The sequence below is a fragment of the Halopseudomonas salina genome (assembly GCF_008641105.1).
Map to the genome: position 1 here is coordinate 309,636 of NZ_VTTI01000003.1, position 56,794 is coordinate 366,429.

Sequence of the window (56,794 nt, forward strand, 5' to 3'; positions counted from 1 at the left end):
CACATAAAATCCGGTATCCACCATTTTCAAGGGTGTGAAAATGCGTGTTTGCAGGAACTCGTCGAAGGGCATACCAGAAAAGACCTCAACCAGGCGCGCCTGAATATCCACCGCTACGCTGTAATGCCACTTCGTACCCGGCTGCTGACGCAGGGGCAAAGCGCCAAGCTTCGCGACCATTTCTGCCAGAGTGGAGTCGATATTCTGCAGGTCATTCTCGACATACAAGCGGTCGGTTTGCGACTCGGAGAAACGGCCATAGGTGAAGCCCGCAGTATGAGTCATCAACTCGCGGACAGTGACTGGATGATTCGCCGGCTCGGTGCGCAACTCGCCATCAGGGCCGTCGGCAATCTCGACTTGCAGACCCGCCAGCTCGGGCAGGTATTTTTCAACCGGATCGTCCAGGTTGAAGTGACCGGCCTCGTGCAGCATAAGTAATGCGGTACCGGTTATGGGCTTGGTCAGGGAAAAAATCTTGTAAATGGTGTCGTCAGTCAGCGGCTGTTGTTGCTCCACATTTAGGTAACCCGCCTGATCACGATGGACGATCTGGTTACCCTGCCACACTAGCGTGGCGATGCCAGCAAGCTTCTCTTCAGCCACCTGAGCGTGCATGGCCTGCCCCATCATCTGCAAACGCGGAGTAGAAATCTGGTACTGCTCCGAGCTTTGCTCCTGAGCATGCAGTGGCATGGCCAGAGCGGCAATGCTTGCCGCAATCCCCACTACGGGAAGCAGCACAGTGCTGCGAAAAGATAGATGTCTCATCAAAACCTCTGCTGTTATCGATATTGTTGTGCACGCAACCCTTTCATCGAAGTTGCGATGGAAGCATATTCGTAAATTGTCTGGATATATAGCCACTAGTGGGATTCGATCACGCGCAAACGCACAAATTACACGTCCTGAAATGATCCGACACTTTGTAATGGACACCGGCAGGACTAGTCTGATGTGGAGATTCTTCAATCGGGAAATATCATGAATCGCAGAACGCTTCTGACGGGCTTGTTGGCGTTGCCCGCATTACCCCTGCTGGTGCGCACCAGCTTTGCCCAGACCACCGGCAGTACGGAGCCCCTCATGCAGTTTGAACCGCTCGACAGACCCCACAGTTACTGGCGCGACAAGGTATCCGAACAGGCCTATGAAGTCCTGTTCGAGGAGTCCACGGAACGGCCCGGCAGCAGCCCGCTGGACAAGGTTTACGAGTCAGGCACTTATGTATGTGCGGCCTGCTACCTGCCGCTGTTCGCAAGTGAACACAAGTTCGACAGCGGTACGGGCTGGCCTAGCTTCACTCAACCCATCGAAGGCCATATGGGTACCAAGCAGGACTACAGCATGATCTGGCCCCGCACCGAATACCATTGCGCCCGCTGCGGCGGTCATCAGGGCCATGTATTCAATGACGGGCCTCCACCAAGGGGGGAGCGCTGGTGTAATAATGGTGTCGCGCTTGATTTTGTGCCTGAGGGTGATGACCTGCCCGAATTGAGGGGTTGATAATGCGTCGACTATTAATGGGAATGCTGCTCTTGGTCGGACTGGGACAGCAGGTCGCTTTGGCAAACCAGCCTGTACTGGCCTCAGACGGGCCGCAGGGAAGTGAAATGGCTGTGTTTGCAGGCGGCTGTTTCTGGTGCACCGAGGCGGATTTCGACAAGAAAACCGGCGTTCTTCTGACGCTTTCAGGCTACATTGCCGGCGACGCGCAAACGGCTAATTATGAGGCCGTGTCGTCAGGCAAGACCGACCACATCGAAGCCGTTGCGGTGTTCTACGATCCGGCTCAGATCGACTTCAAGTCTCTGGTGGATTACTACTGGCTGACAGTCGACCCACTGGATGCCGGTGGTCAGTTCTGTGATCGGGGCGCCCAGTACCGTACCGCGCTGTTTTACGGCAATGAGCAGGAAAAACAGATTATCGAGCAATCCAGAGAGAATGTTGCCGCCACTGACCGACTCGACAAGCCGATTGTGACAGACCTTCTGCCGAAGACAGCGTTCTACCCGGCCGAGGAATATCACCAGGACTATTACCAGAAGAATCCTTTGCGCTATCGCTACTACCGCACCACCTGTGGCCGCGATGCACGCCTCGACGAGCTTTGGGGTGCGCAGCGTCAGTAAACCGGGCCTACCAGTTGGAATTAAGTCGCTCGGGCGTGATAATGGCGGGTATACAACACCCAGCCCGAGCGGAAACCATACGATGCAGATCGCCAAGAATACGGTAGTGCAGTTTCACTACACCCTTTCAGACGCCACAGGTGTTCTGGAAAGCTCCCATGACCACCAGCCCGTACTTTATCTCCATGGCCAGCCCGGCCTGGTTGAGGGTCTGGTTGACGCTATGGAAGGTCATGCGACTGGCGACACCTTCAGCGTTGAACTACCCATGGACAAGGCCTACGGTCCGCGGGAAGAAAACGCGCTGCAGAAGGTTCAGGTCAAGCACCTGCATGGCGCCAAGAAATGGAAGCCTGGCATGGTAGCCATCATCCAGACCGAAGAAGGTCAGCGCCAGGTGACGGTAGTCAAGGTGGGGCTTTCACAGGCAACTGTAGACAGTAATCATCCGTTGGCTGGCAAGGACCTGACATTTGAAGTCGAAATCCTTTCAGTACGCGAAGCAAGCGAAGACGAGCTGGCCCACGGACATGCCCACGGGGATGGCGGGCACCAGCACTGAGAATCGGCAGCCAGGGTATTTCACGCATCCGCTAAACAATTGCGTAGCAAAATGCAAGAAAAAAGTGTAAAATGCCCGACTACTTTTATTCAGGCAGGTATTCATGACAGCCAAACCCGCACCCAAAACCGCCCCAAGCAAACGCAAGGCCGACGCAGCAGTCGCCACCAGCAAGTCAATCGATAATCAGATCGACGCGTTTCTCGCCTCAGGCGGTGAAATCCAGAAGATCCCCAACGGCAAGAGCGGCCAGGTTTATGGCGCACCACGCCCAGGTCGCCCGGCCGCCAAATAGTTTCAACCCGTAGTATCGCCAGAGCCGGGCGCAAGCCTGGCAGGCAACCCCTTTCTACCCCTGCCCGCTGCCTCTGCCCCTGCAGCTATTTCAATTCTCATTGTTCGACGATACCTGGCGATGCCTGCCACGATTCAGGCCCCTAGCGTTGCTGCGATCCGATCATTTGCAGTTCGGCGTCATGCAGCGAAACCAGTAGTGCCGTGCCGTCATCAGCCACTTTGAACCCGCCCCACTGCGCCGCCTCAAATTGCTCTCCCGTACCTTCCTGAAAGAAAAATGCGTTGGGACCAATCGAATAACCACCATCGATCCTGCGGATGCGCATACTGATTGTATCGCGCCCTCTGGCCGGGGTATCTCCTACTCCCGCAAAGTCCGCTCGGCGCTGCTCGTCTAGCGTGAAGTGGGCAAAGCTCGGCATCGTCTCGACATCCTTCGCCTCCGCCTCCGACAGCAAGCCCAGCTCGCCATCCGCTGCAAAGCGCAGCGCCATGTAATCACCCTGCATCAGTGACCTGGGGTCAACCGGGGCCAACTGGAGCAAAGCCAGCTCACCCTCCGCGAGCGTTTGCTCATGCCCTTGCACCGCCACCAGCGCAACGGCGACCACCAGAGCCCAGGCGGCAAAAATGGCGCCGCGCAATCTGTATCGACTCATGCGCGTCTCCTCGCCCGAAGGGCTATGAACCGTGCCACCGCCAGTAGCACAACCCCACAGGCTATCATCAGCAATGACTTGTGTAACAGACTGATGTGCAGGCTGTAATACAGAACAAAAAGGTAGAAGCTCGCAAAGGCCGGCATCAGTAATAGCCAGGTGCGGTTACCGGCATGGAACAGGGCGAGCGCGAGTGCCAGGCTCAACACCAATCCCGGAGCCGAATGCGACAGCAACGCCACCAGCGCGCTTACCGCCAGAGCCAACCCGTACTCCAGCCCCGCCGTTCGTCGCCCAAGCCAGGCCACGACGCCCAGCAACACAGCGCCCACCCCCGCAGGATAGATCGCATCGGACCAGTGCCCGGCTTCAAGCATCTGAAATTCGACCATATGATGAAACAATTGCTCATGGGGCATCAGCGCCAGCAGTAGCGAGAGCAGGGTCGCGGCATCCGTCAGAGCGCGTATACGCTGCGCCTGTGAGTGTGTCGCCCAGCGCTGACGGCACAACCAGAGCACACACGCCAGCGCCGCAAGGGCTACCCCATAGATAGCCAGAGCCGCCCCTGAACCTATCAGCACACCAGTGCTGACCAGCATCAGCAGCGCACAGACATGACGATGCAGAAACGATGACGGCAACCACAGCAGACCTGTGGCGATGAGCAAACCCAGCAACGCCACCGGTCGCAAGGTATCCGGATCGCTCCCCAGCCGATCAGCAACCACGAACAGAAGCAGCCCATGCCCCGTCAGCGACAGAGCCAGCCCCATCTGATTGGTAAAGGGCTGACGCCTTCGAAACAAATACACGGCGGCCAGGATCAGCAGTACACCCGCCACTGCGCGCCCCACAGTGCCTTCAATAAGTGCAAGCCAGGGCCCGAGAAATGACAGGATGAAGAGCACAGAGGATACCCAGGCGGCGAGACCAAGCAACCCCGAAAGCCACCAGGGAGTCTGGGATCCCGCCCCAAGACGCTCGCGCTGAGAGGCATCAAGATGCAACTGGGCTTGCATCTGATCCAGCAGCTTTGCCAGCTCCTTTCCGCTCACCCTATCGACTCCCGCGACAGCCGGGTAAGCCAGAGGGCCGCAAGGCCGCTGCTGACCAATACAAACAAACCTATGCCGTTGAGCAGGAAAAAGGTTTCATCAGCATCGATCGACAGATTCACCAGGCCCGAGGTCGCCACCACGATCATCCAGAATAGAATCAGCGCCAGCACCGGAAGATCTCGGCATCGCTGGTGGAAGTAAAAAAGCATGGCTGCACTCACCACCATAAAGGCCAGTAGCAGCGCCGCAAGATCTGTCTCCCACCAGGCTGCAGCAGCGCCGCAGCCCAGTGCAGACAGCACGCCCAGACACGCCAGCCGTTGGATGGAGCGTCGCGGGTACGCAAGCAGTAAGGTGTCGAAGCGGTCGAAAACCAGCAATAACGCAGCGTTGGCCGCTGCCACCACCAACAGCGCCTGGTATGCCTGCAACCCGGCGTACAGCCCCTGCCAGCGCGACTGGGCTAAGAAGGCGCACAGAGCAAAATTGCCCACCGCCCAGAACAGCCCCCAGCAAGCGTTCGATCTGGCCAGCAAGGCCCAGGGAAGGGTTAGCACCGCCCATACTGCAAAGAGCTGCCAGATATCCGAGCCGGTCTGATAGGTCTGGCCGATCAACGCCAACAGTGCACCGGTGGCGATGCAGCAGCCAAACATGGCGGAGCGGTACAGAACCGAGGCGGGAGTAGCCCAGGCAGACAGTACAGCGAAGCTCGAGAACCCCATCAATGCCAGGGCGAGCTTTGCCAATCGATGCATGTCCGCCCAGTTCCAGGCAAAGAAAAAGAGCACGCCCGCGCCAAGCAGTACCAGACCAGCGGCGGTGGCGACTTGCTCGATACCCTTTTGCCACTGGGCACCGTCCGGGGCCAGAGGATCCTGCGCAGCCAGGGCATCCAACTGATGCTTGTCCAGCAATCCTTCCTCGGCCCAGGCATATATCTGCTCCTTGTGCCCGAGGGACCGTCTCACGCAGCGTCTCCCCTGAGCTCGGCTACGCGGCTTTCCATCAACTGCGCTGTCACCTGGTCGGCCGGTACCGGGTCACCTGCCACAAGGCACACCCGCGACCAGAAACGGCGGCAGAATCCCTTGTGCGGGTGACGGCTGAAAAAGCTGCCCCAGAGCCCACGTAGCGCCATCGGAACAACCGGCACAGGGTTGTGTTCGAGCACGCGGGCCATGCCATTGCGAAAAGCGTTGATCTCGCCGTCTGTGGTCAATTTTCCCTCGGGGAAGATACAGACCACTTCGCCGGCATCAAGGTACGCGCCGATCCGCTGGAAAGCGGCCTCGTAGATTTCGGCATTCTCGTCCCGCGGCGCAATCGGGACTGCACCCGCCGTGCGGAAAACAAAATTGAGTACCGGCAAGTCGTAGATTCGGTGATACATGACGAACCGTACGGGTCGCCGTACCGCTCCGCCGATCAGCATGGCGTCGACAAAGGACACATGGTTGCATATCAGCAGACACGGGCCTTCCTCGGGGATCGCCTGCAGATTCTGGTGCTCCACCCGGTATAGCGAGTGGCCGAGCAACCAGATCAGAAAGCGCATGCCGAACTCCGGCACGATACTGTAAATATAGGCGCTCACCGCGACGTTCATCAACGAGATGACCAAAAACAGCTGGGGAATCGACAGCTCTGCCACCGTGAGCAGCACTATGGCGATGATGGCCGACAGCACCATCAGCAAGGCGTTGAGAATATTGTTGGCCGCTATCACCCGGGCCCGCTCGTTCTCGCTGGTGCGCGACTGGATGAGCGCATAGAGGGGCACGATATATAACCCACCAAAAACCCCGATACCAAGGATGCAGCCCATGATCCACCAGGCTGAAGGCAGCGCCATTAACTGCAGCCAACCGTAGGTGTCGTGCGCAGCCGGTACAGCGCTCGAGCCCCACCAGAGCAGGAGGCCGAACACGGTCAGCCCCAGTGAGCCAAAGGGCACCAGACCAATCTCGACCTTGCGCCCGGACATGCGCTCGCACAAGAGCGAACCGGTAGCGATACCCACGGAGAAGACTGTCAGGATCAGCGTGACGACACTTTCATCACCGTGCAGGTAATCCTTGGCAAACGCAGGTATCTGGGTCAGATAGGTGGCACCGAGGAACCAGAACCAGGAGTTGCCAAGCAGTGACCGCGAGACCGAAGGGACCTGTTGCACAAGACCCAGATGCAGGATGGCCCAGGAATGACGAAAGATGTTCCAATCGATCTTCAACTCCGGCATTGCCGCGTGGGCCCGCGGGATCCAGAAGCTGGTGGCGAAGCCAAGTGCCGCCAACACCAACACCGATCCTGCCACCCAGCCAGCCCAGGCCTCCCTCGACATGAGCAGACCGGCGTAGAGAGTGCCGCCCAGGATCGCCAGGAAAGTCCCCATTTCGACCAGGGCGTTACCGCCAATCAGTTCGTCAGGGTGCAGATGCTGAGGCAGTATCGAGTACTTCACCGGCCCGAATAACGCCGACTGGGTCCCCATCGCAAACAGCACGGCGAGCAACAGGGGCAAGCTGCCTAACCAGAGCCCTGCCGCACCCACCAGCATGATCCCGATCTCACCGAGCTTGATCATGCGGATCAGGGAGTCCTTGGCAAACTTTTCGCCAAATTGACCGCCGAGGGCTGAGAAAAGAAAAAACGGCAGAATGAACAGCATCGCGCTGAGATTGATCAGCACGTCGCGGTCGGCAAGCACGGTGATCTTGAACAGGATCGCCAGGATCAGGGCCTGCTTGAAAACGTTGTCGTTGAAGGCCCCAAAAAACTGGGTAAGAAAAAACGGCAGGAACCGCCGCTTTTCCAGGAGACTGAACTGAGACTGCTGTGACATCCGGGCTCTATCCTTTTGTGCCTGACCTTCCTGTTGGATGGCAGCATAGCGGAACAAAGGCACATCCGGATATGGTTGCGCATAGCCCGGACGGTCAATGAAAAGCGACCGGCCAGGCAATAGCACCACTCCTCAGGGCTGGACCTCCAGACGCACGTTCCGGCGCTGGATCCATTGATGAATACGCTCGTGACGCTCGGAGGTCAGCGGGTATTTCCAGGCGATGGCAAAGGCGATCATGTACAAGGTCACCGGTCCGAGAATATACAGAACACGCAGGGCCATCAGCTGGGTGTCATCGTGTACTGTGGCCTGGGCGTTGAAGCCGACCAGCCATAGCAGACCCAGCGACAGGCCAAGACCCAGTGCCATGGCCATTTTCTGCGCCATGCCCGACATCGCAAAAAACAAGCCAGTGCGATGCTCCTTGCTGCGCGCCGTATCCACATCGACGATATCCGCCAGCATGGCCAGCGGCAGAAACTGGAACGCGGCGAAACAGAAACCCTTCAGCGCAAACATGATCGCAAACGGCACCACCTGACCCGCCTGTAGAAAAAACATGCCCAGAATACTGGCACTGGATACCCCGACAGCCACACAGAACGCCTTGTGCTTGCCGATCTTCTTGCCGAGGATCAACCAGAAAGGAATACCCAGAATACCGATACCGAAATAGATCAGGTACATCAGCCCGATATAGGACTGAATCTGCAATACGTGCTGCATGAAGAATACCGACAACGCATTACGGAAAGACTCCCCCGTGACCACGATCAGCAACATCAACATCATGCGTTTGAATGGCCCGTTGTACTTGAGCACCTTCAGGCCCTTTTTCCACTCGGTCTTCTGTACCGTTTTCGACGGCGCCTCGCGGACAAAGGCCAGCGCCAGAAATACCGTGATCGGCAAAGTGACGATAAACAACCAGGCCATACCCCCAAGGATCGGACCGTAACCACGGGTCAGCTCGCCATCAGTGCCCAGCAGCCAGATGATGAAGCGCATGAAGAAGCCATCGGTGTGCCCCTCGGCAAACCGACCTGCCATCGCCTGAATGATCGCCGGCGCCAGAGCAGCCAGGAACAAGCCTATCAGCACATAGCCTTCACGCGAGGCTGTTACTCTGCTTCGCTGATGGTACAGCGGCGACAGCTCTGCACCCCAGGCACCATAGGGCAGGGTCACCATGGTCCATCCCAGGTACATGAACACCGTCCAGAACAGCAGATGTCCGACGCCGACGCCTTCAGGCGGCATGAACAGCATCACCGTGCCGATCAACACTAACGGTGTGCCAACAAATATCCATGGCTTGCGGCGGCCGAAGCGGGTACTCCAACGGTCGCTGATGGTTCCGATAAGCGGGTCGGTTACGACATCGGAAAAACGTGCCAGTACTAGCACCAGCGCCACCAAACCCATGTTCATGCCCATTTCACCGGCATAGAAGGGAGGAAGGTAGACAACCAGCGGATAACCAATAATGGCCAACGGCATACCGATGGACCCGTGGATCATCAGGGTCGAACGCTTCAAGATCCCGTCTTGACTCATACCTTACTCCCGCGCAAACGGCTCGAATTCAACCCAAACTATGGGCGAAACTGCCTGTTATTGTTATCCGAACACTGGGTACTTCTGGCGATTCGTCCGACTGCCGCACCATGACACATTCATTGTGCCTCAACGGCGATTCTAGAGAAGCTGGAGCGCAATACAACCAAAGTCGACCATGAAGTCAGATCTTGAATCAATCGCATTACCACAATGCCAGTATGCAAGCGCAATGGCCCTGCCTGACAGTAGATCGAGCCACTATCAGCGATTGCGATGCAGCTTATTCAGCGCCCTTATGCAAGGCCAGTCCCGGTGCGACATATACAAGCAGGGCGCGTCCAGAGCAACTATGAACTGAAAGGCCAAATCGCTGTCTTACACTTGAACAGGAGAAACACATGAAAAACGGACCTCCCCGCATTACCGTCACCTTGATGACGCTGGCCCTGGGCTTTGGCTCTATGAGCATTGGCGCACAGCCCCCCGAGAACCGCGGAAAGCCCGACGGTCATCCGGGCAAACATGATCAACATGCTGAAAAGGACTATCGCAAGGACAAAAAAGACCACAAGAATCATGAGCGTGACGACGATCGTTACCAGTCACGCAACGGTAGCAACGCAACACCTGAAACCCGAAACATCACTATCGAGGAAGCGGTCATCCGCGAAATATTCCGCGATCAGCGGGACTACGTTAGCGCTGACGATTCGTTGCCTCCTGGCATACGCAAGAATCTGGCCCGTGGCAAACCACTGCCCCCCGGCATTGCCAAGAAGTTTGATTCCCGCGTGCAATCCAGACTACCGAGTTATCCCGGTTATGACTGGCGACAAGTGGGTACCGATGCAGTGCTGATCAACACCACTACCGGTATTATCGAAACCATCATCGACAGTATTTTGCGTTAGCCCTTGCCCCTCAGACTGGAAAAGAAACACTTTCCCGGAGCGCGCCCGGATTGAAGCCACTATTCTGTCCGGGAGCCATAACGGGAAGTCTCATGTTCAACCGGTGCTGTTTTTCATTTCTCAAGACGCTTGTACTTGTTGCTTGCCTCACCCTACTGGCAGCCTGTAGCGCCAGCAGGCTTGCGTACAACAACCTGGACTGGCTGATCAACTGGAAAGTGAGCGATTACATATCACTAACCGGGGATCAGAAGCGCTGGCTGCGAGCCCGCACCCAAGAGCAGCTTGCGTGGCACTGCAGCGTTGAGCTCCCCCGCTATCTGCCGCTGCTCGACCATCTCGAGACCAGTCTGCGTGACGAGCAACTCGACTCCTCCATGCTCTCACAAGGATTACCGCGGATCGAAACGGCCGTGGACAGACTCCTGACAGAGATCGCACCCACCGTATCAGGATTGCTTCGCCAGCTCGACGCCCGGCAGGTCGAAGAACTCAAAGCCAACCTGCAGAAAAAACACGCGGAACTGGTAGAAAAGTACGTTGAACCAGACCTGACAACACAGCATCGCGAACGCGTAGACCGGGCGCAGGAACGTCTGGAAGACTGGCTGGGTCCGCTCGACAAACAACAATATGCCAGACTCTCCGACTGGGCTGACCAGCTACAGGGACATAGCAGCATCTGGCTCGACAATCGACTCGCCTGGCAAAACGCCTTTCTGACTGCAGTGGAAAACCGCGGCAAGCCGGAATTCGATCAACAGATAACAGAGCTGCTGATTGAACGTGAGCAGTTCTGGATCGACAGATATGGGCGGATCGCCGACATCAATCAGGAACAGGGCGCACGCCTTCTGGCTGATCTCATGAACCTGGCTAGCGACAAGCAAAAACAGCATCTAACCAAGCGTTTCTCGACCCTGCGAGCTGATATGGAAGCTTTGCAATGTACTAAAGCATGACGCTTGGTAGATACCAGGACCGTCAAGCCTGCTGCAGCTCCGCCAATATCCTGTCCAACGCCTGGGCAGGCGCTGCCGCACGGGTAATGGGTCGACCAATTACCAGAAAGCTGCTGCCATTGGTCATCGCCTGAGCGGGTGTAACAATTCGCTTCTGATCGTCAGCGCTTGCATCCGAGGGCCGAATGCCCGGGGTCACCAGCAACAGATCATCACCCAGCGCCCCGCGTAGCGCCCTGGATTCGCGCGCGGAGCACACCAGACCGTCTAGGCCACATTCCTGAGCCAGGCGACCTAGACGCTGCACCTGCACCATTGGCTCTATATCTACTCCGACTTCCTGCAGGTCCTCCTGTTCGAGACTCGTCAGCACAGTGACCGCTATCAACAGTGGCCGATGTCCCTCCCTGGAGTGCAGGATTTCTGTGCAGGCATTCATCATGCGTCGGCCGCCGCCAGCGTGGACATTGACCATCCATACGCCCAGGTCCGCCGCTGCCCTGACCGCACTGGCTGTTGTGTTGGGGATGTCATGAAACTTGAGATCCAGAAAGACCTCAAAGCCACGTTGGTGTAATTGCTCGATAACAGCTGGTCCGCTGCTGGTAAAAAGCTCTTTGCCCACCTTGAGGCGGCATTTGGCAGGATCAAGTTGTTCAGCCATGGCAATGGCTGAAGCGGCTTCGGGAAAGTCCAGGGCTACTATTACCGGGGTATCGCAGGGCATGTATCGTTCCTGTAGAAATTAGTGATGCTGTTTCGCTGTTTCATGACCCTTGAGAGGTCTGATCGTGGACCAGCCATGGCATGTCGGACACTGCCAGTGCAAACGCTTGGCCAGAAATCCGCATGAAGTACACCGGTAGCGATGCTTTTCGCGCACCAGGGCTTCGACGACACCGCGCAGAATCAGCAAATTCTCCTTCCCCTTGGCGTCCACGTGATCCAGATGCAGATCAATCAGATACATGAGCCCCCGCAATGAGGGCTGGCTCTGTATATGCTGTAGAACGAAACGACTGACGTCGCTGATACTGGCAGTAGGTCGCATATCATCAGCCCGGGCCAGAACGGTATCAATCATCGGCGGCCCACGATCTATCGCTGCATCCAGATATTCACCCAGATTGAGGACGCCATTATCAGCGCCACTCCTGGCAAGCGACAAGGCTTCTGGCACCATGTCGGAATCGGTCACTGCAAGGCGCTGCAGATAATTGGCAGCCTCCCTGTGCTTGCCCTGGCTCTGCTCAAGCTCCGTCAGTAGCAGATAGGCACGGATACATCCCGAATCAGCCCTGAGTGCATTCTGAAGGTATTTGCGCGCCTGGGAAACCTCCTGCTGGCGAATCGGCTCAAGCGCCATCTCGCAATAATAGTGAGCCAGGGTAACCGCGAATTCCGCTCGCTCACGAACCAGCTTCTCGCCGACCACGGTCGCTTGAGACCATTCATGCTCACGCTCGTATACCTTGACCAGATCTACCAGCGCCTCAGCCCTCAACGGTGAGCCGTTTTCAACCAGTTCTTCCAGAAGACGCTCAGAACGGTTGTGCATCCCTACTGCCAGATAATCACGAGCCAGCTCCAGCTGTACGTTATCAGCCTGGTGACGACTCAGATTGGGACGGGCAAGCAGATTCTGGTGGACCTTGATCGCGCGCTCCACATCGCCGCGTTGGCAAAACAGCTTACCGATCGCAATATGGGTTTCCACCGTTTCGGGATTCACTTCCAGGGCGCGGATGAAGGTCTCGATGGCCTCGTCCGGCTGCTCGTTAAGCAGGTAATTAAGCCCAATGAAGTATTGGCGGTCCAGAGCACTGCCGTGTGGCTGAACCATGAAGCCGACCTTGATTGCTTCCCGACGACCCAGGAACCAGCCAATACCAAGAGCCAGTACGAAGAGCCCGAGGAACATCAGTTCCTGCATGAATATCAGCCTTTGATTGCCTGGGTGCGTAGCTTGTCGACTTCCTTGCGATAGCGGTTTAGCTCGTTGCTTTGCACCATCAGTTTTAGGCGCAGACGCGTGGTGATCAGCCAGCCGATGAACACGCCCAGCAAGCTGCCGAGGATAAAGGCAATAATCACAAACAGGGATAGGGGCATGGCGGGAGAATGCAGCTCGAGAAACTGAAGTTGAGTGCTCTGTTGATTTTCCAGAACAAAATCCAGCGTTGCCAGTGCGACGAGCAAAAGAAAAATTATTAGCACCGCGCGCTTGAGCCATTGCATACCACACTACTCCAGTCCGTTCACATCTGGGCAGTATAGCCTAGTGCCAGGCGCGTGAGATACCGCTTCAGGCCATCTGCAGTGACTCGTTGACCCGGTCACGCAGCTCCTTGCCAGGCTTGAAATGCGGGACATACTTGCCATCGAGCTCGACAGAGTCGCCTGTCTTGGGGTTGCGGCCGACTCGCGGGGCGCGGTAATGCAGGGAAAAGCTGCCAAAGCCGCGGATCTCTATCCGCTCCCCGGTAGCAAGTGCCTGAGACATATGCTCCAGCATGGTCTTGATCGCCAATTCGACATCCTTGGCTGATAACTGTCCCTGCTGCTCGACTATGCGCTCGATCAACTCCGACTTGGTCATGATTTTCCTTTTTTATCAAGCGGCTAGATCACCTTTTACTCGGTTTTACCATGCTTGGGACCTAGCGGCAAGCTGTAAGACCCGAGCCGCCAAGCGGCAAGCTCCAAGCGGCAAGCGGCAAGCAGTTCCTGCAGTCAGATGAGCTTATGGTCGGCAAGAACTTCTCATGAATGGCGGGCTCTACGGAGTTATGTCTCTCACTCGAAACGAGCCAGACTCGGATTGCTTCTAGCTTCTAGCTTGTAGCTTGTAGCTTGTGGCTTGTGGCTTGTAGCTTGTAGCTTGTAGCTTGTAGCTTGCAGCTTGCGGCTGATTTGCGGGCACAAAAAAGGGCGACCGAAGTCGCCCTTTTCAGGAACTACAAGAACGTGGATCAGTTGTTCTTGTTTTCCATCTGCTGCTTGATCAGATCACCGATGGTGGTCGGACCGGAAGCGGTCATTTCCTGCTGACGCAGGCCCTGAATCGCTTCTTTCTCGTCTTCAACGTCTTTCGCCTTGATCGACAGGCTGATCACGCGGCTCTTGCGATCGATGCTGATGATCTTGGCTTCGACTTCGTCGCCAACGTTCAGGACGTTACGTGCATCTTCAACGCGGTCACGGCTGATCTCGGAGGCTTTCAGTGTGCCTTCGATTTCTTCGGCCAGCGTGATGATGGCGCCCTTGGCGTCAACTTCCTTGACGATACCGTTGAGGATGGTGCCTTTCTCGTTCAGGGAAGCGAAGTTGGAGAACGGATCGTCTTCCAGCTGCTTGATACCCAGGGAGATGCGCTCACGCTCGGGATCAACCGACAGGATGACAGTCTCGATCTCGTCGCCCTTCTTGAAACGGCGTACGGCTTCTTCGCCAGCTTCGTTCCAGGAGATGTCGGACAGGTGAACCAGACCGTCGATGCCGCCGTCCAGACCAATGAAGATACCGAAATCGGTGATCGACTTGATGGAGCCGGAAATCTTGTCGCCTTTGTTGAACTTGCTGGAGAACTCTTCCCACGGGTTCATCTTGCACTGCTTGATGCCCAGGGAGATACGACGACGATCTTCGTCGATATCCAGAACCATGACTTCCACTTCATCGCCAACCTGCACGACCTTGGAAGGATGGATGTTCTTGTTGGTCCAATCCATTTCGGATACGTGTACCAGGCCTTCAACACCCTCTTCCAGCTCGGCGAAGCAGCCGTAGTCGGTGAGGTTGGTGACCTTGGCGGTAACACGAGTACCTTCAGGGTAACGACCGGTGATGGCGACCCATGGATCTTCACCCAGCTGCTTCAGACCCAGGGAAACGCGATTGCGCTCGCGGTCGAACTTCAGCACCTTGACGTCGATCTCGTCGCCAACATTGACGATTTCGGAAGGATGCTTGATACGCTTCCAAGCCATGTCGGTGATGTGCAGCAGGCCGTCTACGCCGCCCAGATCGACGAATGCGCCGTAATCTGTGAGGTTCTTGACGATACCCTTGACAACCTGGCCTTCCTGCAGGGTTTCCAGCAGGGCTTCACGCTCGGCACTGTTCTCGGCTTCGAGGACGGCGCGACGGGAAACGACAACATTGTTGCGCTTCTGGTCAAGCTTGATGACCTTGAATTCCAGTTCCTTGCCTTCCAGGTGCGTGGTGTCGCGCACAGGGCGGACATCGACCAGAGAGCCCGGCAGGAACGCGCGGATGGTGTTGACGTCGACGGTAAAGCCACCTTTGACCTTGCCGTTGATAACACCCTTGACGATTTCTTCTGCGGCGAAAGCTGCTTCGAGGACTTTCCAGGATTCGGCACGCTTGGCCTTCTCGCGGGAGAGTTTGGTTTCACCGAAACCGTCTTCGACGGCTTCCAGTGCAACGTGAACCTCATCACCCACCTTGATCGTCAGCTCGCCCTGATCGTTCAGGAACTGCTCACGGGGGATGACACCTTCAGACTTCAGGCCAGCGTGAACTGTGACCCAATCGGAGTCGATGTCCACGATGATACCGGTGATGATAGAACCCGGCTGCATGTCGAGGGAGACTAGACTTTCTTCAAAAAGTTCGGCAAAGCTTTCGCTCATTTGGAATCCTGTAAATGGTTATAAAGGCAGTAACCGCCTGGCCGCTTGCTTCGCGCGCCCTGCAGCCAACATACCCGCCACATCACCAGCTGATGTGGGTTGATTATTAAATGCCCGTTGCCGGCCAGGCTGGTTTTCCGGCAGCGGATGCCCTGATCAGCCCTGCAGGTCGCGTTTGCGCGCTTCCGTCAGAACCTTTTCAAGTACTTCTTCAATCGACAGACTGGTCGAATCAAGCACGATTGCATCGTCAGCCGGACGCAAGGGCGCCACGCTGCGACTCATATCCCGCTCATCCCGGGCCAAAATCTCATCGAGAAGACTCGCCAGATTAGCAGCTTCACCCTTTTCGAGCAACTGCTTGTGGCGCCGCTCGGCCCGGATGTGCGGGCTGGCGGTCAGAAAGATCTTCAGATCGGCATCGGTGAAGACTACTGTACCCATGTCACGACCATCCGCTACCAGGCCGGGCGCCTCGCGGAAGGCGTGCTGGCGCTGCAGCAATGCTTCGCGCACCACCGGAATCGATGCTACCTGGGAGGCTCCAGTACCCATGGATTCGGTACGGATGGCCCGTGTTACCTCCTCGCCCTCGAGAATGATCCGCTGCTCGCGATTGCCGCTGTCGGCCAGAAACTGCACATCCAGGTGAGCGGCCAGAGTCTTAAGCGACTCTTCATTGGTCAGGTCCACGCCGTGATTCTGCGCCGCAAAGGCCAGCAATCGGTAAAGGGCACCTGAATCGAGCAGGTTCCATCCTAACTTCGCTGCCAGCAAACCGGCGATTGTTCCCTTGCCGGAACCGCCAGGCCCATCGATGGTGATGACCGGTATGGCTTGATCTGTCACGCGCCCTCCTCTAGCCGAACCTTGATGCCGACCGAACTGGCCAGCTCCACGAAGCCCGGGAATGATGTCGCCACATTGGCGCAATCCGTGATCTGAATATCGTGCTGCGCCCTGAGCGAGGCAACACTGAATGACATCGCGATGCGGTGATCGCCATGACTTGCAACCGAGCCGCCCTGCATCTGACCGCCATCAATAATAATGCCGTCGTGTGTCGGCTCTGCCTTGATGCCCAATGTCTGCAAACCATCGGCCATAACCTGGATGCGGTCGGACTCCTTGACTCGCAGCTCCTCGGCGCCGCGCAGGATCGTGCGGCCCTCGGCGCAGGCGGCAGCGATGAACAGTACGGGGAATTCATCGATAGCCAACGGCACCTGATCTACCGGGATATCGATACCCTTCAGCGCCGCCGAACGAATTCGAATATCAGCAACGGGTTCACCGCCGACTTCACGCTCGTTCTCCAGGGTGATATCGCCGCCCATCTCGCGCAGGATATTGATCACGCCGATGCGGGTCGGGTTGATGCCGACGTGCTCGAGCAGCAGATTTGAGCCTTCGGCAATGCTCGCCGCCACCATGAAAAAGGCTGCCGAGGAAATATCCGCCGGCACATCGATCTTGCAGGCCGTGAGTTTGTGGCCAGGTTCAATGGTAACGGTGGCACCATCGACCGCTATTGGATAACCAAACCCCTTGAGCATGCGCTCGGTGTGGTCGCGGGTTGGAGCAGGCTCGGTTACCGAAGTACGACCCGAAGCGTAGAGACCCGCCAGCAACAGGCAGGACTTAACCTGCGCGCTGGCCATGGGCATGCTGTAATCCATACCGACCAGCCGACTGTCACCCTGGATATGCAATGGCGGACGACCGTCTTCCCCAGTCTCGATGCGTGCGCCCATTTCCCTCAAGGGTTTGGCTACTCTGCCCATCGGACGATTGGATAGTGAAATATCACCGGTCAAAATGGTATCGAACTGCTGGCCCGCCAGCAGGCCCGAGAGCAACCGCATGGAGGTGCCGGAGTTACCCACATAAAGTGGGCCCGGAGGAGCCTGCAGCCCCTGCAGACCCACCCCATTGATGGTCACCCTGCCATGGTCCGGGCCTTCTATGACAACTCCCATATCACGGAACGCCTGAAGCGTGGCCAGGCTGTCCTCACCTTCGAGGAAACCCTCTACATGGGTGACTCCCTCGGCGAGCGAGCCGAGCATGATCGAGCGGTGGGAAATCGACTTGTCGCCGGGGACGCGGATAGTACCTTGAACGCAGCCACCGGGGCTGGCGATAAAATTGACGGATTGAGTCTGCATAGGTTCCACATAGGCCCTGCGGGCCAGAATATTGCTGAAATGTTCGCGGGCTGATTTGGCCCGGGTAAAGACGCCCAGCAATGCTGTAGCGTCCCCCTCTTCTATTGCCGTGCGCACACGCGCCAGATCCCGGGTAAAGGCGTCGAGACTGCGCAACACGGCGTCCTGATTGGCGAGAAAGATATCCCGCCACATGGTCGGGTCGCTTGCAGCGATTCGGGTAAAGTCGCGGAACCCACCCGCTGCGTAACGGAAAATCTCGAGATTCTCGCTACGCGATGCCAAGGTATCGACCAGCGAAAACGCCAAAAGATGAGGCAGGTGACTGGTCGCAGCCAGCACCTCATCATGGTCGGCTAACGCCATGTGCTCCACATCGGCACCGAGGACCTGCCAGAGCCCGCTCACCTGCTCCAGAGCCACCGGATCCGTTCCTTCCAGTGGCGTCAGAATAACCTTGTGGCGCTGAAACAGCTCTGCATTTGCCGCCTCCACGCCGCTGCGCTCGGATCCAGCAATCGGATGGCCAGGCACGAAATTGGCAGGCACCGCACCAAATGCCTTGACCACTGCATCTACCACTGCGCCCTTGGTGCTACCAACATCAGTAATCACTGCCTGCCCAAGGCTCATCTGTGCCAACTGCGCCAGTACTTTTTCCATGGCCAGAATTGGCACCGCCAGGAGGATCACATCAGCTCCCTCTACCGCGCCTTCAAGGTCGGCGGCGACACCGTCCACGACACCCAGGGGTACAGCGAGATTGCGTGCCACAGGATCTGCATCATAGCCAATGACTTCGCCACACAGGCCAGATTCACGCATTCCCTTGGCAAAGGATCCACCGATAAGACCCAGACCAACTACGGTCAGGCGCCCGAGCTTGCCGGTTGTATATGACCGTTGTTCAAGATCATCCATTCAACAGAACCTGCTTCAGCACATCGAGAAAGCGCTGATTCTCTGCCGGCAAGCCAATGGAAACACGCAAGTGGTCCGGCATGCCGTAATTGGCCACCGGACGTACAATCACGCCTTGGCGCAGCAGCTCCTGAAATACTGGAGCGGCCTCACGACCCAGATCAACCGCGATAAAGTTACCGCGCGAAGGAATCCATTGGAGTTTCAGTGCTGTGAAACCGGCCTCCAACTGCGCCATACCCTCACGATTGATGCGGCGGCTCTCGGCCAGATAGGCATCATCTTCCAGGGTCGCCAGCGCTGCAGCCTGGGCCAGACTGTTGACATTGAATGGCTGACGGACACGATTCATGGCATCAGCGATCGCCGGCTGGCAGATGCCATAACCCACGCGCAGGGCCGCAAGGCCATAAGCCTTGGAAAAGGTCCGTGACACCAGAAGATTGGGATACTGTTTCAGATAATCCAGGCCGTTGGGTACGTCGGTGGTTTCGACGTACTCGGTGTAGGCCTCGTCGAGTACCACAATAACCTGTTCCGGCACCCTGGCAAGAAAGCGTTCCAGCTCGCCCTTCTCGATCCAGGTGCCCGTGGGATTGTTTGGGTTGGCGACAAATACCAGCCGGGTTTTCGCTGTGATTGCCGCAGCCATGGCGTCCAGATCGTGACCCCAGTTGGTCGCGGGCACGACAACTGCCTGCGCGCCCACCGCCTGGGTGACAATCGGATAAACTGCGAATGCGTGCTCACTGAAAACCACCTCGTGCTGAGGCCCTACAAAGGCGCGGGTGATCAGCTCGAGAATATCGTTGGAACCATTACCCAGAGTGATCATTGTTGGAGTCACGCCCAGGCGCTGCGAGAGCGCCTGCTTAAGCGCAAAACCATTGCCGTCGGGGTAGCGAGTCATGTCGGGTAGCACGGCTTGAATGGCGGCAATCGCCATGGGGCTAGGCCCGAGTGGATTCTCGTTACTGGCCAGCTTGACGATATCATCTGGACGCAGCCCGAATTCCCGGGCCAGCTCTTCCACAGGCTTGCCTGGCACGTAAGGAGACAGCTTTTGTACGCCCGGCTGAGCCAGGGCAAGGAAATCGCAGGTCATGACACAAGCCTCAAGCTATAAGCTGCAAGCCACAAGCCGCTCCAGACTGCCGTTACTTGCAGCTTGCCGCTTGCAGCTTGTCGCTGTGGATTCAGAGTACCGCCTTCGGATAAGACCCGAGCACCTTGAGTGCCACGGATTCGTCGTTGATCTTCTCCAGAGCGTCCTTGATCAGCGGGTCGTGCTGGTGGCCGAAGAAGTCGATGAAGAATACGTAGGTCCATTTGCCGCTGCGCGACGGTCGGGTTTCGATCCGTGACAGATCCACACCGTTGTTGTGGAATGGCTGAAGCAGATGGTGCAATGCACCGGGCTTGTTGCGCATGGAGACAATGACCGAGGTCTTGTCGTCGCCGGTGGGCGGCACCATCTGGCTACCGATAATCAGGAAACGAGTCGAATTGTCCGGCCGATCCTCGATTTTTTCGGCGATCTTGCTCAAGCCGTAGAGCTCGCATGCCATATCACCGGCGATGGCAGCTGAGTTCCACTCACCTTTGACCCGCTTGGCGGCTTCCGCATTACTGGCGACCGCAACGCGCTCGACATTCGGATAGTGTGCGTCCAGCCACTTGCGGCACTGGGCAAGGGACTGGGCGTGGGAGTAAACACGGGAAATCTTGTCAGTCTTGGTGTTTTCACCCACCAGCAGGTGGTGATGAATGCGCAGCTCGACCTCACCGCAGATCACCATATCGTGCTCGAGGAAGCTATCCAGGGTGTGATTGATCGCGCCCTCTGTGGAATTTTCCACCGGCACTACACCAAATTGCACAGCCCCAGCCGCCACTTCGCGGAAAATCTCATCGATCGCCGCCATCGGCACGCTGACCACCGAGTGACCGAAATGCTTGATTGCCGCCGCCTGGGTAAAGGTCCCTTCCGGCCCCAGATAAGCGACCTTGAGCGGTTGTTCAAGCGCCAGACAGGCAGACATGATCTCACGGAACAGACGGGCCATCTCTTCGTTGTCGAGCGGCCCCTTGTTCAGCTCCATGATGTGCTTTAACACCCAGGCCTCGCGCTCAGGACGGTAGAACACAGGCTCGATGCCCGCTGGCAGCGACTTCTGCTTGACCTGAGCAACGGTCTGCGCGCACTGGGCACGTTCGCTGATCAGTTCGAGAATTTTTTCATCGAGCGAATCGATACGCTTGCGGAGCGCTTTGAGTTGGTCTTCGTCGGACATGCCAATCAACCCTGTTGCTTTTCGAACTCGGCCATGTAGGCCACCAACGCATCGACCGCCTGCTGGGTAACGGCGTTATATATCGACGCGCGCATCCCACCAACGGAACGATGGCCCTTGAGATTAAGCAGCCCGCGCTCTTCGGCGCCGGCCAGAAAGAGCTTGTCGAGGCGGTCATCAGCCAGACGGAATGGAACGTTCATCCAGGAACGATCTGCCGGATTGATGGGGTTGCTGTACAGCTCACTATTGTCGATCGCCCGATACAAGGTCTGTTGCTTAACCTTGTTTATCCGCTCCATCGCCTCCAGACCGCCTTGCTCCTTGAGCCATTTAAAAATCAGACCTGCCAGATACCAGCCGAAGGTTGGCGGCGTGTTGTACATGGATCCGTTTTTCGCTGCCACCGCGTAATCGAGCATGGTGGGGCAACTGGCGCGTGCTGCACCGAGCAGATCCTCACGCACGATCACCACGACCAGACCACTGGGCCCGATATTCTTCTGCGCGCCGGCGTAGATCATCCCGAACTTCGACACGTCCAGCGGACGCGACAGAATCGTCGAGGACATATCGGCGATCAGCGGTGTGTCACCCACTTCGGGGATCCAGCCGAACTCCAGACCGCCGATCGTCTCATTCGGCGTGTAATGCACGTAGGACGCAGCGTCAGACAGCTGCCAGTCGTTCTGGCCGGGAATCGCAAAGTAGTCGTGCGCTTTTGCGCTGGCTGCAACATTGACGTGACCGAAACGAGCGGCCTCTTCGATTGCCTTGGCCGACCAGATACCGGTATCGATGTAGTCTGCACTGCCATCTTCCGGCATGAAATTCAGCGGGATCTGGGCAAACTGCTGGCTCGCGCCGCCCTGCAGAAACAACACCCGGTAATTGCTCGGTATGTTCAGCAGGTCACGCAGGTCCTGTTCGGCCGTCTCGGCAACGCTGGTGAATTCTTCGCTGCGATGGCTCATTTCCATGACGGAAAGTCCCTTGCCCTGCCAGTCAAGCAGCTCGGTCTGGGCCTGCTGTAATACCGCTTCAGGCAGCGCGGCCGGGCCGGCGCAGAAATTGAACAGTCGATTGCTCACGTCAGCTTTTACTCCTGATCATCATCGGTTACTTCAGAATCATCAGCCGGACCGGCAGGTTCGTCATCAGCGACTACCGCGCCTTCGATATCGTCGTCACTGTCCAGAATGTCCTCTTCCGATTCCGACGGTTCCTGAATGCGCTCCAGACCCACCAGCTTTTCATCACTGGCTACTTTGATCAGCGTCACACCCTGAGTGTTTCGCGACAGACTGGATACTTCAGCAACGCGTGTGCGTACCAGCGTGCCCTGGTCGGAAATCAACATGATTTCCTCACCATCGACGACCTGCACTGCACCGACCAGAGGGCCATTGCGCTCGTTACTGACCATCGCAATCACGCCTTGGCCGCCACGCTTGTACTGTGGAAATTCCTCAACAGCAGTACGCTTGCCATAGCCCCGGGCAGAAGCGGTCAGAATCTGCGAGCCTTCCTCGACAATAATCATCGAAATCAATTTCTGATCGCCCGCCAATCGCATACCGCGTACACCGCGGGCTGTACGGCCCATGGCACGCACATCGGTTTCCTTGAAGCGGGTTACCTTGCCGCCATCGGAGAACAGCATCACTTCGCGCTCGCCGTCGGTAATGGCAGCGGAAATCAGCTTGTCACCCTCGTCCAGATCCAGGGCAATCAAACCCACGCTGCGCTGGCGACTGAACTGCTCCAGCGGGGTCTTCTTGACTGTACCGTTGGCAGTGGCCATGAAGATGAACCAGCCTTCGGTATATTCGTCGACCGGTAACATCGCACTGATGAACTCGCCGTCGTCCAGCGGCAGCAGGTTGACCAGCGGACGACCGCGCGCTGTACGCGAAGCCTCTGGAATCTCGTAGGTCTTGAGCCAGTAAACCTTGCCCTTGCTGGAGAACAGCAACAACGTGGTATGGCTGTGGGCAACCAGCAGGTGGGACACGTAGTCCTCATCCTTGACGCCGGTTGCCGCCTTGCCGCGGCCACCCCGGCGCTGCGCTTGATAGTCCGCCAGCGGCTGACTCTTGGCATAGCCACCATGGGAGATGGTCACCACGCGCTCTTCTTCGGTGATCAGGTCCGCCAGTGACAGATCCAGGCGCGAGGCGAGGATTTCAGTACGCCTCGCATCGCCAAAGTTGGTGCGAATCAGTTCCAGCTCTTCGACGATGACCTCCATCAAGCGCTCCTGGCTGTTGAGGATGCGCAGCAACTCACCGATCTGAGTCAGGATCTCCTGATACTCGTCCAGCAGCTTCTCGTGCTCAAGCCCAGTCAGACGGTGCAGACGCAGGTCAAGAATCGCCTGAGCCTGGTCGGGAGACAGGTAATACTTTCCATCGCGCAGACCGAACTGCTCATCCAGACCATCCGGGCGGCAGGCATCGGCACCGGCACGTTCGACCATCTCGATTACCGCACCTGGCTCCCAGGGGTTGGCGATCAGTCGCTCCTTGGCCTCACCAGAGGTCGCGGACGCCTTGATCAGAGCGATGACCGGATCGATATTGGTCAGTGCGACGGCCTGGCCTTCGAGAATGTGCCCGCGCTCACGTGCCTTGCGCAGCTCGTAGACAGTACGTCGGGTTACCACTTCCCGGCGGTGCCTTATAAAGGCATCAAGCAGCTCTTTCAGGTTTAGAATGCGTGGCTGACCATCCAGCAGACCGACGATATTGATGCCGAATACATTCTGCATCTGGGTCTGGCTGTAAAGATTATTAAGTACAACCTCGGCGACATCGCCCCGGCGAATCTCGATCACCACGCGCATGCCATCCTTGTCGGACTCGTCACGCAGCTCGGTGATACCTTCGATCTTCTTTTCCTTGACCAGCTCGGCAATTTTCTCGATCAATCGCGCCTTGTTCAGCTGGTATGGCAGCTCATGGATGATGATCTGCTGGCGACCGCCGACTTTGTCGATATCCTCGATGGTGCAGCGGGCACGCACATAGATACGCCCGCGACCAGTGTTATAGGCCTCAACGATGCCGGCACGGCCGTTGATGATGGCTGCAGTCGGAAAATCGGGCCCCGGGATATATTCCATCAGCTCATCGATGGTCATGTCCGGATTTTCGATCAGCGCCAGACAGCCATTGATCACTTCGGTCAGGTTATGCGGCGGAATATTGGTTGCCATGCCCACTGCGATACCGCTGGAACCGTTGACCAGCAGGTTTGGCACCTTGGTCGGCAAAACGGCGGGGATCTGTTCGGTACCGTCGTAGTTGGGTACCCAGTCGACGGTTTCCTTGTCCAGGTCAGCCAGCAACTCATGGGCCAACTTGGTCATGCGGATTTCGGTATAACGCATCGCTGCCGCATTATCGCCATCGACCGACCCGAAGTTACCCTGTCCGTCTACCAGCAGATAGCGCAGCGAGAAAGGCTGAGCCATACGTACGATGGTGTCGTACACCGCAGAGTCGCCGTGCGGGTGATATTTACCGATAACATCACCGACCACACGGGCCGATTTCTTGTAGGGCTTGTTCCAGTCATTCTTCAGCTCGCTCATGGCGAACAGCACCCGACGGTGGACAGGCTTGAGGCCGTCACGCACGTCCGGCAACGCCCGACCGACGATGACGCTCATCGCGTAATCGAGGTAGGACTGTTTCAGCTCATCTTCGATATTGACTGGAAGGATTTCTTTGGCCAGTTCACCCATGAAACGGCATTCCTTTTATTGTCGGCAACGTGACGATGCCCATAGCAATTGTTCAGCGCACTTGAAGGCCCCGCAGGGCCGCTGAAAGGCTTTTGTTGCAGCAATTCAACAGCCAAGCCCGGCGGGCCGATTAAAGCCCGATAGAATACCACAGGGCGGGCTGCGGAGGGAGCCGAAAGACTCTCCCCGGGGACTCTCTCCCACTTCAACGCCGTAAACTCTGTCAGAAAGACTAGTGCAGGTGTCTGTGACTCATCAGATCAGCCAGTTTTTTGGCATCAGGCCGTTCGACAATGCCTTTTTCGGTCACGATAACGTCGATGAGGTCAGCGGGTGTGACGTCAAACACCGGATTGAAAGCTGGTATACCGGCATCGACGGTTTGACCACCCAGGACAAACAGCTCGTCGGCAGAACGCTCTTCGATCACCACCTCGTCGGCGTTTTCCAGTGCCATGTCGATACTGGAACTGGGGGCAACGACCATGAAGCGCAAACCATGGTGCATCGCCAGAATGGAAAGCGCATAGGTACCAATCTTGTTGATTACATCGCCGTTGGCAGCGATCCGGTCCGCTCCGACGATGACCCAGGTGATATCACGGGTCTTCATCAGATGGCCAGCAGCGGCATCCACGTGCACGCAGGCTTGGATACCCTCGCGCTGCAACTCCCAGGCAGTCAGACGTGAACCCTGAAGCCAGGGCCGGGTTTCGTCGACGAAAACGGTATCCACCAGGCCAGCAGCCTGAGCTGCACGTATAACGCCGAGGGCCGTGCCATAGCCGCCGGTGGCCAATGCCCCCGTGTTGCAATGGGTAAGTATATTCTGCGGGGTTTTGTGATGCTTGCGGATCAGCTGCATCCCCAACTTGGCCATCGTCAGGTTGGCCTCAAGATCACTTTGATGGATCGATTGTGCCGCCTCCAGCAAGCGCGCGGGCACATCAGCGTGCGGGGCCAGTCGGGCCAGCCGGTCGCGCATCATCTTAAGCGCCCAGGACAGATTCACCGCAGTCGGCCGGGCCGCTTCAAGCATTTCAAATGCCTCTGCCAGCGCGGCTGTCCAGTCATCACTACTACCTATGGCCCGGGCCTGCAGCGCTATGCCGTAGGCACCGGCGATCCCGATTGCCGGCGCGCCACGCACCAGCATGTCTCCAATAGCCGCTGCCACCTGTGCGGCGTCGGTGCAGTCGACATACTCCTCGCGTCCCGGCAGCAGACGCTGGTCCAGCAGCCGCAGGGCATCGTTGTGCCAGGCCAGCGCGCTGAAACTGTCGGCAACATCGGTATGAACGGCTCGCTGCATGAATAACTCCCAAAACGCCATTATACCTGCGGCCGCCACCTGCTGACGAACATGGAAATGAAAAGCCGCTGCACCTCGGATCAGGCAGACGCTATACTGCCCGGCATGATCCAAGACGAACTCCCCATGACACCCCTACCCGAGCAGATAGACCTGCTGATTCTGCCGAGCTGGATAGTGCCTGTGATCCCCGCAGGCACTGTACTGGCAGAGCACGCCCTGGCCGTGAATGAGGGCCGCATTGTCGGCATCATTACCCGCACCCAGGCCGCCAACGTGCAGGCCAGAGTGCGGCGTGAACTGCCGGGCCACGTGCTCATACCGGGCCTGATAAACGCCCATGGTCACGCCGCGATGAGCCTATTTCGGGGCCTGGCTGACGATCTTCCACTGATGACCTGGCTGCAGGAGCACATCTGGCCGGCCGAAGCTCGTTGGGTCAACCAGGACTTCATCCGCCTGGGCACCCGACTCGCCATCGCCGAGATGCTGCGCGGCGGTACAACCTGCTTCGCCGACATGTACTTTCACCCTGAGGTTGCTGCAGAGGCGGCCATCGAGGCGGGCATACGGGCGCAGCTGGCCTTCCCGGTGATTGACAATCCGATTCCAGGGGCGCGGGACAGCGCAGAAGCAACCGCCAAAGGACTGAAGCTGCGCGACGAGTTGCAGCACAACTCGCTGATAAATGTCGCATTCGGCCCCCACTCCCCCTACACGGTGGGTGACACCACGCTGGCGAACGTACGGATGCTCGCCGACGAACTGGAAATGCCGGTACACATGCATGTTCACGAGACAGCAGGGGAAGTATCAGATGCTCTTGCCCAGGGCAGTCAACGACCATTGCAGCGCCTCAAAACGCTGGGATTGCTGAATCCGAGAATGCAAGCGGTGCACATGACCCAGATCAACGATGAAGATCTCGAGCTGCTGATCAATCATGGCGTTTCGGTGATTCACTGCCCTGAATCGAACATGAAGCTGGCCAGTGGCGTCTGTCCCGTGCAGCGGCTGATTGATGCCGGCGTGAATGTAGCCCTGGGTACCGACGGTGCGGCCAGCAACAACGATCTGGACATGTTTGGTGAAATGCGCACCGCCTCTCTGCTGGCCAAGAGCAGCACCGGCCTGTCCACCGCCCTCACCGCCCATCAGGCCTTGCATATGGCTACCATGGGTGGCGCGCTGGCAATGGGTATTGCCGAGGACACTGGATCGCTGGAGGTCGGCAAATCGGCGGATATTGCGGCAGTCGATCTCTCTGCCCTGATCCATCAGCCGGTTTACCATCCGGTTTCTCAACTGCTCTACACCTGCAACGCCAGCCAGGTAGCCCATGTCTGGGTGGCCGGTCGCGAAAAAGTCAACGCCGGCCAGCTCATACTGCCCGATCAGGACGGGCTGCTCGCCGCCGTCAAACAGTGGTCACAACAGATTCTAGAGAGGGATGAAGATCATGCTTAACGTCGATCGCGCCGAAATTGCCAAGTTCGAAGCCCTGGCCAGCCGCTGGTGGGACCGCAATAGCGAGTTCAAGCCGCTGCATCAGATCAACCCACTGCGCACCAACTGGATCGAGCAGAAAGTCGGTCTGGCCGGCATGGAAATCCTCGATGTGGGCTGCGGCGGTGGCATTCTCGCCGAAGCCATGGCCTTGCGTGGCGCCAAGGTGACCGGCATCGACATGGGCGAAGCGCCGCTCGCCGTAGCCCGGCTGCATCAGCTGGAGTCGGGCGTGGAAGTGGACTACCAGCAGACAACTGCCGAGCAGATGGCAGAAGCATATCCGGAACGTTTCGATATCGTTACCTGCCTGGAAATGCTTGAACATGTGCCGGACCCCAGCTCGGTCATCCGTGCCTGCGCTACGCTGGTCAAGCCAGGCGGACATGTCTTTTTCTCCACGATCAATCGCAACCCCAAGTCATTTGTGTTTGCCATTGTAGGGGCCGAATACATTCTCAAGCTGCTGCCGCGGGGCACCCACGAATTCGCCAAATTCATCAAGCCCGCCGAACTCGGAGGCTGGTCGCGTGAAGCAGGTCTGGATATGCAGGACATCATCGGACTGACCTACAACCCGCTGACGAAGATCTACAAGCTCGAGCAGAATGTCGACGTGAACTACATGATCCACACACAGCGGAGTCTGTGAGCGCATGCTGACCAGTGTTCTCTTTGATCTGGACGGCACGCTGATCGATACCGCTGATGATTTCATGGCTATTGTTTGCGCCATGCGCAGCGAGGCCGGCCTGACTGCCGTGGACGATGCGCTGGTTCGCAACCGGGTATCCGACGGATCAGCCGGCATGCTGGCCGCAGCTTATGCGATCGAAGCCGATGACCCGCAAATGAAGGATCTGCGCAGCGAGTTCCTGCTGCGCTACGAGCGCGACCTGGCCGCCCATGCCCGTCTTTATCCAGGCGTTGCTGAACTCCTTGCGTGGCTGGAAGCCGAGAATCTTCCCTGGGGCGTCGTGACCAACAAACTCAGTCGCTTCAGCACCCCGTTGCTTGAAGCCATGGGGCTGGGTAATCGCTGCTGCAGTCTGGTCTGTCCCGACCATGTCATCCAGGGCAAACCGCATCCCGAGTCACTGCTCAAGGCATGCCGGGACATGCGTACCGATCCGCAGCACTCGGTCTTCGTCGGTGATCACCTGCGTGATATCCAGGCCGGCCGCGCCGCCGGGATGGCGACGGTAGCCGCACTATATGGCTACATCCCTCCGGATCAGAATCCAGCTTCGTGGCAAGCCACATACAGCATCCAATCCCCCGCTGAACTACGCCCATGGCTTCAGACCAGACGCATCCAGGAGACTCCCGATGTTTGATTACAAAGCCCCTCAGAACCTACTCGTCGATCGCGTTATCCTGGTTACCGGGGCCGGAGACGGGATCGGCCGCGCCTGCGCGCTCAGCTGCGCCGCCCATGGCGCAACTGTCGTGCTCATCGGCCGAACTCCCTCCAAGCTCGAAGCGGTATACGACGAGATAGAAGCAGCCGGCTATCCACGGCCGGCCATGTGCCCGCTGAATCTGGAAACGGCACTCGAGAAGGATTATCAGGATCTGGCCGATCAGCTGTTCGACACCTTCGGCAAGCTTGATGGCCTGGTACATAATGCGGCGCTACTGGGTCCACGAACCATGCTGGACAACGTCAAGGCCGAGGCCTGGCTGCAGCTGATGCAGGTCAATGTGAATGCGCCCTTCCTGCTGACCAAGGCAATGATGCCTTTGTTGCGTCAATCCACAGATGCTTCGGTGGTCTGCGTATCCTCCAGTGTGGGGCGCAAGGGCAAGGCTTACTGGGGGCCTTATGCGGTGAGCAAATTTGCCATTGAGGGGCTTATGCAAGTGCTCGCCGACGAGCAGGAGGGTACCAGCGCGATCCGCGTCAACAGCCTCAACCCTGGGGCAACGCGTACCTCTATGCGCAAGGCTGCGTATCCCGGAGAGCCACCGGAAAAGAATCCCGAGCCATCAGAGATCATGCCGGCGTTTCTGTATCTGCTCGGACCTGACAGTAAGAACACCAACGGACAGGCGCTTGACGCCCAATAGCCAGCATTTTGACATTGGTGTGGCATCGCACTGCCCAGCCCCTGTTACTGTGCGGCAATTTTCTGCCGCACAGCCTGCAGAAAAGACCAAGAAATTCTACAAGAATTTGTTTTAAATACAGTTTTTATTAGTGGCACGCAACCTGCATTAGTTCGGATAACCCCAATACCGGCGCGCAGGACTGCACATGACTCTGACCCAGGGTAATACCATAGATTTTGATTCTGCCCGCCTCAAGTTGAGCGAGAACGCGAGCACTGTCGCAGTCTTGCCCGCACAAACCAACCTTATCAGCCTCGCAGCGGTACAGGACAAGCTCACACAGAGTCTGCAAACATCGCTGGAGCTTGATCGCATTCTCGAACTTTTCTTCCAGGAACTCCGTGCCTATCTTGGCCTTGACTGCCTGGATTACCGGCTCGAAGGAAGAAACCTTCACCACCGCATCGGGCAACCGAGTCTGCATCGCTGCAGCTACCGGATGACCCATGAAGGCAGCTTTTTGGGTGAGATCCAGTTCGGCCGGAAAAAGCGCTTCACCGAAGCCCATCTGAAAACACTGGAAACCCTGCTGGGTAACCTGCTCTATCCGCTGCGCAATGCACTCCTTTACCGCGAAGCGGTTTACTGCGCGCACAACGATAGTCTGACCGGGGTGGGCAATCGCCTGGCAATGGACCGCGCCCTGGATCGCGAGGTAAGGCTTTCAATCAGAAATCGCTCGACCCTTTCCCTGCTGGTGCTGGATATCGATTACTTCAAGCAGATCAATGATCAATATGGCCATGCGTGCGGAGATGACGCGCTCAAGGCGGTAGTCAATTGCATACGCAATTGCCTGCGCGGCGCCGACGACATATTTCGCATGGGCGGTGAGGAGTTTGTGATCCTGCTGGGTGACACCGCAGCCAATGAAGCCCGAATGGTTGCCGAGCGTATCCGCTGCGCTATCGAGGAAATGCAGTTTCAGACTGATGGTATTTCGATTCCAATAACAGCCAGTCTGGGCGTCGCTACCCGCCGGCCGGATGAAGGCATTCGGGAGATTCTGGATCGCTGTGACAAGCTTATGTACTGCGCCAAGCGAGCCGGCCGTAACCGGATCGCAGCGCAGTAACACGTTATTTCCTGCCGTGGGGTACCTTGGTGCGACGTACGGTACGAGCCTGGTGCATTGATGGCTTGCGGGCCATGCGCTGCATCTTCTCTTTATCGCTGGTTTTCATCGCCGGCAATGCAATCGCCTCCAGTCCGACTTCCTGGCTGAGCGCATCAATTTCGTTTTGCTTCATTTCCCGCCAGCGACCTACAGGTAGTTCAGGACCAAGAAAAACCGGCCCGAAACGTACGCGCTTGAGGCGGTTGACCCGCATACCCTGAGACTCCCACAGGCGGCGCACCTCGCGATTACGGCCTTCCATCAAACAGACGTGGTACCAGCGATTGATACCCTCCCCGCCCGAGGCAACAATGTCCGTAAAGCGTGCCGGGCCATCATCCAGCATGACTCCGGTCTTCAGGCGTTCAATCATCTCATCATCGACTTCGCCCATCACCCGCACCGCGTACTCGCGATCCATCTGATAAGAGGGATGCATCAGCCGGTTAGCCAGCTCGCCATCGGTAGTGAACAGCAGCAGTCCCGAAGTATTGATATCCAGACGACCGATATTGATCCAGCGACCATGCTTCAGGCGTGGCAGGCGGTCAAAAACGGTGGGGCGGCCCTCAGGGTCATCGCGGGTGCATACCTCGCCTTCGGGCTTGTTGTAGAGCATAACGCGACGGGCTTCTTCATTGGCGATGTCGCGCTTGACCGGGCGACCATCTACCAGAATCTGATCCAGGCTATCGACTCGGCAGCCGAGGCTGGCAATCTGCCCGTTGACGCTGATCCGTCCGCCTTCTATCCAGGATTCGATTTCGCGCCGCGAGCCAAGCCCGACGCGGGCAAGAACCTTCTGCAGCTTTTCCCCGGTAACGGGGTTTGAGGGTTGGTCTGTCATGCTGGGCACCTCCCGGTGTAATGGTAAATCGTGACCGGTAATCTTAACACCGCGACAGGTAGTCGACCAGCCGATTGTCAGCGCCCTTCGTCGCCCTCGTAGCCCTCATCACCGCCCCCATCACCGGGGCTCAACTCATCGGGTCGCAAATCATCGAAATCGGTCTTGATATTCGATTCCATGGAACCCAGCTCGGCCATCAGCGCGTGGAAGCCGGTTTCTGCTGCTTCACGATCCAGCGGCTGAAGCGGCTCGAAAGGCATCCATGGAGCAGTCTCATCCTGATCCGCGCCGGCTCCTTCGTCCTGCAAACCGAGCTCCGGCTCCATCTGGTCGAGATCGCGTATCTCCGCCAGGGGCGGCAGTTCGCTGAGACTACGCAGATTGAAATGATCAAGAAACTGGCGGGTGGTTGCATACATGGCCGGACGACCGGGTACATCGCGATGCCCGACTATGCGCACCCACTCACGTTCGAGCAAAGTCTTGACGATATGGCTGCTGACCGCCACACCCCGGACGTCCTCGATTTCCCCGCGGGTAATGGGCTGGCGATAGGCAATCAGGGCCAGGGTTTCCAGCATTGCCCGGGAATAGCGCTGGGGTCTTTCCTCCCAGAGCCTGCTGACCCAGGGAGAAAAGGATTCGCGCACCTGCAGACGCCAGCCGCTGGCAACCTCGCGCAGCTCGATACTGCGGCCTTCATAATGGCTGGCCAAGCTGGCCAGCGCGCTACGCAGCTCATCCAACCCAGGCTCACGGCCCTCATCGAAGAGTTCGCGCAGGCGCTCAAGACTCAGCGGGCGACCAGCGGCAAGCAAGGCCGCTTCCACTATCTGCTCAATCGTCGGCTGGGACATCGTCACCTCGCACTTTCACGTGTATGGGTGAAAAGGCATCACCCTGGACCAGATCGATCAGCTGCTCCTTGACCAGCTCGAGCACCGCCATAAAAGTAACCACCACGCCCAGCTTACCCTCCCCGGCTGTGAACAGGCTGACGAAAGGAACAAATTGCTGACCACGCAACCGGTCCAGCACTTCGGCCATACGTTCACGCGTTGAGAGAATTTCACGGGTAACCTGGTGGCTTTCAAACATGTCGGCACGGCGCAACACTTCCGACAGTGCCAGTAGCAGCTCCTGCATATCCACCTCCGGATGAGCCCGGCGGTTCTGCACCTGGGGCGCCTCTGCGCTGGCCACAGCAGTATCACGGCCGACTCGGCTGAGGCCATCAATGTCTTCGGCGGCCTGCTTGAAGCGCTCGTATTCCTGCAGTCGGCGGATCAGCTCGGCACGAGGATCATGCTCTTCGTCTTCGTCCTCTGCATGCCTGGGCAGCAGCATGCGTGACTTGATCTCGGCCAGCATCGCCGCCATCACCAGATATTCGGCGGCCAGCTCAAGACGCACCACCTTCATCAACTCGACATACCCCATGTACTGCTTGGTAATCTCGGCAACAGGGATTTCCAGGATGTCGATATTCTGGCGACGAATCAGATAAAGCAAAAGATCAAGAGGACCTTCAAAGGCTTCGAGAAAAACCTCCAGGGCCTCGGGCGGGATGTAGAGGTCCTGGGGCATTTCAGTGACTGCCTTGCCATGCACCATGGCAAAGGGCATTTCCTGCTGGCGACCGGCTACCAGTTGCGACGGCAGACTCGCAGCGACCTGGGGCGTAATAATGACGCTCTCTGGCTGCGGGTCACGCTCATCGCCGCTCATGCTTACTCTCGATACTGCAGGCCCATGGCCTGACGTACTTCGACCAGGGTATCGCGGGCGGCCTCACGGGCGCGTTCAGTGCCCTCGTTGAGGATCATCCGCACCGCGTCGGGGTTCGACTCGAAATCAGCAGCTCGTTCCTGTATCGGAGCCAGTTCAGCCACGATCGCATCGATCACCGGTTTCTTGCAGTCCAGGCAACCTATACCCGCGCTACGGCAGCCTTCCTTGACCCACTCATGTGTAGCGCTGTCGGTATATACCTGATGCAGCTGGAATACCGGACATTTGGTTGGCTCACCCGGATCCGTGCGCCGTACGCGGGCAGGGTCGGTCGGCATGCGCCGCACCTTGACATCGACCTCATCGCTGGTATCGCGCAGGGTGATGGTGTTGCCGTAGGACTTGGACATCTTCTGACCGTCCAGCCCCGGCATCTTGGAATCGGGAGTCAGTAATGCCTGAGGCTCTGGCAGGATGACCTTGCCGCCGCCTTCCAGATAGCCGAATAATCGTTCCTTGTCACTCAGGGTGATGTTCTGCTGCTCCTTGAGCAGCGCCCGGGCGGTCTCCAGGGCCTCGGCATCGCCCTGCTCCTGGTAAGCCTTGCGCAGCTTGCTGTAGAGCTTGGCCGTTTTCTTGCCCATCTTGTGCACGGCAGCGTCGGCTTTTTCCTCGAAACCCGGCTCACGGCCGTAGAGATGATTGAAGCGACGCGCCACTTCACGGGTGATTTCCACGTGAGCCACCTGGTCGGCACCCACAGGCACCAGACCGGCGCGATACATCAGGATATCGGCACTCTGCAGCAACGGATAGCCAAGGAAGCCGTAAGTAGCCAGGTCCATGTCCTTGAGTTTTTCCTGCTGGTCCTTGTAGGTCGGCACCCTCTCCAGCCAACTGACCGGTGTGACCATCGACAGCAACAGATGCAGCTCTGCGTGCTCGGGCACCTGGGACTGGATAAACAGCGTTGAAGAGCCACCACTGACGCCCGCAGCCAGCCAGTCTATCAACATGTCCCAGACGTTCTGTTCGATGTTTTCCGGAGTCTCGTAGTGAGTCGTCAGAGCGTGCCAGTCGGCAGCGAAGAAGAAGCACTCGTACTCATGCTGCAGACGGACCCAGTTTTTCAGTACGCCGTGGTAGTGACCCAGATGCAGGCGGCCCGTGGGGCGCATACCTGATAAAACCCGACGCTGTGAATCAACGGAACTCAATGAGGACTCCTGGAATATGTTTTGGTGGTTGATGTTATAGGGCAGCTGGCGATTATACGCATATCAGCCACAGAATCATTGCTCTGGAGCCCCGCCGAAGGGTGCCGGATTTCCCAGCCCCACACGAAGCACCTCGGGTTCGCCCTCAAGCAGACTGACCACGGTGGTCGGCTCTATGTTGCAAGCCCCCCCATCTATGATCAGATCGAGCTGCTTGCCCAGCCGGTCACGGATCATTTCGGGATCCGTCAGCGGTAAATCATCACCAGGCAACATCAGGGTCACACTCATCATCGGCTCGCCCAGAGCCTCCAGCAGAGCCTGGGTAATGGCGTGATTGGGAATACGCAGACCGATAGTACGACGCTTGGGATGCAGAAGACGTCGCGGCACTTCGTTGGTGGCGTTCAGAATGAAGGTATAGGGGCCGGGCGTACAGGCCTTGAGAAGCCGGAAAGTCTGATTATCCACCTTGGCGTACACCCCTAGCTCGGATAGATCCCGGCAAATCAGGGTGAAGTTGTGCTTGTCGTCCAGCTGACGCAGCCGGCGAATCCGCTCCAGCGCATCCTTGTCGCCCAGATGACAGCCCAGTGCATAGGCAGAGTCTGTCGGGTAGGCAACGACACCGCCCTTGCGAATGATTTCCGCCGCCTGGCGAATCAGCCGCACCTGCGGGTTCTCGGGATGAATATGAAAATACTGGCTCACGCGATGGTCCCTTGTCGTGGTTTTGCGCAGTTTAGCGAGAAAACAGCGGATCGTCCCATACCGGCGTGCATTGTGGCGGCAGTGACGTCATTTTGCCCAGGGCAGTCCAGGGTGATTCAGGAGTATGGAAGTCGCTACCACAGCTGGCGAGAAACCCGAACTCTTCGGAGAGTTTGCCCAGATAGGCCACTTGCTCGACCGCCTGCTGACCATTGACCACCTCGATCCCACGCCCGCCGGCCTGGGCGAAATCCGTCAGCGCCCGCCTGAGTCGCGAGCGGGTAAAACCGTAATGCCAGGGATGCGCCATCACTGCCATACCGCCTGCCGCTCGTATCTGGCTGACTGCTTCGGGTAGTTCCGGCCAGTGCTGCTTTATATCGCCCAATTTTCCCGCTCCCAGCCACTTGCGAAACGCCTCCGCTCGATCGCGCACATGCCCAGCCTCAAGCATCCAGTCGGCGAAATGCGGCCGGGCCGGCGGGCTGTGCGGATCACCACCGGCTGCCACCTGCGCTGCCATGGCTCCTTCCAGCGCGCCCGGCATGCGCTTGGCGGCGAGCTTGCGCGCTATCTGCTCCGCCCGCAGCCAACGACCATTGCGAACCTCTTCTATGGATGCCAATAGCGCCGGGGATTCTGGATCAAAGCCATAGCCGAGCACATGCAGGGTGTGCCCCTGCCACTGCGCCGACAGCTCCACACCGCTGATCCAGTGCATTCCCAGTTCCCGCGCTGCCTGGGCCGCAACCGGCAAGCCGTCAAGACAGTCGTGGTCGGTCAAGGCTACCATCGATATACCGGCCGACGATGCTTCACGCATCAGCTCGAGAGGATCGAGCATCCCATCGGAGGCGGTGCTATGCATGTGGAGATCGGCAATCAATAGAGGCTCCCGGGTGGCTGAGAAGGGACAAATGCAGTGTATTTTCATTATTATGCAGGCCAAACGCTGACAACACCTAACCCGATGACATAAGTTACAGACCATGTCATCTACCGAACCGGACCGAGGTTTATCCATGTATTTTGCCATTATGGCTACTGACGTACCCGATTCACTATCAGCACGCATGAGTGCCCGTCCCGCCCACCTGGCCCGGCTTCAGGCCCTGCAGGATGCCGGCCGGCTGCTGGTCGCCGGGCCACATCCGGCGATTGAGTCCCTGGACCCCGGCCCGGCCGGCTTCACCGGCAGCCTGATCATTGCCGAATTTGCGTCCGCCGAGGCCGCGCAGGCCTGGGCCGGAGAGGACCCCTATGTGGCAGCCGGGGTATATGCCGACGTGCTGATCAAACCCTTCAAACCTGTTATGCCCGCCTGAACCAGGAGCTTTCATGACCCAGAATTTGCAAACCCTGATCCTGACCGCGTGCCTGGCACTGCCTGTTGTTGCTTGGGCCCAGGAATCCACCGCGCCAGGCGATGTCGATGCGGGCACAACAATGGCAAGCCAGGAAACCGACCTAGGCACGCTGCAGGCTGAGCTAGCCAATGTGGAAGCAGAGCGTCAGCGTCTGGCTCAGCGCCTGGCAGGCAGCGCAGACACACAGGAACTGGAGCGCCTTCGCGAGGCCAACCGCGAGCTGCAGAACCGACAAATCGAAAATGACATGCAGGCACGAGCCTCCCTGGAAAAACAACGCCAGCAATGGTTCATGATCGGCGGTGGTAGCGTGCTGGTGAGTTTGCTGGTCGGCTTCATGTTGGCTCGCAGCAGCAAGCGCAAGCGTAACGAATGGATCAATTGAACGAAAACAGGATTCTGATCATCGATGACGATCAGGAGCTCTGCGCGCTACTCTCAGACTGGCTGGACACCGAGGGGTTCAGCCTGAGCTGCGCCAATGACGGCACCAGTGGTCTCGAACAGGCCATTAACGGTAGCTTCAAAGTCATCATCCTTGACGTGATGTTGCCGGGCATGAACGGCCTGGATGTGCTGCGCAAGTTGCGTCAACAGTGCAATACGCCTTTACTCATGCTCAGCGCCCGCGGAGAGCCGGTCGACCGAATATTGGGTCTGGAGCTGGGGGCTGACGATTACCTTGCCAAGCCCTGCGACCCCCGGGAGTTGGTAGCTCGCCTGCGCGCCTTGCTGCGCCGCAGCCAGGCCGCCGTTACCGACAGTGTTGTGCAGGTCGGCGATATACGTATCGATACCGAAAGCCTCATGGCCTGGCGAGCAGAGGAGCCGTTGGCGCTGACCCAGAGTGAAGCGATGATCCTGCGCGCCCTGCTTGAACGGCCAGGCCAACTGGTGGACCGTCAGAGCCTGTCGCGTCAGGCGCTGGGGAAAAATCTTGGTCCCTATGACCGCAGCATGGATATGCACCTGAGTAACCTGCGGCGCAAACTCGGGCCACATGAGGATGGCCGACCGCGCATCCAGGTATTGCGTGGGCGCGGTTATCTTTACAGCAACTGATGAGTCCGAGCCGATCTTTACACAGCCTTTACCCAGTCCATGCTCCGCTTGACGCGACATCGCGCAGACTGTGTTTCATGGCCTGAACCCGGGCCACCACGAACAGGAGCTACCCCATGAAACACACTCTTATCGTTTGCGTGCTGGTAATGGCCACGAGTTTTTCTGCTGCCGGTTTCGCCGGGCAACACAAAGATGGCAAGGGCATGCATGAGCGTCATATGGAACGTATGGCCGCGGAGCTGGACCTGACTGCAGAGCAACAGGACCAGATCGGCAACATCAACAGCAAGTACGCCAAACAGTACCGTGAACTGAGCCAGTCCCATCGCAAGGAAATCCAGAGCTTACTGAACAAGGAACAACAGGAAAAAATGAAGGCGCTGCGTGACGAGCGCCGAGACAAGATGGCCGACTACCACAGTCGACAGAATGACAAGCGTGGCATGAACCCCGACAGCGACAACTGATTCCGTGCGCCTGTTCTGGAAAGTCTTTGCCGTCCTCTGGATCGCCACTTTACTGGTGGGCGGATCGGGCTTTCTGGTCAGTCGGGCTCTGCAACAGGACTGGCTCCTGTTGCAGTTTCATCCGCAGCTCAAGGACTTTGCCCAAGAGTTGACTGACCTGTACGAAAACCAGGGCCCGGCCCAGGCACAGGACTGGCTGGCAGTACAACGCGAAGCCAACCGCTTACGGGCTCAACTCTACAGCGATGCCGGTCAGCCCTTGCTCGCCGGCACCCTGCCCCAGCTACCCCGTTTTGCCCAGCCACCAGCCGCTGAAAAACGCTCGCGAAGCACCCGTCACGGTCGCATGTTCCAGCTTGCTTGGAGCTCAGCGCAGGCGGATTATCACCTGAGCCTGTTTGTACCGGCACCGGAGCTCTTCCGTTGGCAACGCACACCCCTGGCCTTGCTTGCCAATATTGCCTTGGCCATGTTTCTCCTGGCGATTGTCAGTTTGTTGCTCAGCCGCTATCTGACCTCTCCACTTCGCCAGCTGGGTCTGGCCGCCCAATCCCTGGCCCAGGGGCGATTCGAGTCGGACCAACTTAACCGCATCGGCCGTCGACGTGACGAGATAGGTGATCTGTCCAGACATTTCAACCAGATGGGCGAGCGAGTGCAAAGCCTGCTCGACAGTCAGCGCCAGCTGATGCGCGACATTTCCCACGAGCTCCGCTCACCGCTCGCACGGCTAAGAGTGGGGCTTGCACTGGGCAACAGAAAAGTCCTGCAGGAGAATGACCCCCTCTGGCTGCGTCTGGATCGCGAATGCAGCCGCCTGGACGCATTGATCGAAGACATACTGACCCTTAGCCGCCTGGACAGCCAGGACCAGCCCGCCGAGCCATTCCCGCTGGACCCCCTAGTATCTGCATGTGCGGAAGACACCCGGTTTGTCGCCGAAGATCAGAAAATCGAGCTGCGCGGAGCGACAAACTGCCAACTGCTAGGCTGGCCTGATCAACTGGGCAGTGCGGTAGACAATCTGCTGCGTAATGCCCTGCGTTTTTCTGCTCCTCTGGGCCTGATCCGCATCACGCTGCAAAGCAAATCCGGCTCAATGGCGTCATCACAATGTCAGATCACCATTGAAGACGATGGCCCAGGTGTCGAGGAATCCTGGCTCTCACGACTGGGCGAACCCTTCCTGCGACTACCCGGACAGACCAGTAACAGTGGTCATGGCCTGGGGCTCGCTATCGCCAGACGGGCGATCAGCATGCATGGAGGCAAGCTAACATTTTCTCGCAGCGAATTGGGCGGGCTGAAGGCAACCATCGATCTGCCTGCTCAGCCGGGCGGCCAGCTCTGAAAGTAGTCCGACACCTCGAGACGGGGCAGGCTCTTGACCGGGCCTACAGAATGACCAACATACAGATAGGCCACAATATGTTCATTTTCGGCCAGCCCCAGCCCGCTGCGAACAACCGGATGCGAAGCCATGGACCCGGTACGCCATACGGCCCCCAGACCCAGCGCATGCGCTGCAATCAACATGTTACCCACTGCCACGGCACAGGACATATCCTGCTCCTGCCTGGGCACCTTGGGATGCTCCCGATGCGCAGCGACTGCCACGATCAAAAGGGGCGCCCTTTCAGGCTTGCGACGCATGCGCTCCAGAGCAACTGCATCCAGACCCGGTGAATCAGCGAGCGCTGCCTTGGCAAACAGATCGCCAAGGCGCTGCTGCCCCGCGCCTTCGATTACCAGGAACCGCCAGGGACGCAACCATGCGTGATCAGGCGCTCGCAGTGCCGCTCGATACAACACCTCTCGCTGCTCCGGGGTAGGCGCAGGGCCCTCCAGGCGCGTTACTGACACACGTTCGTGCAGGGCAGTCAGGGCATCCATCAATCAGGGTCTCCTGTATCATTCAGGTTGGGCATTTTACTCTCCAGATGCTGCTCACGATATTGGCCCGGAGGCATCCCGAACCAGCGTTTGAAGGCCCGAAAAAAATTGCTTGGATCAGCAAAGCCCAGCAGATAGGCCACCTCCAACAGGGTCAAACGGCGTTGGCGTAACAGCTGCATCGCCAGCTCGCGGCGGGTTTCGTCCATCAGGTGCTGAAAACTGGTGTTCTCTTCCTGCAACCGACGCTGCAGCGTGCGTGTGCTCATGCTCAGGGCGCTGGCCACGCTCTGTCGCTTGGGCTCACCCTGAGGTAGCAGCCGGCAGAGTACCTGCCGCGCCTGATGGGTGACCCTGGTCTGCTCGAAGCGGGCCAGGTAATCACCGGCAAACTGATCATGCATCTGTGCCAGTGTCGTATTTCCTGATGCCAGTTTCGCATCCATCACCTCCCGCGCGAAACTCATGCTGTAAATGCTCGCACCGAAAACCAGTGGGCATTGAAATAACGCTTCATAGGAACTGATGTCAGCGGGCTGCGGGTAGGCCAAGCTAACCTGCAGGGGCACTATTTGTTCACCCGTCATCCAGCGAAAGAAAGCGATCATATAAGCCATGGCTGCATCGTGGCTCTGGCGCGGAGCCGGCACCGTATCGCCATGAATATGCAGCTCCATGGTGTAGCTGTCAGGGCTTTGCAGGAGGGACATATCGGAGGCTTCGCCAATAATGCGCTGGTAGCGCACCAGCCGCGCAAGCCCCTCACGCAGGTTGGTACTGGATAACAGCGCAAAACCGACCACATTGAAATGCGCCGGACGAATCACACGGGCCATATTCAGACCTATGGCCGGATTATTCGAGAGCTGCACGGCCAGCTCCCATAGCCGGGTCATCTGATCCTGGGGAATGCGTGCATCCGGATCGGCCAACAACTCATGATTCATACCCAGCGTTGCAAAAAGATCTTTGCCGACCAGACCCTCGAGTTCAAGCGCCTGCACAATTGCCAGCGCCCAGTTTGAGGAAGTAGTGCGTTCAAGCTGGGTCATGATGGTCTCGCATGTTGCAATAGGGCTCCTGGTGTCAACACAGCTCGGCTTCGCCGGCAGTCATCGCAAAAAAGCGAACAAGCCCATAAACATGGGTTTGGCACGTGCAGTCATAGGGTGACCTCTGCTGGCTGTTCTATAGTCAGAGGATACCCTATTCACCGGAGAAGCAGCATGGCACAGACTGATTCAGCCAACCCGGCAGCCGATAAGGAATTTCATTCCTTTGCCGAGTTCTATCCGTTCTATCTTAGCGAACATGCCAACGACACCAGCCGCAGGCTGCACTATATCGGCAGCCTGTTGGTCCTTGGTGTGCTGGCATGGACGATACTGACCCAGAATTGGCTGCTGCTTATCGTGCTGCCTATCGCCGGTTACGGCTTTGCCTGGGTTGGCCACTTTTTCTTTGAGAAGAACCGACCTGCCACCTTCAAGTATCCCCTGTACAGCTTCATGGGCGACTGGGTCATGCTTCGCGACGCCCTTACCGGCCGCATTCGCTTCTGACAACGAACTGACTGTAAGCACAGCGACAGTCTGATGCTGGCAGGTCGGCATATACTGGCTGGAAGTACAAGTAGAGGAGTAATCCCATGAGCGAGCAACGCGCAGGCTTCAAAGCCATGCAGGAAGGTACAGCCGAAGACTGGCAGTTGATTTCCAGCCACTTCAGGGCCTTTTCCCAGGGCCTGCCAGACCGGGTCATGACGCACCTCCAGTTGCTCGATGGCGATTACGGCGGGTTTCCGATCGACCGCCTCGAGCATTCCCTGCAAACAGCCACGCGCGCTCACCGCGATGGGCAGGACGAGGAGTATGTTGTCTGTGCCCTGTTGCACGATATCGGAGATACCCTCGGCTCATACAACCATCCAGATATTGCCGCCGCCATCCTCAAACCATTCGTCTCAGAAGAGAACCTGTGGATGGTCGAGAAGCACGGCGTATTCCAGGGTTACTACTTCTTCCACCACCTTGGTATGGATCGTCATCTGCGCGACCAGTTCAAGGATCATCCCCTGTACCAACGCACCGCCGAGTTCTGTGCCAAATACGACGCCACCGCATTCGATCCCGATTATGCGTCTGAACCTCTGAGCTTCTTCGAACCCATGTTACGAAGAGTCTTTGCCAAGCCCAGGCAGTCAATTTACAAGGCTGTGGGCAAGGACGCCGACGCAGCTTGATATAATCGCGGGCTACATCGGCCCGCGCCTTTTGTTGTCATTTGATAGACCAGGGCACCTTCTTTGCAGTTTCACTGAAACCTGATGCATATTATGATCTGAGCCTGAATAGCCCCGACTGACCCGGAGGCGATTGTTCGTGCGCTCGTCATTTCCCGCCCGACCATGGCCCCCAGAAAAACAATCTGTCAGCGGGCCACTTTGCGCGTCAGGGAAAGACTGACCATGATCCTCAACAGCCGCGTTCAACCGGTAAAGCCGCCCCTTGAGGGATTTCACTCCAGGGTTATTGCCTACCTGTGTGTAGCCATTACATTCAGCGCAATCATTTTCGAGCAGGGTTTCAATGCCATTCACGCCGGAGTGATCGTGTATGCCCTGCTGTATCCTCACCTCGTGCGCCTGCTTATCAACCGGTTCAGGAACCTGCAGCCGTTTCACAGCAGGCTTGCACTACTTGGTATTGACGGCCTCAATACCGGCATTTTCATTACGTTATGCGCCTTCGCTGCCGTGCCCAGCATGGTTTTCATACTGCTCATCAGCTTCTCGAGCATTATTATCGGCGGGCCGGTCTTCATGCTCACTGGCTGGCTGCTGGTCTTGCTTGGAGTTATCGCCTCAAGCGCGATTGTTACCCCCCAGGTCGTTTTGCACTCCACTACGCTGGTGGCCGTCAGCAGCCTGCTGAGCGGCGGTGCCTTTACGCTGATCATGGCCGCCTTCGTCTATCGTCAGGGCCGCACCCTGGCTCAGGCTCAGAAAGTTATCAGCGCCGAACAGGAAAAGACCGCCAGACTCGCCACCAGCCTGTCCAAATATTTGTCGCCCCAGGTCTGGGAGTCCATTTTTACTGGCAAGCAAAGTGTGCAATTGGAGACCCGGCGTAAAAAACTCACCGTATTCTTCTCGGATATTCGTGGCTTTACCGAGCTTGCCGAGGAAATGGAAGCAGAAGCTCTGACGGATCTGCTGAATAATTACCTCAATGAGATGTCCCGGATCGCGCTGCAATATGGCGGCACCATCGACAAGTTCATTGGTGACTGCGTCATGATTTTCTTCGGTGACCCGGTCAGCCAGGGCGCCAAGCAGGACGCCGAGGCAGCGGTGTCCATGGCCATCGCCATGCGCAAGCACATGAAGGTACTAAGGCAGCAATGGCGCAGCAAGGGCATTACCCGTCCACTGGAGATCCGTATGGGGCTGAGTACCGGCTACTGCACGGTGGGCAATTTCGGAGCCAACACGCGCATGGATTACACTATTATCGGGCGGGAAGTAAACCTGGCCAGCCGGCTGGAAAACGCGGCTGAGGCGGGCGAAATACTGATACCCCATGAGACCTATTCACTGGTCAAGGACCTGATCATGTGCCGCGACAAGGGGCAGATAAACGTGAAGGGGTTTTCCAAGCCGGTGCAGATCTACCAGATAGTTGGCCTGCGCCGCGACCTGGGTGCAGCCCCCTCCTTCGTTGAACACGAAATGCCGGGCTTTTCCATGTATCTCGACACCAGCGGCATACGCAATTACGACAAGGATCAGATCATCAAGTCACTTGAGCAGGCCGCCCGCAAGCTCCGGGACAAGGTTATTCTCTGAGCCTCGGCGAGCGTTTATCTGCTCGCCTCGCCAGCCAGCTCTGAGGCATCGATGGGGTCTGCTTGCGCGGGTTCCGGCGCCCACTGATACAGCTCGATGCGCCCATCAAGGTGCTCGATCAATGCCGTGCAGGATTCTACCCAGTCGCCGCAATTGTGATAGTCGATGCCGTTCACCCGGCGAATTTCCGCATGGTGAATATGGCCACAAACCACACCTTGATAGCCCCGCTTGGTGCACTCATGGGCCAACGCCTGCTCGTAGTCACTGATGAAACTGACTGCGCTCTTGACCCGATGCTTGAGGTAGGCCGACAGCGACCAGTAACCCAGGCCGAAGCGGCTTCTCCAGAAATTCAGCCACCGATTCAATACCAGAGTAAATTCATAGGCGTGATCGCCCAGAAAGGCCAGCCAGCGATGACAGCGGGTGATGACATCAAACTGATCGCCATGGGTCACCAGTAACTTGCGCCCATCCAGTGTCTGGTGCTCGGCTTCGTCTACCAGGTGAATGTTACCCAGCACCAGACTGGTATAGCGGCGCAGGAATTCGTCATGATTCCCGGTGATGTAGGTGACCCTGGTGCCACGCTTGCTCATTGTCAGCACCCGGCGCAACACATTGGTATGTGCCTGCGGCCAGTAGATACCGCTGCGCAATCGCCAGCCATCAATGATATCGCCGACCAGGTACAGGTGATCGCACTCGTGGCTCTTGAGAAATTGCGCAAGCTTGTCTGCCTGGCAGCCTCTGGTACCCAGGTGGAGGTCGGATATCCAAAGAGTACGTACCCGGTGTTTGAATTCCGGCAAGATCGTTTCGGCCTGACTCATGGTTCATTCTCCCTGACATGCAACTGCAGCCTGTTCCCATGCCCTTGCAGCCTGATGACAAAGAAATGACCATTACATGACAACCGGTCCAAACCCAGTGCCTGCTGGCCGCCTTACAGGCGCCTATTCGTGTCGCCGCTCGTATACAATACGCACGTACAGGTCCCGGTCCGGATTCAGGTCATATCATGTTGAAACGCATCTGCTTGCTCCTGCTGATTTTCGCTACCCCCTTCACCACTGCTCAGGAACTGCGAACTGGTCTGGTTCTCTCGGGTGGCGGCGCCCGAGGGCTGGCACATATCGGCGTTCTGAAGGAGCTGGAGGCCCGTAATATCCCCATTCATGCGATCGCGGGCACAAGCATGGGCGCCGTTATTGGCGGCCTATATGCAGCGGGCTACAGCGCGGCAGAGATCGAGCAGATTGCGCTGGAGCTGGACTGGCAGGCTACGCTGGGAGATGACCCTCTTCGTGAAGATATACCATTCCGGCGCAAGCAGGATGATCGGGATTTTCTCGTGAAGCATCGTCTGAGCTTTGATCGCGGTCGTCCAAATCTGCCGCTCGGGCTTTTGCAGGGACAGAACCTGGGGCTGGTGCTGGAAACCCTGCTGGTGCACACCAATGATATAGACGATTTTGATCGACTGCCCATCCCGTTCCGTGCAGTTGCAACCAATATTGCCACCGGTGAAGCTGTCATTTTCGATCAGGGGCACTTGCCCCTTGCAATCCGCGCCAGCATTGCCCTGCCGGGCTTTTTTGCGCCGGTAGAAGTTGATGGGCAATTGCTCGTGGATGGTGTTCTGGTGAAAAACGTGCCAGTGGACGTAGCCCGCGCAATGGGCGTTGATCGTGTGATCGTGGTGGATATCGGCACACCACTGAAATCCGCAGAGCAGCTCAATTCCCTGATCGACGTCATGGACCAGACAACCACCCTGTTGACCCGTACCAATACCCAGGAACAACTCGACACCCTGGGGCCCCAGGATTTGTTGATCCAACCTGAACTCAGCGCCATGGGTTTCAGCAGCTTCGACGAGGCTGCATTCGCCATCAATGCAGGCGCAAAGAGCCTGAACAGTCGCTCGGACCTTGCACGTTATGTGGCGGGCAACGGGCAAACCGCGCCCTCCACCAATCCGCGAGACATCAGACCCGAGAGGCAACCGGTCATCCACGCCATACGGGTTGAGAACAGCGGAAAAGTAGCTGACGAGGTGGTGCGCAGCATGATCCGTCAACCGCTTAACGAACCGCTGAATCTCGATCGACTGGAAACCGACATGGGGACCATTTACGGAACCGATTACTTCAGCAGGGTGAACTACGAGATCGTGCATGGTGAGCAGATCAATACCCTGCTGGTGCGCACCAGCGGTCGCGAAACAGGTACCGACTACCTGCGCCTGGGGCTCAGCCTGGCAGACGATTTTAATGGCGGCAGCCAGTTCAATATCGGGGCCAGTTTCCGCGTCAACGGGGTAAACCCGCTGGGCGCCGAGTGGCTTTCCCGAGTACAGATAGGCGAGCACCAGATCCTTTACAGTGAGTTCTACCAACCACTGGACTATGGTTCACGCTATTTTGTTGCCCCTTTCGTTGACGCCGAGGCGCGGAATGTTGAAGTGATAACCGACAACGACCCGGTAGCCGATTATCGACAGAAACGCTACGGAGCAGGACTGAATCTTGGCCGACAGATTGCCAACAACGGTGAGTTACGCTTCGGCATTTCCCGCTACCATGGCGAGGCGGACGTACGGGTCGGGGATCGTGAGTTGCCGTCATTCGGATTCGAGGAAGCCTTCTACAGCGTGCAACTGGACCGCGATACGCTGGACAACATCAATTTTCCTCGGTCAGGGGATGAAGCCCGGATGGTCTGGCGTCAATCCGAACCCGACCTTGGTGCTGACGAGCGCTACCGTCAAGTCGAGTTTCGCGTCAACAAGGTGCTGGCCTTCGGTCCCAACAGTATCCAGTTCGGCGGCTCACTGGGACGCACAGACGGCGACGTCGGCGTGGCCCAGAGCAGCTTTCTGCTTGGCGGCCCGGGGCAGTTCTCAGGCTTCAGGCAAAACAGCCTGGCGGGCCAGAATTACAATCTGGGCCGGGCCCTGTACTACCGTCGGCTGAATCCCGGCAAGTTCGTACCGGTTGGCCTGCCTGTGTACCTCGGGGCCAGCTTCGAGTACGGCCGGGTGTACAATAAGGACGCTGATGGCTTTGACACCGGCTATATCGGCGCCGGCAGCCTGATGCTCGGCCTGGATACTGTGCTGGGCCCCCTGTTCTTTGGTGCAGGTGCCAATCAGGAAGGTGAGCGAGCCCTCTACATGAAGCTTGGCCAGACTTTCTGAGGGCTATGCACTTCAGGCCCCGGCAATCTCATGGATCAGCGCGGCGCGTATGCAATGCAGAACGCCCTCCTCCACTGGTTCCTCCAGCTCTTTGGCAACGGTGCGCACGCCCGGCAAATCTTCTTCGGCTTCATTGAGAAAGGCATCCTGAATGCGCTCCAACTGGCCGGGAGGCAATTCGATAGCCTGGTGTAGCGCCAGCTTGCCGATGCTGATGGCCTGAGCCAGTTGCATGTACACCTGCTTGACCGGCATGCTCAGCTGGCGGCTGATCTGCTCTGCGGTCATCCCTGCCATAGCCAGGGCCTGGGCATCCCGACTCGCCTCTTCTGCGCCCGAAGCAGCCGGCGCATCTCCCACCAGCACCTGAAGAAAATCGGCGCCATAGCGCTCCAGCTTGTGCGAGCCAATACCACTGACCAGCCCCATGTCCTGCAGATTACCTGGACGTTGGCGCAGCATATCCACCAGGGTCGAGTCCGGAAATATGACGTAGGGTGGCACCCCGTGAGCCTCAGCAAGCTTCTTGCGCAGCGCCCGCAGGGCTTCCCAGAGAGGTTTGTCAGCCTCGGCAATGACTGCTTTCTCGCCCGAACGCGATGGTAAGGCCGCGGTCCGGGTAGCGTCCTTGCGCAGCGCCAGAGTCTCTTCTCCACGCAGCAGAGCCCGGCAACTTTCCGACAGTCTCAGACTGCCGTAGCCGTCCAGATCGATCTCGGCCAGACCGCGAGCTATCAACTGACGGAAAACCGATCGCCACTCCTGCTCCGACAGGTGCTTGCCGATGCCATAAGTAGACAGGTGCTGGTGACCGGCACTGCGGATCTTCTCATTGTCCCGGCCCAGCAGAATATCCACCAGATGACCGACCCCGTAGCGCTGACCACTGCGATAGGCGCTGGACAGCGCCATTTTTGCCGCCTCACTGCCATCCCAGGTATCAGCTGGCTCCACGCAGTTATCGCAATAGCCGCAGGGCTCAGGCAGGGTTTCACCAAAATAGTCCAGCAGCATCTGGCGGCGGCAGCTGGTTATCTCACACAAACCCAGCATCGCATCCAGCTTGTGCCGCTCAATCCGCTTGTGACGCTCATCCCCTTCGGAATTGGCCATGATCTGATTGAGCATCAGCACGTCCTGAAGACCATAGGCCATCCAGGCATCAGCGGGCAGACCATCGCGACCTGCCCTGCCCGTCTCCTGATAATAGGCTTCAATGCTCTTGGGCAGATCCATGTGCGCCACAAAGCGGACATTGGACTTGTCGATCCCCATACCGAAGGCGATGGTCGCAACCATGATCAGTCCGTCTTCATTGAGAAAACGCTTCTGATGCGTAGCGCGTAGTTCGGACGGCAGGCCCGCGTGGTATGGCAGCGCCGGCCAGCCCTGCCCGCTGAGCCACTGGGCTATGTCGTCAACCTTGCGACGTGACAGACAATAAACAATACCGGCATTGCCCTTGTGACGAGCCAGCATGCCCAATAACTGCTGCCGCGGCTTGTCCTTGGGCACAATGCGATAGAAGATATTCGGACGATCAAACCCGGAAATGAAGCAGGGTGCGTTTTCGAGCTTCAAGCGCTGGCTGATGTCCTGCTGAGTGCGCTCGTCAGCGGTCGCAGTCAAGGCCATGCGTGGCACTTGGGGAAAATGCTCAGCCAATTGACCCAGCTGCAGATATTCCGGCCGGAAATCGTGCCCCCACTGCGACACACAATGCGCCTCGTCGATAGCAAACAGGGCGATATCCAGGGTCTGTAAAAACTGCAATGTGCGCGGCTTGAGCAAACGTTCAGGCGCGAGGTAGAGAAAGTCCAGCTCGCCGCGGCGCATCTGACCGGCGATTAGACGCTGGTCATCCTCGCTCAAGGTGGAGTTGAGCGCGGCGGCTTTGAGACCCAGCTCATTCAGGGTAGCTACCTGGTCATCCATCAACGCGATCAGGGGCGAAACAATCACTGCGAGGCCTTCGCGCAGCAAGCCGGGGATCTGATAGCACAGGGATTTACCACCGCCGGTGGGCATCAGGACCAGGGCATCGCCACCAGTCGCCACCTGATCGATGATGTCGGCCTGCTGGCCACGAAATTCGGCATAGCCGAAGATCTCCTTGAGTCGCTGCAGAGCTTGCTCGCGCATGGGTCTCCCTAGGGTGAAGATGACGGATCATGGCGATCGCGTCGGCCTGGTAAGCAAAACATTGTACCAGCCTCGCCCGGCAAGTCCGCGCCCCATGTCAACTTGCCACAAGCGCTTTGGCAAAAGCGCGGAGGCGCGCGTACAATGCATGCATTATCCACTATGAGGTGTCCCATGTCCTTCGCCGACCAACTCGAGCGCCTGCAGGAATTTCTAGATGCAGACGACCTGCACGATGAAGCACTGGATTACCTTGCCTCGCACGGATATCTCGCTGCTCTGTGCATCAGTCCGGTAGACGTACCCGAAGAGGAGTGGATTGCCGAGCTCTTCGCCGAGGAGCCGAACTACCGCGACGAGGCGCATAAAACCGATATTGAAGATGGACTGCGCACGCTGAAATCACAGATTGCCCGGGAACTGGCCAGTGACGAAGACCTTGAGCCGCCGTGCGATCTGGAACTGGGCGATGAGCCGGACCTGTCAGACCTGCGTAGCTGGTGTGTGGGCTTTCTCGAAGGCGTTTTCCTGCGCGAGGAAGACTGGTTCGACAAGGATGAAGAAACCGTCAGTGAACTGCTGCTGCCGATCATGGTGGGCTCAGGCCTGTTTGAAGATCAGCCGGAGTTTGCAGAAATCGCCCAGGATGAAGACATGGTCGATGACATGATGCAGCACATCCCCGAAATCCTCACGCAACTGTTCTTGTTGTTCCACGCACCGGAAGACAAGCCCAAGCCGGCATTGTTGTCGCGTCACTGAAGTCGGTTACGCCATTGAAGAAGGGCCTGCAAATGCAGGCCCTTTTTTGTTTCAGATCCCGGGGAATCCGGCCATCCGCCAGCAGTCACTGGCGTCAACTGCCATGTGAATGAGTAGGCCGATGCCCACCAGCCGCAACGGTTGCCACAGCGTCATCAGCAGGTAACCGGTGATCGCCGTATAGGTGTGCAATGGATGAAAGCCGATCGAGCAACGGTCGGCGGCAAAAATGGGATCGGCAAGCAAATGATCGAGATCCACCAGCATTACCGCCACCATGATCAACCACGCTTTCTGCCATTGCTGACGAAAGAACACCAGGGCAACAACCAAAGGCAGCAGAAAATGCAAAAAAAGATGAAAAGCAAAGGTAACTGTCATGCGACGCTGGCGCCCTCACCGGCAGCTACCCAGCGCTCCAGCAGCGGAAGAACGTCACTTGGCGACTGGTAACCGTTAGCTATCAGCGCCAACTGCCCGTCGCGCTCGGCCAGCAGGGTCGGGAACCCGGCAATACCCAGGTCCCGCGTCCAGGAAAAATCCGCTGCTATTGCAGCACGGCTGATTTCCGCATCAAAACACTCACCGAAAGCCTTGCGTGAGTAGCCCACCTGTTCCGCCAGCTCAATCAGTGCCAACGTCTGGCCAACGTCCTCGGCTCTGGCGTAAAAGGCCTGTTGAATTGCGCTGACCAGAGCCCAGACTCTGTCGGCGTCCAAGGCTCGCCCCGCAACCAGGGCACGGCATGCAGGCTCTGTGTTGTAAACGAATGTCGCTGGCAGGTCGTCCGGCGTCATAAATGGCTGGCCAGATGCGATAGCTACCGCTTCCCAATGCTCCCCAAGAGCTCCCCTGGCAGCATCATCCAGCGGTGAGCGGGCCCCCGGTCGCAACCCACCAGCCACCAGATGGATGGACAAGCTCGGATAACGCTCGATAATCTGCTCGATAACAGGTGCAAACCCCCAGCACCATGAACACATCGGGTCCATCACGTATAGCAGTCGCTGAGCCATGGTTGTCTCCGTCATGTCGTGCTGTCAGATGATGATTGGGCCTGTTGCTGCCCTATCGGATGCGGCTGGTTGCGCAGCTTGGCCAATTTCACCTGACGCTGACGCTCTTCGGCACGGCGCCGGGTCTTCTCTGGCAGGCTATCGTAGCAGCGCGGGCAACTGATACCTTCCTGATACTGCGGCGATGCTTTCTCTTCAGCAGATATCGGGTGGCGGCAGGCGTGGCACTGGTCAAAGGAGCCCGGCGCCAGATCATGTCTCACGGTTACCCGATTGTCGAAAACGAAACACTCGCCATTCCAGCGACTTTCCTCTGCGGGTACCTCCTCAAAATACTTGAGAATGCCGCCCTTGAGATGAAACACCTCGTCGAAACCTTCCTGCAACATGAAACTTGATGCCTTCTCGCAGCGTATCCCGCCGGTGCAGAACATCGCCACCTTCTTGTGTTTCGCCGGGTCATAGTGCGCTTTGACATACTCGGGAAACTCACGAAAACTTTTGGTCTGAGGGTCTATCGCGCCTTCAAAGGTACCTATCGATACCTCGTAGTCATTGCGGGTATCGATCAGCAGTACCTCGGGGTCGCTGATCAACGCGTTCCAATCAGCAGGCTCAACATAGGTGCCGACCTTCTCGTTGGGACTCACGCCCTCGACGCCGATGGTCACGATCTCCTTCTTCAGCTTGACCTTGGTGCGGTAGAAGGGCATCTCTTCACAGATGGATTCCTTGTGATCCACATCGCTCAGACGGGGATCGCTGCGCAGCCAGCCGAGCACCGCATCCATGCCCTCGCGAGGGCCGGCAATGGTGCCATTGATACCCTCGCGAGCCAGTAACAGGGTGCCCTTGACGCCATTGGCGAGCAGGGTATCGAGAAGGGGTTGGCGCAGATTCTGGAAGTCTTCCAGCGTAACGAACTTGTACAGCGCCACTACGACGATTCGGGACATTATCTACCTCGGTATTCAGTTATCGCCCACGTAAAGGGCGTACCATTTGCCCGGGCAATTCTAACAGAGGCCTGCCCCGGCGTCAGCGACCTGTCTTGCCGCCGCCCAGACAGTTTGGAGAATCCGGAGCCTGCTGAAGGGTGCTCCACTCCTCAGGTGTGTAGGTATGCAGTGCCAGTGCGTGTATACGTGACATCAGATCCCCCAGGCTGCGGTACACGGCCTGGTGGCGCTTGACTGCATTCAGACCAGCGAACTCATTACTGACCACCACCGCTTTGAAATGCGACTCGGAGCCCGGCGGCACATTATGCATGTGGCTTTCGTTTACCAGGTCAAGGTGAACCGGCTGCAGGCTCTGCATGGCCTGGTGCAATGCATTCTGGACTTCGCCCATGATGTCTCCGTCAAAAAAAGGAATATCGACTCAATTGTCAGCACAATCGTCGCGGATGATTGTACCTCAGGACATGCCTAGCGCAGTCCTTGCTGCCGCGTTTCAATCTCATCTGCCATACGCTCCAACAACAACTGAATCTCGGGTTCCAGACGCTCCTCCACGCGTGCGCGGCTAATTGCCATGGAGTCGCGGGTAAGCTGCGGCAGGTGCTGCATCAGCTTGCGTCCGGCAGGCGACTGGTAGAACTGCGCCAACTCCTCGAACTCATCTTCACTGAACACCGGTAGATAGAGGTCGATCAGCTCGTCACGCATCGACTCCCAGGCGAGCTCTCGATCGAGCACCTCACGGGCCTGCTGCTGATAGCTGCGCAGCACAGACTCGTACTGCAAGGATCCGCCCAGCTGGGAAAACTGCGCATTGATCAGGTTGCTTACCTGGGCATAGACCGGCGCGGTCATGCCCTGCGCATTGGCCAACTTTAGAAATCGCTCGGCACTGGCCCGATGGGATGCCTCGTCGGCCAATGCCGGGGTAATTTGTCCGCTCCCCAGCAGCAGCCAGAACAGCAGGGGCAACAAATGAATACGCATGGATCTTCTGGTTTCCCCGGGTACATCCAATGAAGCTTCTATACTGACAGCCATGACTCACATTGACCACTATGGAGGCTCAGCATGAGTACGCGATTAGAATCAGACAGTATGGGCGATATCGAAGTCCCCGCAGACCGTTACTGGGGCGCCCAGACACAACGCTCGTTGCACCATTTTGCGATCGGTGAAGAGCGGATTCCGATCTCTGTGGTTCATGCGCTAGCGTTGATAAAGAAGGCCTCGGCGCGGGTAAACCACCAGCTCGGCAATCTGGACGAAGATACTGCCATCCTGATCGAACAGGCAGCGGATGACGTCATTGAAGGCCGGCTGAATGACAACTTTCCGCTATCCGTCTGGCAGACCGGTAGCGGCACTCAGAGCAACATGAATGCCAATGAAGTTATCGCCGGACGAGCCAACGAGCTGTCTGGTGGTGAGCGCGGTGGCAAGCAGCCTGTGCATCCCAATGATCACGTCAACAAATCCCAGAGCTCCAACGATACCTTTCCCAGTGCGATGCATATCGCGGCCGTCCTGCAAACCCGGGAAAAGCTGATTCCCGCCGTAAGCGAACTGCGCCAGGCGCTCGACGACAAGGCACGCTGTTACGAGCAACTGATCAAGATAGGTCGCACCCACATGATGGACGCCACGCCGGTGACCTTCGGCCAGGAGCTTTCCGCCTTCGTTGCACAACTGGATATGGGGTTGCTGGCAGTAGAGCAGGCGCTGCCTGGGGTGTACGCCCTGGCGCAGGGTGGAACTGCCGTGGGAACCGGTCTGAATGCGCCAACCGGCTTTGCCACAACACTGGCCGAGGAGGTCGCGCGCCTTACCGGCCAACCCTTTATTAGTGCGCCAAACAAGTTCGCTGCTCTCAGCGGTCACGAGCCCCTGATCCAGCTGCATGGCGCCTGCAAGCAATTGGCAGCCACCCTGATGAAACTGGCCAACGACCTGCGCTTGCTCGGCAGCGGTCCACGGGCCGGCTTCGCCGAAATTCGGTTGCCGGCGAACGAACCCGGTAGCTCGATCATGCCCGGCAAGGTTAACCCGACCCAGTGTGAAGCGCTCTCAATGATCGCCTGCCAGGTGCAGGGCAATGATGTCACCCTGGGCATCGCCGCGAGCAGCGGTCACTTGCAGTTGAATGTGTTCAAACCTGTGATTATCCATACCCTCTTGCAATCAATCCGTCTGTTGACCGACGGCTGTAACAGCTTCCGCGAGCACTGCGTGGAGGGTATGGAGCCGGATAGCCAGCGCATGCGTGAGCATCTGGACAACAGCCTGATGCTGGTCACCGCGCTCAATCCGGTTATCGGTTATGACAAGGCGGCGGATATTGCCAAGAAGGCCTACAAGGAGGGTACCACCCTGAAACAGGCCGCGCTGGCGCTGAATTATCTGAGCGAAGCGGAGTTCGACAAGGCCGTCAAACCCGAGCAAATGGTCGGGAGCTAGGCCCTTTTTCGCGGCCGAGCGGCCGCGAAAAGCTGATTCAGGACGCTGCCGGCGGTGGCGTAATCGCCAACCGCCGCAGCCGTCGACTTTTCAGTTTCTGAATCAGACTTGGCGCCAGCGCAACCAACGCCGATCCTGTCACGACCAGCAAGGCGCCCAGGTACGCCAGGTTGTTCAGCAGCTCGGGCGTGATGACTGTCGGCCACAGCATCGAGCCCAGAGCAACCATAGCGAAGGTGAACAAAGGAGTAGTGGCAATGGTCGCACTCACTCTTGATGCCTCCCAATGCACCAGTGCTTCGGCAAAGGCGCCGTAAGCGATCAAAGTGTTCAGGCAACAGCCCACCAGCAGCCAGAACTGCAACGTGGTCAACTGCATGACCGAGGCGGGTGCGGCCAGCGGTAACAAGAGTGTTGAACAGGCAAGATAGATGACCATCATTACCGTAATCGAAGACCAGATGGTCAGCAGCTGCTTCTGTGCCAATCCGTAGAGCGCCCAGGTTGCCGCAGCGCCCAGCGTGATCAGAATACCCAGCGTATAACTGGTCATTTGCGTAAAAAGTTCGACGAGACGCTGATTGAAGAACAAGACGAAACCGACCACCAACACCGAGAGACCAATGAGCTGACCTATACCGAACCTCTCCCGGAATACCCACATACTTCCAAGCATCAGCATCACAGGTGCAACCTGGATCATCAGCTGCATGGTGCCGGGAGTCAGCCTGCTCAAACCCATCAGATACAGTACGTAGTTGAATGTAAGCCCCAGAATGGCGACAACCAGCAGCCATCTGTTGGTCACTGACAGCGCCCTTATTGACGGCAGGCGGCGCCGCCAGGCGAGCCAGGCAAAGAGTATTACGCCAGCGGTGAACAGGCGGTACCAGGTCACGGTGTAGGGATCCATGCCCTTGAGCACTTCCTTGAGCATGATGGGCAGTACCGCCCAGAGTACCGTAGTAATCATGGCCAGAAGAAAACCGTACAACCAACGACCTGACGAAACGTGCATGGGACACCTGAAACAGGGAAAGGGCGGATAATCCGGCATTCTAGTGAGCGCTGCGTCAGGAGCACAGCTACAGCTGACAGGAAGTTGCGGTACTAACTGTTACGGGCAAAAAAACAGCTGCGCCCTCGCGGGTAGCAGCTCAAGGGAGAGCAGAACACTTGGACGATAATGACTTTGGCCAAGGTCGCAGACCATTGGACCAAGGTCTGAGCTAAGCGCCCCTGGAGGGGTCGCGGTCCTCGGTGCGATGCCAACCCTTCTCATCTGGTGCCACCGGGTACCGTGCCCAACGCACAAACTCGGAAAGCCGGGTAATGCCGGTGCCACCCTCGCCCATACCCTTGATGGTTCTGTAACGCACGCGTCCGGGGCGCCCGGGCCGCCGAGCTACAATTTGCAGCACCTCGCGTACTGACCAGTTCTTGCCGGGCATGCCGTTGCTGTAAAAACCGCCCACCTTGAGGTCTTCCTCGGCGACCCGCTTGCTTTTGGCATGGGAGTTTGCAAGCTCAACCAGCTTGAGCAGATCATCAAATTGGATGTCGACATAGGAATCCATCTCGCGCAATGCGTGGTGGAAGTCTTCGGGGGCGATGCCGGTGAGTTTGCCAGGCTCGGCCCTGGCCAGCGCCAGGGGATAGCGACGCCACTCGAACAGGCTGTTGAACAGTATGGCGGCCCCGACGATTACCAGAGCGTCGAGCAGGATCGGATACAGCACGAAAGAGAAACCGGCCTGCTGGATCTCCAGCCCGCCCAGAACCACGATCATGGCGGTGGCCCCACCAGGCGGATGCAGACAGCGGGCATACATCATCAACATGATGCTCCCGCCCACTGCAAATGCGGCAACCCAGGGGCCCGCCGGCAGCCAGAGCGTGCATGCAACACCGAATGTCGCCGAAATCCCCTGACCGCCAAGTACCGGCCACGGCTGGGACAGCGTGCCGTGGGGCATTGCAAAAACCAGGACCGCACTGGCACCCATGGAGCCGGTGACCCAGAGAGCGCCCTCTCCAGCCATGCCGAGATGGGTAATCCAATACACCAGCAACAATGAAATGGTCGCGCCTAGTGCAGAAAGCAATTTTTCCTGGTGGCTGGTGCTATCCGGCCGCCAACCAATAAAATGCAGGCTTGTGCTCAGCCATCGACGCCCCATCGAACCTCTCCCCGGCTGAATTGGCGAAAAAACCATGATACTCCCTGTTACATCGAGGGCGACAGCTCCCTGCGCCTCGATAACTCGGCTG

The 56,794-nt window shown here is 57.8% G+C and carries 56 protein-coding genes and 1 pseudogene (1 of these 57 running past the window's edge); 22 read left to right on the forward strand and 35 right to left on the reverse strand.

Annotation, left to right across the window (positions count from 1 at the left end; all coding sequences use genetic code 11):
- Positions 1 to 771: the 5' portion of a serine hydrolase domain-containing protein gene (locus FZF01_RS06750; protein ID WP_150277376.1), read on the reverse strand. 492 nt of this gene lie to the left of the window's left edge; the window shows 771 of its 1,263 coding nt (coding positions 1-771); the start codon lies at positions 769 to 771; its stop codon lies off the left edge, out of view.
- 213 nt (positions 772 to 984) lie between these two features.
- Here FZF01_RS06750 and msrB point away from each other — a divergent pair, with 213 nt between their 5' ends.
- The 4 genes from msrB (at position 985) to FZF01_RS06770 (ending at position 2,995) form a co-directional block, all read left to right on the forward strand.
- Positions 985 to 1,509 carry a peptide-methionine (R)-S-oxide reductase MsrB gene (msrB, locus tag FZF01_RS06755; RefSeq protein ID WP_150277377.1) on the forward strand — a complete coding sequence of 175 codons (525 nt, stop codon included), beginning with the start codon at positions 985 to 987 and terminating at the stop codon, positions 1,507 to 1,509.
- 107 nt (positions 1,510 to 1,616) lie between these two features.
- Positions 1,617 to 2,138, forward strand: a complete 522-nt coding sequence (gene msrA / locus FZF01_RS06760; RefSeq protein ID WP_188434299.1) for a peptide-methionine (S)-S-oxide reductase MsrA — start codon at positions 1,617 to 1,619, stop codon at positions 2,136 to 2,138.
- A gap of 82 nt (positions 2,139 to 2,220) precedes the next feature.
- Positions 2,221 to 2,700: an FKBP-type peptidyl-prolyl cis-trans isomerase gene (locus FZF01_RS06765; protein ID WP_150277379.1), complete on the forward strand. Its 480-nt coding sequence runs from the start codon at positions 2,221 to 2,223 to the stop codon at positions 2,698 to 2,700.
- 103 nt (positions 2,701 to 2,803) lie between these two features.
- Positions 2,804 to 2,995 (forward strand): hypothetical protein, encoded by a 192-nt coding sequence (locus FZF01_RS06770; protein WP_150277380.1) that lies wholly within the window; start codon positions 2,804 to 2,806, stop codon positions 2,993 to 2,995.
- A gap of 142 nt (positions 2,996 to 3,137) precedes the next feature.
- On the opposite strand, the gene FZF01_RS06775 is transcribed toward FZF01_RS06770, so the two are convergent.
- The 5 genes from FZF01_RS06775 to FZF01_RS06795 all read right to left on the reverse strand — a co-directional run bounded on the left by FZF01_RS06775 (position 3,138) and on the right by FZF01_RS06795 (position 9,122).
- Positions 3,138 to 3,656, reverse strand: coding sequence for a GDYXXLXY domain-containing protein (locus FZF01_RS06775; protein WP_150277381.1), 519 nt, complete (start codon positions 3,654 to 3,656; stop codon positions 3,138 to 3,140).
- On the reverse strand, positions 3,653 to 4,714 hold the full coding sequence (locus tag FZF01_RS06780; protein WP_150277382.1) for a DUF4401 domain-containing protein: 1,062 nt from the start codon (positions 4,712 to 4,714) through the stop codon (positions 3,653 to 3,655). Before FZF01_RS06780 ends, FZF01_RS06775 begins: the two co-directional genes overlap by 4 nt.
- Positions 4,711 to 5,688 (reverse strand): DUF2157 domain-containing protein, encoded by a 978-nt coding sequence (locus FZF01_RS06785; protein ID WP_150277383.1) that lies wholly within the window; start codon positions 5,686 to 5,688, stop codon positions 4,711 to 4,713. Before FZF01_RS06785 ends, FZF01_RS06780 begins: the two co-directional genes overlap by 4 nt.
- Complete coding sequence (locus tag FZF01_RS06790; RefSeq protein WP_150277384.1) at positions 5,685 to 7,562, reverse strand: MFS transporter; 1,878 nt, start codon at positions 7,560 to 7,562, stop codon at positions 5,685 to 5,687. Before FZF01_RS06790 ends, FZF01_RS06785 begins: the two co-directional genes overlap by 4 nt.
- Positions 7,563 to 7,694: 132 nt before the next feature.
- Positions 7,695 to 9,122 (reverse strand): MFS transporter, encoded by a 1,428-nt coding sequence (locus FZF01_RS06795; protein WP_150277385.1) that lies wholly within the window; start codon positions 9,120 to 9,122, stop codon positions 7,695 to 7,697.
- 401 nt (positions 9,123 to 9,523) lie between these two features.
- Between FZF01_RS06795 and FZF01_RS06800 the strand changes: the two genes are divergently transcribed.
- Both FZF01_RS06800 and FZF01_RS06805 read left to right on the forward strand, forming a co-directional pair.
- Positions 9,524 to 10,036, forward strand: coding sequence for an anti-virulence regulator CigR family protein (locus FZF01_RS06800; protein ID WP_223825425.1), 513 nt, complete (start codon positions 9,524 to 9,526; stop codon positions 10,034 to 10,036).
- A gap of 92 nt (positions 10,037 to 10,128) precedes the next feature.
- On the forward strand, positions 10,129 to 10,998 hold the full coding sequence (locus tag FZF01_RS06805; protein ID WP_150277386.1) for a DUF6279 family lipoprotein: 870 nt from the start codon (positions 10,129 to 10,131) through the stop codon (positions 10,996 to 10,998).
- Positions 10,999 to 11,020: 22 nt separating this feature from the next.
- Here FZF01_RS06805 and pyrF read toward each other — a convergent pair whose 3' ends face one another.
- From pyrF to mtnA, 12 genes are all read right to left on the reverse strand, one after another.
- Positions 11,021 to 11,725, reverse strand: a complete 705-nt coding sequence (gene pyrF, locus FZF01_RS06810) for an orotidine-5'-phosphate decarboxylase (protein WP_150277387.1) — start codon at positions 11,723 to 11,725, stop codon at positions 11,021 to 11,023.
- A gap of 18 nt (positions 11,726 to 11,743) precedes the next feature.
- A complete protein-coding gene (gene lapB / locus FZF01_RS06815; RefSeq protein WP_150277388.1) occupies positions 11,744 to 12,931 on the reverse strand; it encodes a lipopolysaccharide assembly protein LapB in 1,188 nt (395 codons plus the stop codon).
- Between the two features lie 5 nt (positions 12,932 to 12,936).
- Positions 12,937 to 13,236: a lipopolysaccharide assembly protein LapA domain-containing protein gene (locus tag FZF01_RS06820; protein WP_150277389.1), complete on the reverse strand. Its 300-nt coding sequence runs from the start codon at positions 13,234 to 13,236 to the stop codon at positions 12,937 to 12,939.
- A gap of 67 nt (positions 13,237 to 13,303) precedes the next feature.
- Positions 13,304 to 13,597, reverse strand: coding sequence for an integration host factor subunit beta (gene ihfB / locus FZF01_RS06825; RefSeq protein WP_150277390.1), 294 nt, complete (start codon positions 13,595 to 13,597; stop codon positions 13,304 to 13,306).
- A 373-nt stretch (positions 13,598 to 13,970) separates the two neighbouring features.
- Positions 13,971 to 15,653 (reverse strand): 30S ribosomal protein S1, encoded by a 1,683-nt coding sequence (gene rpsA / locus FZF01_RS06830; RefSeq protein ID WP_150277391.1) that lies wholly within the window; start codon positions 15,651 to 15,653, stop codon positions 13,971 to 13,973.
- Between the two features lie 156 nt (positions 15,654 to 15,809).
- Entirely contained in the window at positions 15,810 to 16,502 is a 693-nt protein-coding gene (gene cmk, locus FZF01_RS06835; protein ID WP_223825426.1) for a (d)CMP kinase, read from the reverse strand.
- Positions 16,499 to 18,742, reverse strand: coding sequence for a bifunctional prephenate dehydrogenase/3-phosphoshikimate 1-carboxyvinyltransferase (locus FZF01_RS06840; protein ID WP_150277392.1), 2,244 nt, complete (start codon positions 18,740 to 18,742; stop codon positions 16,499 to 16,501). Before FZF01_RS06840 ends, cmk begins: the two co-directional genes overlap by 4 nt.
- Positions 18,735 to 19,847 carry a histidinol-phosphate transaminase gene (gene hisC / locus FZF01_RS06845; RefSeq protein ID WP_150277393.1) on the reverse strand — a complete coding sequence of 371 codons (1,113 nt, stop codon included), beginning with the start codon at positions 19,845 to 19,847 and terminating at the stop codon, positions 18,735 to 18,737. The genes FZF01_RS06840 and hisC overlap by 8 nt, the downstream gene beginning before the upstream one ends.
- A gap of 91 nt (positions 19,848 to 19,938) precedes the next feature.
- Positions 19,939 to 21,036 (reverse strand): prephenate dehydratase, encoded by a 1,098-nt coding sequence (gene pheA / locus FZF01_RS06850; protein ID WP_150277394.1) that lies wholly within the window; start codon positions 21,034 to 21,036, stop codon positions 19,939 to 19,941.
- 5 nt (positions 21,037 to 21,041) lie between these two features.
- A complete protein-coding gene (gene serC, locus FZF01_RS06855; RefSeq protein WP_150277395.1) occupies positions 21,042 to 22,127 on the reverse strand; it encodes a 3-phosphoserine/phosphohydroxythreonine transaminase in 1,086 nt (361 codons plus the stop codon).
- Between the two features lie 8 nt (positions 22,128 to 22,135).
- A complete protein-coding gene (gyrA, locus tag FZF01_RS06860; protein ID WP_150277396.1) occupies positions 22,136 to 24,784 on the reverse strand; it encodes a DNA gyrase subunit A in 2,649 nt (882 codons plus the stop codon).
- A 232-nt stretch (positions 24,785 to 25,016) separates the two neighbouring features.
- Complete coding sequence (gene mtnA / locus FZF01_RS06865) at positions 25,017 to 26,096, reverse strand: S-methyl-5-thioribose-1-phosphate isomerase (RefSeq protein WP_150277397.1); 1,080 nt, start codon at positions 26,094 to 26,096, stop codon at positions 25,017 to 25,019.
- Positions 26,097 to 26,222: 126 nt separating this feature from the next.
- Here mtnA and FZF01_RS06870 point away from each other — a divergent pair, with 126 nt between their 5' ends.
- From FZF01_RS06870 to FZF01_RS06890, 5 genes are all read left to right on the forward strand, one after another.
- A complete protein-coding gene (locus FZF01_RS06870; protein WP_150277398.1) occupies positions 26,223 to 27,563 on the forward strand; it encodes a TRZ/ATZ family hydrolase in 1,341 nt (446 codons plus the stop codon).
- Positions 27,556 to 28,254 carry a bifunctional 2-polyprenyl-6-hydroxyphenol methylase/3-demethylubiquinol 3-O-methyltransferase UbiG gene (gene ubiG / locus FZF01_RS06875; RefSeq protein WP_150277399.1) on the forward strand — a complete coding sequence of 233 codons (699 nt, stop codon included), beginning with the start codon at positions 27,556 to 27,558 and terminating at the stop codon, positions 28,252 to 28,254. The genes FZF01_RS06870 and ubiG overlap by 8 nt, the downstream gene beginning before the upstream one ends.
- 4 nt (positions 28,255 to 28,258) lie before the next feature.
- Positions 28,259 to 28,939, forward strand: a complete 681-nt coding sequence (locus FZF01_RS06880) for an HAD family hydrolase (RefSeq protein WP_150277400.1) — start codon at positions 28,259 to 28,261, stop codon at positions 28,937 to 28,939.
- A complete protein-coding gene (locus tag FZF01_RS06885; protein ID WP_150277401.1) occupies positions 28,932 to 29,672 on the forward strand; it encodes a YciK family oxidoreductase in 741 nt (246 codons plus the stop codon). Before FZF01_RS06880 ends, FZF01_RS06885 begins: the two co-directional genes overlap by 8 nt.
- A 187-nt stretch (positions 29,673 to 29,859) precedes the next feature.
- Positions 29,860 to 30,789: a GGDEF domain-containing protein gene (locus FZF01_RS06890; RefSeq protein ID WP_150277402.1), complete on the forward strand. Its 930-nt coding sequence runs from the start codon at positions 29,860 to 29,862 to the stop codon at positions 30,787 to 30,789.
- Between the two features lie 16 nt (positions 30,790 to 30,805).
- Here FZF01_RS06890 and rluB read toward each other — a convergent pair.
- The 6 genes and pseudogenes from rluB to FZF01_RS06920 form a co-directional block, all read right to left on the reverse strand.
- Positions 30,806 to 31,678: pseudogene (gene rluB, locus FZF01_RS06895) on the reverse strand (23S rRNA pseudouridine(2605) synthase RluB); the annotation flags it as partial.
- Between the two features lie 77 nt (positions 31,679 to 31,755).
- A complete protein-coding gene (gene scpB / locus FZF01_RS06900) occupies positions 31,756 to 32,544 on the reverse strand; it encodes an SMC-Scp complex subunit ScpB (RefSeq protein WP_150277404.1) in 789 nt (262 codons plus the stop codon).
- Positions 32,519 to 33,307, reverse strand: coding sequence for a segregation and condensation protein A (locus tag FZF01_RS06905; RefSeq protein ID WP_263363759.1), 789 nt, complete (start codon positions 33,305 to 33,307; stop codon positions 32,519 to 32,521). Before FZF01_RS06905 ends, scpB begins: the two co-directional genes overlap by 26 nt.
- A 104-nt stretch (positions 33,308 to 33,411) precedes the next feature.
- Entirely contained in the window at positions 33,412 to 34,629 is a 1,218-nt protein-coding gene (locus FZF01_RS06910; protein WP_150277406.1) for a tryptophan--tRNA ligase, read from the reverse strand.
- 75 nt (positions 34,630 to 34,704) lie between these two features.
- Positions 34,705 to 35,340, reverse strand: a complete 636-nt coding sequence (locus tag FZF01_RS06915) for an L-threonylcarbamoyladenylate synthase (RefSeq protein ID WP_150277407.1) — start codon at positions 35,338 to 35,340, stop codon at positions 34,705 to 34,707.
- Positions 35,341 to 35,371: 31 nt separating this feature from the next.
- On the reverse strand, positions 35,372 to 36,226 hold the full coding sequence (locus tag FZF01_RS06920) for a PHP domain-containing protein (protein ID WP_150277408.1): 855 nt from the start codon (positions 36,224 to 36,226) through the stop codon (positions 35,372 to 35,374).
- A gap of 136 nt (positions 36,227 to 36,362) precedes the next feature.
- Here FZF01_RS06920 and FZF01_RS06925 point away from each other — a divergent pair, with 136 nt between their 5' ends.
- The 5 genes from FZF01_RS06925 (at position 36,363) to FZF01_RS06945 (ending at position 39,590) form a co-directional block, all read left to right on the forward strand.
- A complete protein-coding gene (locus FZF01_RS06925; RefSeq protein WP_150277409.1) occupies positions 36,363 to 36,665 on the forward strand; it encodes a YciI family protein in 303 nt (100 codons plus the stop codon).
- A gap of 13 nt (positions 36,666 to 36,678) precedes the next feature.
- A complete protein-coding gene (locus FZF01_RS06930) occupies positions 36,679 to 37,092 on the forward strand; it encodes a hypothetical protein (RefSeq protein ID WP_150277410.1) in 414 nt (137 codons plus the stop codon).
- Positions 37,080 to 37,769: a response regulator transcription factor gene (locus FZF01_RS06935; protein ID WP_150277411.1), complete on the forward strand. Its 690-nt coding sequence runs from the start codon at positions 37,080 to 37,082 to the stop codon at positions 37,767 to 37,769. Before FZF01_RS06930 ends, FZF01_RS06935 begins: the two co-directional genes overlap by 13 nt.
- Positions 37,770 to 37,885: 116 nt before the next feature.
- On the forward strand, positions 37,886 to 38,239 hold the full coding sequence (locus FZF01_RS06940; protein ID WP_150277412.1) for a Spy/CpxP family protein refolding chaperone: 354 nt from the start codon (positions 37,886 to 37,888) through the stop codon (positions 38,237 to 38,239).
- Between the two features lie 4 nt (positions 38,240 to 38,243).
- Complete coding sequence (locus tag FZF01_RS06945; protein WP_150277413.1) at positions 38,244 to 39,590, forward strand: sensor histidine kinase; 1,347 nt, start codon at positions 38,244 to 38,246, stop codon at positions 39,588 to 39,590.
- On the opposite strand, the gene FZF01_RS06950 is transcribed toward FZF01_RS06945, so the two are convergent.
- On the reverse strand, positions 39,569 to 40,132 hold the full coding sequence (locus tag FZF01_RS06950) for a nitroreductase family protein (protein WP_150277414.1): 564 nt from the start codon (positions 40,130 to 40,132) through the stop codon (positions 39,569 to 39,571). The genes FZF01_RS06945 and FZF01_RS06950 overlap by 22 nt on opposite strands.
- Complete coding sequence (locus FZF01_RS06955) at positions 40,132 to 41,184, reverse strand: AraC family transcriptional regulator (RefSeq protein WP_150277415.1); 1,053 nt, start codon at positions 41,182 to 41,184, stop codon at positions 40,132 to 40,134. The genes FZF01_RS06950 and FZF01_RS06955 overlap by 1 nt, the downstream gene beginning before the upstream one ends.
- Before the next feature lie 174 nt (positions 41,185 to 41,358).
- Here FZF01_RS06955 and FZF01_RS06960 point away from each other — a divergent pair, with 174 nt between their 5' ends.
- The 3 genes from FZF01_RS06960 to FZF01_RS06970 all read left to right on the forward strand — a co-directional run bounded on the left by FZF01_RS06960 (position 41,359) and on the right by FZF01_RS06970 (position 43,979).
- Complete coding sequence (locus FZF01_RS06960; RefSeq protein ID WP_150277416.1) at positions 41,359 to 41,694, forward strand: Mpo1-like protein; 336 nt, start codon at positions 41,359 to 41,361, stop codon at positions 41,692 to 41,694.
- Positions 41,695 to 41,780: 86 nt separating this feature from the next.
- Complete coding sequence (locus FZF01_RS06965) at positions 41,781 to 42,374, forward strand: HD domain-containing protein (RefSeq protein WP_150277417.1); 594 nt, start codon at positions 41,781 to 41,783, stop codon at positions 42,372 to 42,374.
- A gap of 225 nt (positions 42,375 to 42,599) precedes the next feature.
- A complete protein-coding gene (locus tag FZF01_RS06970; RefSeq protein WP_150277418.1) occupies positions 42,600 to 43,979 on the forward strand; it encodes an adenylate/guanylate cyclase domain-containing protein in 1,380 nt (459 codons plus the stop codon).
- A 14-nt stretch (positions 43,980 to 43,993) separates the two neighbouring features.
- On the opposite strand, the gene FZF01_RS06975 is transcribed toward FZF01_RS06970, so the two are convergent.
- Positions 43,994 to 44,815, reverse strand: a complete 822-nt coding sequence (locus FZF01_RS06975; RefSeq protein WP_150277419.1) for a UDP-2,3-diacylglucosamine diphosphatase — start codon at positions 44,813 to 44,815, stop codon at positions 43,994 to 43,996.
- Between the two features lie 188 nt (positions 44,816 to 45,003).
- On the opposite strand from FZF01_RS06975, the gene FZF01_RS06980 reads away from it, so the two are divergent.
- Complete coding sequence (locus FZF01_RS06980; RefSeq protein WP_150277420.1) at positions 45,004 to 47,184, forward strand: patatin-like phospholipase family protein; 2,181 nt, start codon at positions 45,004 to 45,006, stop codon at positions 47,182 to 47,184.
- Positions 47,185 to 47,196: 12 nt separating this feature from the next.
- Here the strand turns inward: FZF01_RS06980 and recQ are convergent, their stop codons facing one another.
- Entirely contained in the window at positions 47,197 to 49,326 is a 2,130-nt protein-coding gene (gene recQ / locus FZF01_RS06985; RefSeq protein ID WP_150277421.1) for a DNA helicase RecQ, read from the reverse strand.
- Positions 49,327 to 49,500: 174 nt separating this feature from the next.
- On the opposite strand from recQ, the gene FZF01_RS06990 reads away from it, so the two are divergent.
- Positions 49,501 to 50,088, forward strand: a complete 588-nt coding sequence (locus FZF01_RS06990; RefSeq protein WP_150277422.1) for a UPF0149 family protein — start codon at positions 49,501 to 49,503, stop codon at positions 50,086 to 50,088.
- Between the two features lie 51 nt (positions 50,089 to 50,139).
- Here the strand turns inward: FZF01_RS06990 and FZF01_RS06995 are convergent, their stop codons facing one another.
- The 5 genes from FZF01_RS06995 to FZF01_RS07015 form a co-directional block, all read right to left on the reverse strand.
- Positions 50,140 to 50,469, reverse strand: coding sequence for a DUF6122 family protein (locus FZF01_RS06995; protein WP_150277423.1), 330 nt, complete (start codon positions 50,467 to 50,469; stop codon positions 50,140 to 50,142).
- A complete protein-coding gene (locus FZF01_RS07000; protein WP_150277424.1) occupies positions 50,466 to 51,104 on the reverse strand; it encodes a DsbA family protein in 639 nt (212 codons plus the stop codon). The genes FZF01_RS06995 and FZF01_RS07000 overlap by 4 nt, the downstream gene beginning before the upstream one ends.
- A gap of 11 nt (positions 51,105 to 51,115) precedes the next feature.
- Positions 51,116 to 52,063, reverse strand: coding sequence for an oxygen-dependent tRNA uridine(34) hydroxylase TrhO (gene trhO, locus FZF01_RS07005; RefSeq protein ID WP_150277425.1), 948 nt, complete (start codon positions 52,061 to 52,063; stop codon positions 51,116 to 51,118).
- Positions 52,064 to 52,142: 79 nt separating this feature from the next.
- Entirely contained in the window at positions 52,143 to 52,457 is a 315-nt protein-coding gene (locus tag FZF01_RS07010) for a BolA family protein (RefSeq protein ID WP_188434298.1), read from the reverse strand.
- Between the two features lie 77 nt (positions 52,458 to 52,534).
- Positions 52,535 to 53,053: a DUF2059 domain-containing protein gene (locus FZF01_RS07015; protein ID WP_188434297.1), complete on the reverse strand. Its 519-nt coding sequence runs from the start codon at positions 53,051 to 53,053 to the stop codon at positions 52,535 to 52,537.
- An 84-nt stretch (positions 53,054 to 53,137) separates the two neighbouring features.
- On the opposite strand from FZF01_RS07015, the gene fumC reads away from it, so the two are divergent.
- Positions 53,138 to 54,523 carry a class II fumarate hydratase gene (gene fumC, locus FZF01_RS07020; RefSeq protein ID WP_150277428.1) on the forward strand — a complete coding sequence of 462 codons (1,386 nt, stop codon included), beginning with the start codon at positions 53,138 to 53,140 and terminating at the stop codon, positions 54,521 to 54,523.
- 37 nt (positions 54,524 to 54,560) lie between these two features.
- Here fumC and FZF01_RS07025 read toward each other — a convergent pair whose 3' ends face one another.
- On the reverse strand, positions 54,561 to 55,541 hold the full coding sequence (locus FZF01_RS07025; RefSeq protein ID WP_150277429.1) for a DMT family transporter: 981 nt from the start codon (positions 55,539 to 55,541) through the stop codon (positions 54,561 to 54,563).
- Positions 55,542 to 55,752: 211 nt separating this feature from the next.
- Positions 55,753 to 56,703 (reverse strand): HPP family protein, encoded by a 951-nt coding sequence (locus FZF01_RS07030; RefSeq protein WP_188434296.1) that lies wholly within the window; start codon positions 56,701 to 56,703, stop codon positions 55,753 to 55,755.
- Positions 56,704 to 56,794 lie beyond the last annotated feature (91 nt).

What these genes read in the sequence shown, in the direction of transcription:
- msrB (WP_150277377.1), top strand. Translation starts at nt 985, where the DNA reads ATGAATCGCAGAACGCTTCTGACGGGCTTGTTGGCGTTGCCCGCATTA.
- msrA (WP_188434299.1), top strand. Translation starts at nt 1,617, where the DNA reads ATGGCTGTGTTTGCAGGCGGCTGTTTCTGGTGCACCGAGGCGGATTTC.
- FZF01_RS06765 (WP_150277379.1), top strand. Translation starts at nt 2,221, where the DNA reads ATGCAGATCGCCAAGAATACGGTAGTGCAGTTTCACTACACCCTTTCA.
- FZF01_RS06770 (WP_150277380.1), top strand. Translation starts at nt 2,804, where the DNA reads ATGACAGCCAAACCCGCACCCAAAACCGCCCCAAGCAAACGCAAGGCC.
- FZF01_RS06775 (WP_150277381.1), bottom strand. Translation starts at nt 3,656, where the DNA reads ATGAGTCGATACAGATTGCGCGGCGCCATTTTTGCCGCCTGGGCTCTG.
- FZF01_RS06790 (WP_150277384.1), bottom strand. Translation starts at nt 7,562, where the DNA reads ATGTCACAGCAGTCTCAGTTCAGTCTCCTGGAAAAGCGGCGGTTCCTG.
- FZF01_RS06795 (WP_150277385.1), bottom strand. Translation starts at nt 9,122, where the DNA reads ATGAGTCAAGACGGGATCTTGAAGCGTTCGACCCTGATGATCCACGGG.
- FZF01_RS06800 (WP_223825425.1), top strand. Translation starts at nt 9,524, where the DNA reads ATGAAAAACGGACCTCCCCGCATTACCGTCACCTTGATGACGCTGGCC.
- FZF01_RS06805 (WP_150277386.1), top strand. Translation starts at nt 10,129, where the DNA reads ATGTTCAACCGGTGCTGTTTTTCATTTCTCAAGACGCTTGTACTTGTT.
- pyrF (WP_150277387.1), bottom strand. Translation starts at nt 11,725, where the DNA reads ATGCCCTGCGATACCCCGGTAATAGTAGCCCTGGACTTTCCCGAAGCC.
- lapB (WP_150277388.1), bottom strand. Translation starts at nt 12,931, where the DNA reads ATGCAGGAACTGATGTTCCTCGGGCTCTTCGTACTGGCTCTTGGTATT.
- FZF01_RS06820 (WP_150277389.1), bottom strand. Translation starts at nt 13,236, where the DNA reads ATGCAATGGCTCAAGCGCGCGGTGCTAATAATTTTTCTTTTGCTCGTC.
- ihfB (WP_150277390.1), bottom strand. Translation starts at nt 13,597, where the DNA reads ATGACCAAGTCGGAGTTGATCGAGCGCATAGTCGAGCAGCAGGGACAG.
- rpsA (WP_150277391.1), bottom strand. Translation starts at nt 15,653, where the DNA reads ATGAGCGAAAGCTTTGCCGAACTTTTTGAAGAAAGTCTAGTCTCCCTC.
- FZF01_RS06840 (WP_150277392.1), bottom strand. Translation starts at nt 18,742, where the DNA reads ATGGATGATCTTGAACAACGGTCATATACAACCGGCAAGCTCGGGCGC.
- hisC (WP_150277393.1), bottom strand. Translation starts at nt 19,847, where the DNA reads ATGACCTGCGATTTCCTTGCCCTGGCTCAGCCGGGCGTACAAAAGCTG.
- pheA (WP_150277394.1), bottom strand. Translation starts at nt 21,036, where the DNA reads ATGTCCGACGAAGACCAACTCAAAGCGCTCCGCAAGCGTATCGATTCG.
- gyrA (WP_150277396.1), bottom strand. Translation starts at nt 24,784, where the DNA reads ATGGGTGAACTGGCCAAAGAAATCCTTCCAGTCAATATCGAAGATGAG.
- mtnA (WP_150277397.1), bottom strand. Translation starts at nt 26,096, where the DNA reads ATGCAGCGAGCCGTTCATACCGATGTTGCCGACAGTTTCAGCGCGCTG.
- FZF01_RS06870 (WP_150277398.1), top strand. Translation starts at nt 26,223, where the DNA reads ATGACACCCCTACCCGAGCAGATAGACCTGCTGATTCTGCCGAGCTGG.
- ubiG (WP_150277399.1), top strand. Translation starts at nt 27,556, where the DNA reads ATGCTTAACGTCGATCGCGCCGAAATTGCCAAGTTCGAAGCCCTGGCC.
- FZF01_RS06880 (WP_150277400.1), top strand. Translation starts at nt 28,259, where the DNA reads ATGCTGACCAGTGTTCTCTTTGATCTGGACGGCACGCTGATCGATACC.
- FZF01_RS06885 (WP_150277401.1), top strand. Translation starts at nt 28,932, where the DNA reads ATGTTTGATTACAAAGCCCCTCAGAACCTACTCGTCGATCGCGTTATC.
- FZF01_RS06890 (WP_150277402.1), top strand. Translation starts at nt 29,860, where the DNA reads ATGACTCTGACCCAGGGTAATACCATAGATTTTGATTCTGCCCGCCTC.
- FZF01_RS06905 (WP_263363759.1), bottom strand. Translation starts at nt 33,307, where the DNA reads ATGCCCTTTGCCATGGTGCATGGCAAGGCAGTCACTGAAATGCCCCAG.
- FZF01_RS06925 (WP_150277409.1), top strand. Translation starts at nt 36,363, where the DNA reads ATGTATTTTGCCATTATGGCTACTGACGTACCCGATTCACTATCAGCA.
- FZF01_RS06930 (WP_150277410.1), top strand. Translation starts at nt 36,679, where the DNA reads ATGACCCAGAATTTGCAAACCCTGATCCTGACCGCGTGCCTGGCACTG.
- FZF01_RS06935 (WP_150277411.1), top strand. Translation starts at nt 37,080, where the DNA reads ATGGATCAATTGAACGAAAACAGGATTCTGATCATCGATGACGATCAG.
- FZF01_RS06940 (WP_150277412.1), top strand. Translation starts at nt 37,886, where the DNA reads ATGAAACACACTCTTATCGTTTGCGTGCTGGTAATGGCCACGAGTTTT.
- FZF01_RS06950 (WP_150277414.1), bottom strand. Translation starts at nt 40,132, where the DNA reads ATGGATGCCCTGACTGCCCTGCACGAACGTGTGTCAGTAACGCGCCTG.
- FZF01_RS06955 (WP_150277415.1), bottom strand. Translation starts at nt 41,184, where the DNA reads ATGACCCAGCTTGAACGCACTACTTCCTCAAACTGGGCGCTGGCAATT.
- FZF01_RS06960 (WP_150277416.1), top strand. Translation starts at nt 41,359, where the DNA reads ATGGCACAGACTGATTCAGCCAACCCGGCAGCCGATAAGGAATTTCAT.
- FZF01_RS06965 (WP_150277417.1), top strand. Translation starts at nt 41,781, where the DNA reads ATGAGCGAGCAACGCGCAGGCTTCAAAGCCATGCAGGAAGGTACAGCC.
- FZF01_RS06970 (WP_150277418.1), top strand. Translation starts at nt 42,600, where the DNA reads ATGATCCTCAACAGCCGCGTTCAACCGGTAAAGCCGCCCCTTGAGGGA.
- FZF01_RS06975 (WP_150277419.1), bottom strand. Translation starts at nt 44,815, where the DNA reads ATGAGTCAGGCCGAAACGATCTTGCCGGAATTCAAACACCGGGTACGT.
- FZF01_RS06980 (WP_150277420.1), top strand. Translation starts at nt 45,004, where the DNA reads ATGTTGAAACGCATCTGCTTGCTCCTGCTGATTTTCGCTACCCCCTTC.
- recQ (WP_150277421.1), bottom strand. Translation starts at nt 49,326, where the DNA reads ATGCGCGAGCAAGCTCTGCAGCGACTCAAGGAGATCTTCGGCTATGCC.
- FZF01_RS06990 (WP_150277422.1), top strand. Translation starts at nt 49,501, where the DNA reads ATGTCCTTCGCCGACCAACTCGAGCGCCTGCAGGAATTTCTAGATGCA.
- FZF01_RS06995 (WP_150277423.1), bottom strand. Translation starts at nt 50,469, where the DNA reads ATGACAGTTACCTTTGCTTTTCATCTTTTTTTGCATTTTCTGCTGCCT.
- FZF01_RS07000 (WP_150277424.1), bottom strand. Translation starts at nt 51,104, where the DNA reads ATGGCTCAGCGACTGCTATACGTGATGGACCCGATGTGTTCATGGTGC.
- FZF01_RS07010 (WP_188434298.1), bottom strand. Translation starts at nt 52,457, where the DNA reads ATGGGCGAAGTCCAGAATGCATTGCACCAGGCCATGCAGAGCCTGCAG.
- FZF01_RS07015 (WP_188434297.1), bottom strand. Translation starts at nt 53,053, where the DNA reads ATGCGTATTCATTTGTTGCCCCTGCTGTTCTGGCTGCTGCTGGGGAGC.
- fumC (WP_150277428.1), top strand. Translation starts at nt 53,138, where the DNA reads ATGAGTACGCGATTAGAATCAGACAGTATGGGCGATATCGAAGTCCCC.
- FZF01_RS07025 (WP_150277429.1), bottom strand. Translation starts at nt 55,541, where the DNA reads ATGCACGTTTCGTCAGGTCGTTGGTTGTACGGTTTTCTTCTGGCCATG.
- FZF01_RS07030 (WP_188434296.1), bottom strand. Translation starts at nt 56,703, where the DNA reads ATGGGGCGTCGATGGCTGAGCACAAGCCTGCATTTTATTGGTTGGCGG.